The organism is Streptomyces sp. NPDC002144 (assembly GCF_053593695.1).
This window is the reverse complement of record NZ_JBSFDB010000016.1, coordinates 114,002-171,672: the sequence shown is the minus strand read 5'-3', so window position 1 is coordinate 171,672 and position 57,671 is coordinate 114,002. Positions and strand designations below refer to the sequence as shown.

Sequence of the window (57,671 nt, the reverse complement as noted above, 5' to 3'; positions counted from 1 at the left end):
GCTTCCTGAGCGAGGACGCGGAGTTCGCGCGCCGCTGCGCGGAGGCGGGGATCGTGTTCGTGGGCCCCTCGCCGGAGGTGCTGGCGGTGTTCGGGGACAAGACGCGGGCCCGGGAGCTGGCCGTCGAGGTGGGGGTTCCCGTACTGGAAGGGGCCGACGGGCCGGACGGGGCACGGGACTTGCTGGCGGACGGGCCCGTGATGGTGAAGGCAGTGGGCGGGGGCGGCGGTCGCGGGATGCGGATCGTGCGGCGGGCGGAGGCATTGGACGAGGCATGGGAGCGCTGCCGTTCGGAGGCGCGACAGGGCTTCGGGCGGGACGCGTTGTACGCCGAGCGGCTGCTGGAGGGGGCGCGGCACATCGAGGTGCAGGTCGTCGGGGACACCACCGGCGCCGTCACACACCTCTGGGACCGGGACTGCAGCGCCCAGCGCCGCCACCAGAAGCTGATCGAGATCGCGCCCGCCCCCGAACTCCCGGACGCCGTGCGGGAGAAGATCCTCGACCGCGCGCTGCTGCTGGCCCGTGCCGCCCGCTGTTCCAGCCTGGTCACCTTCGAGTTCCTGCTGCGGGGCGCGGAGTTCTGGTTCATCGAGGCCAATCCTCGGCTGCAGGTGGAGCACACGGTCACCGAGGAGGTCACCGGGGTCGACCTGGTGGAGGTGCAGTTGCGGGTGGCGGCCGGAGCCACGCTCGGGGAGCTGGGGCTCGCCGAGCCGCCCGCTCGTCCGCGCGGGTTCGCCGTGCAGGCACGGGTCAACGGCGAGGGGGCGGGGCGGATCACCCGCTTCGACGTGCCGACCGGGCCGGGCGTCCGCGTCGACACCGCGATCCGTGCCGGGGCCGAAGTGGGCCTGCGCTACGACCCGTTGCTCGCGAAGGTGATCGCCCACGTCCCGCACGGCGGTGTCGAGGCGGCGGGTGCGCGGGCGCGGCGGGCGTTGGGCGAGTTCGGCGTGGAGGGGGTGCGGACGGGGATTCCGTTGCTGCGGGAGCTGCTGGCAAGGCCGCGCTTCTGGGCGCACACGGGCGTGGTCGGCGAGGTGGCGGGGACGGTCGTCGGCCCCGAAGTCCCCTCCGTGGAGCGCGCGGTCGTCGCGCCGCTCGCCGGGACCGTCGTCTCCCTCGACGTCTCCTCCAGTGAACCGGTGCGTCCCGGACAGCAGTTGCTGGTGCTTGAGGCGATGAAGATGGAGCACGTGGTGCGCGCGCCCGGCTCCGGAGTGGTGCGGGCGCTGCACGCGCGGGCCGGGGAAACGGTCGGCGAGGGCTCCCCGTTGGTCACGCTGGACGAGGTGACCGGCGCGGACGCGCGCGCAGCCGCCGAGGAACGGGCCGATCCCGACGCCGTGCGTCCCGATCTCGCCGAGATGATCGAACGGCACGCCGTCGGGCTGGACGAGAACCGGCCGGAGGCGGTCGCCGGGCGGCATGCGCTCGGCCGGCGGACAGCCCGGGAGAACATCGAGGACCTCTGCGACCCGGGCACCTTCACCGAGTTCGGCGCCCTCGCGATCGCCGCCCAGCGCCGCCGCCGTTCCCTGGAGGACCTGATCCGCTCGACGCCGGCCGACGGCATGGTCACCGGCACCGGGCGCGTGGACGGCCGGCCGTGCGTGGTGATGTCGTACGACTACACCGTGCTGGCCGGCACCCAGGGGCTGCAGAACCACCGCAAGACCGACCGGATGCTGGAACTCGCCGAGGAACGAGGGCTGCCCGTCGTGCTGTTCGCGGAGGGCGGTGGGGGCCGGCCCGGGGACACGGACACCACGTCGGTGGCGGGACTCGACGTGAGCACCTTCCAGCGGATGGGGCGCCTGAGCGGCTCGGTGCCCCTGGTCGGCATCGTCTCGGGGCGGTGCTTCGCGGGCAACGCGGCGCTGCTGGGCTGCTGTGACGTGGTGATAGCCACGCCGGACGCGACGATCGGGATGGGCGGGCCCGCAATGATCGAGGGCGGTGGGCTCGGGGTGTTCCGGCCGGAGGAGGTGGGGCCGCTGTCGGTGCAGGTGCCGAACGGGGTCGTGGACGTCGCGGCGGCGGACGAGCCGGAGGCCGTGCGGGTGGCGCGCCGGTACCTGTCGTACTTCCAGGACCGGCAAGGCAGTTGGGAGGCACCGGACCAGCGGCTGCTGCGGCAGGTCGTGCCGGAGAACCGGCGCCGGGCCTATGACATGCGGGCGGCGGTCACGGGGCTCGCGGACACCGGCTCGGTGCTGGAGCTGCGGCCGGGGTTCGGAGTGGGGGTGCTGACGTGCCTGGTGCGGATCGAGGGGCGGCCGTTGGGGTTGCTGGCCAGCAACCCGGCGCATCTGGGCGGGGCGATCGACCGGGACGCGGCGGACAAGGCGGCACGGTTCCTGCAGCTTTGCGACGCGTTCGGACTGCCGGTCGTCTCGCTGTGCGACACCCCCGGTTTCATGGTCGGCCCGGACGCCGAACGGACCGCGACCGTACGGCACTTCGCGCGGCTGTTCGTGACCGGGGCCAATCTGCGGGTGCCGTTGGTGAGCCTGGTGCTGCGCAAGGCGTACGGGCTGGGGGCGATGGCCATGATGGGCGGCTCCACGCGGGCGCCGCTGGCCACCGCCGCCTGGCCGAGCGGGGAGTTCGGCGGGATGGGTCTGGAAGGTGCCGTCCGGCTCGGTTACCGCAAGGAGCTGGCGGCGATCGAGGACCCGGCCGAGCGTGTCCGCGCCTTCGAGGAGCGGGTCGCCGAGCTGTACGAACGCGGGAAGGCGGTCAACGCGGCGGCCGCGCTGGAGATCGACGCGGTCATCGACCCGGCCGGGTCGCGTGGATGGATCCTGGCGGCGCTGGAGCGGTGCCCCGTCCCCCGCCCGGGGCACCGTCCGTTCATCGACACCTGGTGAACACGGTCACCAGGATGGTGCGGACATCGTCAGCTGGGCCGGATGTTCTGGTTGAGGCGGAAGACGTTGTCCGGGTCGACGGCGGCCTTGACCCGGGCGAGCCGGTCGTAGTTGCCGCGGTAGCTGGCGCGGACACGCTCCTGGCCCTCGTCCATCATCATGTTCACGTAGGCGCCGCCCGCCGAGTACGGGTGCAGGGCGTCGGAGTAGTCGACCGCCCAGCGCTTGATCAGCTCGGCGTTGGCGGGGTCGGGATCGACGCCCGCGTAGACGGTGGACCACGTGGCGCTCCGGTAGCCCCAGGGCGTCTCGTCGGGGCCGACGTCGTGGGCGGCACCGTCGATCGGGTAGAGATGCATCGTCGACTGGACCGTCGGCACCTCGGCACCGAACTTGGCGTGGAGTTCTACGGCCTCGTCCGGGATCTCCTCGACGAAGTCGGCACGCCAGTACCACTGGTGGCCGGGCGGGTAGAGCCCGTCGAACATGGACTGCAGATCGGGGTGCGGCATCGGTCCGGCGGCGTGCAGCATCGGCTCCGGCAGCGCGTCGAGCAGCGGGGCCATCGCCCGCGCGGCGGCCTCGGGGTCACCGCTCGTGTGGCACCACACGACCCCGGCGGTCTTGCGCAGCTGGATCTCCTCGGGGAACGGCGGGGCCGGCGGGACGGTGCCGTACAGGAAGAAGGCGTTCACCTCGCGGGGCGCGTTCGGGAGGAAGTCCCGGTAGGCGGCGAGGACGTCGGCGCTGATCTCGACCGGCCAGAAGGTCGGCCCCGCCACGACCGTGCTGATCTCGTGCAGCCGGAAGAGGAAGGACGTGACGACACCGAAGTTGCCGCCGCCTCCGCGGATCGCCCAGAACAGGTCGGTGTTCTCCTCGGCGCTCGCGCGCACCTTGCGCCCGTCGGCCAGGACGACGTCGGCCGAGAGGAGGTTGTCGATGGTCAGCCCGCACTTGCGGGTGAGGTGGCCGAGCCCGCCGCCGGTGGCGATGCCGCCGACGCCGGTGGTGGAGACGATGCCGCTCGGGGTGGCCAGGCCGTACGCGTTGGTCGCGCGGTCCACCTCGCCCCAGACGCAGCCTCCGCCGACGCGGACGGTGCGGGCCTCGGGGTCGACGTGGATCTCCTTCAGGGGCGAGAGGTCGGCGACCACTCCCCCGTCGACGGTGCCCATCCCGGCACCGTGGTGGCCGCCGCCCCGGACGGCGAGCGGCAGGTCGTGGGCGCGGGCGAAGCCGATCACGCGGGCCACGGCGTCGGCGTCGGCGCAGCGGGCGACGAGCGCGGGGCGGCGGTCGATCATCGCGTTGTAGACGGTACGGGCCTCTTCGTAGCCGGGGTCGTCGGGGCCGATCAGCTCGCCGGTGAAGTCGGTCAGTTCCCGTCGTGCCGCCTGCGCGATTGTGCTGGACATACGGTTTCCCCCGTTTGTCGTGAGTAGGGCCGTTGTGCACGTTCTACTCGGGTAGCGCGGGCGTGTGCATCCGTGGCCATCACCTAGCTCGGGCGTTCGGATACCTACGTTTCGCGCACGTGCGTTTCGCGTACCTACGTGTCCCGCTCGGGGAGGAGCCCGAGCTCCGCGGCGCGTACGGCGGCGTGGCGCCGGGTGGGCGCGTCCAGCTTCTCCAGGACGGCGCGTACGTGGTTGTCGACGGTACGGACGGACACGACGAGCCGGTCGGCGATCTCGGCGTTCGTCAGGCCCTCGGCGAGCAGACGCATGACCTGGAGCTGCCGTTCGGTCAGGCCGGCGGGGTTGCCGCGGGTCGCGGCGAGGGGGCCGCGCGGGATGCGCCGTACGCCGAGCCTGCGCAGTTCGGAGCGGACGCGGCGGGCCAGCGGTTCGGCGCCCAGGGCGTCGAGTTCGGCGAGGGCGGCGAGCTTGTCCGCGGGGTGCGGGCTCTCGGCGACCGCGGCGGCGTGCTCGTAGGGGCAGCCCGCCTCCTGCCAGCGTGCGGCGGCCTCGCGCCAGTGGCCGCGGGCCTGGAGGGCGTACGGGTGGTCGCACTCCTCCAGGTCGACCGGCTGCCCCACCCTGCTGAGCCAGTAGCCGAGTTCGGCGCGGTAGGGGATGCCGGCCAGGTCGCGGGCCTGCGCGTACACCGGGGCCACGGCCTCGATCAGGGCCGCGTCGTCGCCGCGCAGCCAGGCCGCCTCGGCCAGCGCGGCGGCGACCGGTCCGGTGCGCTGCAGTTCCCGGGTCCGTACGGCGATCTCCTGGGCCTCGGCGAGGAGTTCGGCGGCGCCCGGGTGGCCGCGACGGGTGCGGACGCGGGCCAGGACGGTCAGCGCGGGGCAGCGGGCGGGCAGGAAGTCGTGGATGCCGAACTCGGCGTGCCGTTCGGCGTCCTCCCAGTCGGCGGCGGCCAGTCGCCGGATCGCCAGCTCGACGTGGAGGTAGGTGAGGAAGCCGAGGTGTTCGGCGCGGTCGGCGAGGTCCATGGCCGGGGGCAGATAACGGTCCGCCTCGCCGTACTGGAGGCTGTCGAGCAGCGTCCAGATGATGTTGGCGTAGGAGCGGCAGGCGTGCTCGACCTCGCCGGCGGCCAGGGCGACCTCCAGGCTCTCCTCCAGTTGCTTGCGGCCGTCGGGGTCGCCGCCCCGCCAGCGGGCCGTCCCCAGATTGTTCAGGGCGTGCGCGAGGATCGCCTGGTCCTCCGTCTTGCGGGCCAGGACGATGGCCCGCTCGGCGTGGTCGACGGCCTCCGGGTAGCGGTCGGACAGCATGCGCAGCTGGGCGATGTTGCTGACGGCGAGGGCCAGCAGCCGGTCGTCGCCCGCGTGCTCCAGCACGGTGACGGCCTCGCGGGCGGCGTCCTGCGCCTCGTCGGCGTCCCCGGCCCACCAGTGGATACGGGACAGCCAGCGCAGGTCGGCGCCAAGGGCGAGGATGTCGCCGAGCGAGCGGCGCAGCGCCACCGCCTCCCGTTGGGCGGTGACGGCGGCGGCCGAGTCGGCGATGGTGTAGCTCTCGATCGCGTAGCGTTCCAGCAGGTCGGCGAGGTCGGCCGGGCCGTGGCGCCGGCGTCGGCGCAGAACCAGCCGCAGCTGGGCGGCGGCCTCCCGGTGGGCACCGGCGGAGGCCGCGTCGCGTGCCGCGTCGGGGCCGTAGCGGGCGATGGCGTCCTCGTCGCCGGCCTGGGCGGCGTGGTGCACGATCCGGGCGGCGTCGGATCCGGGGCGGGCGACCAGGGCCGCGAGGACGGTGCGGTTGAGGTCGATACGGCGCGCTGTCGGCACGGAGTCGGCGACCGCGCGGCGGATCAGCTCGTGCCGGAACGCCACCCGTTCCGGCGTCACCGCGAGCAGCCCGCGCTGCTCGGCCTCGGCGAGTACGGTCACGCCATCGGCCAACAGGGCGTCCACCAGGGGCCGTTCGACAGCCGAGGGGACCACGGCGAGCTGCTCCAGCGCGTCCACGGTGGCGGCGTCCAGGCCCCGCATCCGGGCGAGCACGGCGTCCACGACCGTCGGCGGCACACCCCCGGTGCCACCCGCCGCGACGACCTCGGCGACGAAGAAGGGGTTGCCGGAGGTCACTTCGTACACCTGGGCGGCGTCCAGCTCGGCGGTCGCGCTGAGCGTGCGGACCGCGTCGAGGGACAGCCGGGCCAGGGGCAGCCGGTGCACCCGGGGCGCGCGGGAGACCTGCCCGAGGAGGTGGCGCAGGGGGTGGCCGCGGCCCAGCTCGTCGTCGCGGTAGGTGAGGACGAGCAGCGCGGGGAGCCGTTCCATGCGCCGGACCAGGAAGCGCAGGGCGTCCAGGGACGCCTCGTCGGCCCAGTGCACGTCCTCGACGACCAGTACGGCGGGATGCGGAGTCACGGCGAGCTCGGCGCGCAGGGCCTCGTAGACGCGGGGACGATCGCCGCCCTCGGTGACGGCGCGGGCCAGCTCGGCGCCGACGCTGCCGACGAGGTCACGGAACGGGCCCAGGGGCCGGCGGGTGGCGAGGTCGTCGCACTGTCCGACCAGGATCCGCGCCTCCTCGGGCAACCGCTCCGGAAGGGCTCTGACCAGGCTGGACTTGCCGATGCCGGCCTCACCGAAGACGAGCGCCACCGAGCCGGCACCGTCCGCCGCCTCACCTGCGGCCTCGGCCAGTCGCGTCAGCTCGGCCTCACGCTCGAGGATCCCCCGGTCCACCCGCTCGATTCTGCCACCGACCACCGATACCGGTACGGCTCTCGGGCGGGGGGCGGGCCCATGGGCGGGGATGGGCGGGAGCGGGCCGACGGTCCGGGGGCGGGCCGACGGTCCGAGGGCGGGCCGATGATCCGGAGGCGGGCTGGCGGTCCGGGCGCGGCAGGGCGGTCCGGGGGCGGCCCGACGATCCGGAGGCGGGCCCACGGTCCGGGGGCGGCCCGACGATCCGGAGGGAGGCCCACGGTCCGGGGGCGGCCCCACGGCCCAGGCACAGCCCCACGATCCAGGCACAGCCCCACGATCCAGGCACAGCCCCACGCCCCAGGCACAGCCCCACGCCCCAGGCACAGCCCCACGATCCAGGCGCGGCCCCACGATCCAGGCACAGCCCCACGATCCACGCACAGCCCCACGCCCCAGGCACAGCCCGACGATCCGGAGGCGGGCCCATGATCCGCGCGCGGGCCGACGGTCCGGGCGCGGGCCCGGGCCGTGGTGGCAAGGTGTCAGCATGTCCTGTGGGCGGCAGTGGCCCTGTCCCCGACGCGGACGCGAAGGCCGTCATTCCCACTGCGTGTCCTCGTCGCCACGGGCTCGTGCCGGCGACACGGTGGCCGCGGTCTCGGCGTCGCCGTGCGGTCCGCGCGGACGCGACGTGAGGAGAGCCCACACTCCGGCCGGGGGCTCACCTCCGGCTGAACCGGACAGGCGTGCGGGGCCATCCTGGAATCCTGGGAGTCGAAGCACGGAGCGAGGCGTGGCATGGCGTACGACGAAGCGTTGGCCGAGCGGATTCGGCGGTATCTGGGGGCCGATCCGGACATCACCGAGAAGCGGATGTTCGGGGGGCTCGCGTTTCTGCTGCGCGGGAACATGGCGGTGAGCGCGAGTGGCGCCGGGGGGCTGATGGTCCGTGTGGGGCCGGAGGCCACGGACGCGGCGCTGGCCCGACCGGGCGCGCGACTCCTCGACATGACGGGGCGGCCGATGCGTGGCTGGATCGTCGTCGACCCGTCCGCGCTCGCCGACGACGGGGTCTTGGGCGCATGGATCGACGAGGGGTACGCCTTCGCCGCGGGGTTGCCGCCGAAGTGAGACGTTCCTACGAGCGGCGGCCGGGCCTGCCTCGTCTGCCGGGCTTGGAGCCGCCCGCGCGGGGAGTGCGGCCCGGCTGCTTGGCGGGGGCCGGCTTGCGGTGGGCGGAGGACTTCTGCTGCTCCTCCCGCCTCGGCTTCTCCTCCCGGCCTGGCTTCTCCTCGGGCTGCTGCTTGCGGCCGCGCGAGCTGTTGACCGTGCGGCCGCGCACGATGCCGATGAAGTCCTCGACCAGTTCGGTGGTCGCTTCCTCGGGCCAGGACAGGGCGACACCGGACTGCGGGGCGTCGACGACCGGGCGGTAGGTGAGGTCCTTGCGGTGGTGCAGACGGGCGAGGGACTGGGGGACGACGAGGAGGCCGACGCCCGCAGCGACCAGTTCCACTGCGTCCTCGGTGGTGGCGGGGCGCTCGAAGGCGGGTTCACCGGGAGGGGCGTCCCAGCCGAAGACGTCGTCGAGGGGGTGGAAGAGCACCTCGTCGGCCAGATCGGCGAGCGTCACCTCGTCGGCCGCCGTGATCACGTGGTCCTTGGGGACCACGACCACCGTTGTCTCGGTGTACAGCGGGATCGCGCTGAAGAACCCACGGTCGACCGGCAGCCGTACCAGGCCCGCGTCCGCCTCGCCCGCACGCAGCACCTCGGGCGCCTCGGCGGCCGGTACGGCGATGAGGTGCAGCGGGATCCCGGGCAGCCGCTCGTTCCAGATCCGCACCCACTTGGCGGGCGTCGTCCCCGGGACGTACGCGAGCCGGAACGTGGGGGATGTCTCCGAGCCTGTCACCTGGCCAGGTTACCGGCCGTGGTCGAGGGCCCCGTACCCGGTCGATACCCTGGACCCCATGAAGTCGCACCAGACCACCCAGACGATGAAGCCCGCGACCGCGGCGAAGAAGCTGGGTGTGTACCTCGAGGCCACCCCCGCCGAGTTCCGTGAGGGTGTCGTCTCGCGCGCCCAGCTCGACCAGCTCCAGGCCGAGCCGCCCGAGTGGCTGCGCGAGCTGCGGGCCAAGGGGCCGCACCCCCGTCCGGTGGTCGCGGCGAAGCTGGGCGTCTCCATCGCGGGGCTGGCGCGCGGCGGGGTGACCGAGCCGCTGACCACCGAGGAGATCGAGGCGCTCAAGCAGGAGCAGCCGGAGTGGCTGGTGAAGGAGCGGGCCACCCAGGCGGAGGTCCGCAAGGAGGCGGCGCGGATCAAGAAGCGCGACGCCGAGCGGGCGGCCCAGGAGGACGGTCCGCGGTCCTGAGGCACCCGCCGTCGCGACGGTCGGTCACGCTCCCGATCCGCTGTGTGCACGAAACCGGAATCTGACGGCCCGTCACGACGAAGGTCACAAAAGCGTATCGGACATTCTGCCCTTCAACCTTCACACCAGCCGCACAAGTTGGCTAGCGTGGGTCCAGGCCACTCGAGTTCCTCCGGCGAACCCCGTCGGGACGCGTGGCCTCCGCCGAGTCCGGTGTCGAACCGGAGCCGGGGACCCAACCGAATCATGGGGTGAATCGGCCCAACTGCCCGCACGGGCAAGGGTCGTAGGGCATGCCTTCCGGATACGACCGCCCGAACCCGACAGCTAACTCGGTAGGCGGAGTACGGAAGGAGTACGGCTCCCATGGCGCCGGATCGACCATCGCGCACGGGCGGCTCCGGCCTCCCCGGGATGCGCAACTCCACTCTCGCCGCGGCGGCCCTCACCTCGGTGGCCATGCTCTCGCAGAGCGCCGACGCCGTGCCCCTCGCCGGGGAGGACGCCCCCAGCCGGGAGGCCGTCCGGGACCGGGTGAGCAGCCTCTACGACCGGGCCGAGTCCGACACCGGCCAGTGGAACTTCACCCGCCCGACGGTGACCGGCTCGCGAGGACGCGGCGCACCGGCGGGCGGCGGCAGGCGCTCGGACCCCGATCTGGACAACGTGACCCGGCAGTGGTTCGACGCGGCGCGCGCCTCGCTGGGGCCGACGATCCCGGCGATCCTGCCGGCCGACCGCATGCCCGCCCAGCGCACCTCCTCCCCCCGCCCGGCCCCGTCGCGGCCCGCGCGCTCCCCGGAGGCACGGACCGGCTTCGAACTGGAGGCACCCGGCCGGCCCGTGGCCGAGCTGCCGGCGGGCGGAACGCGCCGCCCGGTCGCCGAGCTGACCGCGGGTGGCGGCACGGCCGCGCTGCCCGCCGTACCGGCGCAGCGGCAGGAGTCCGCCATGGCGGCGGGCGCGACGGGCGGCGAGCCGCGGCAGGCCTCGCTGCGTACGTCCAAGGAGCAGAGCCAGCGCAAGATCGCCGCGGCGAGTGAGCTGCTGTACCGGTACACGGCCCGGCAGACGTCCATACCGCAGTCGGCGGTCATGTCACCGACGCCCATGGCGGAGCAGACGGCGGTCATGCCCTCGCTGGCCATGACACCGCAGTCGACCATCATGTCGCCGACGGCCACGGGGCCACAGGCGACCATCATGTCCCCGGCGGCCACGGCATCCCAGTCGGCCGTCATGCCCTCGATGACCATGGCAGCGCCGCAGCCGGCTCTGGCGCCGGTGCCGGCGCCCTGGTCGGACCAGGCGAGCCGTGCGACCGAGGAGGCCTGGCGGCTGCAGCAGCCGTCCGTGCTCGACACGGGCGTGCCGGCGAGCGAACCGTGGGGCCCGCAGCAGCCGGCCGTCCCCGACATGGGTCCGTCCATCACCGACACTGGGGCGCAGCAGCAGTTGACCGCCCTGGACACCGGCACGCAGTGGAGCTTCCAGCAGCCCACCGTCGAGGCGGCCCCGCAGCAGCAGTCCGTCATGGACACGGGTGCGTGGAACCTGCCCGCCGCGGTCGACTCGAGCCTGCCCGTGTCGGACCAGTGGCGCCGGCTCCAGGAACCGTCGGTCCTCGACACCGGGGTGCCCGAGGCGCCCGCCGAGCCGGCGGTCGGCACCAAGGCGGACCGGGCCGTGTCCTTCGCCCGGGCGCAGATCGGCAGGCCCTGCCTGTGGGGCGCGGTCGGACCGGAGTCGTACGACAACGCCGGGCTCACCCAGGCCGCCTGGCGGGCCGCCGGGGTCGCGCTGCCGCGGTCCACGCACGAGCAGGCGAGCACCGGCACGGTGGTCCCGCTCGCCGAGAGCCGTCCCGGTGACCTGATCTTCTTCAACGACAACTTCAGCCACGTCGGCCTCTACACCGGCAACGGTCTGATGATCCACGCCCCCGGACCGGGCGCGGTGATCCGCGAGGAGTCGGTCCACTACGCCGGCGAGGCCGCGATCCGCATAGCGGTGCGCCCCGCCTAGCAGCACACGCTTCACCGAGGAGGCCGTCCACGAACCGTGGGCGGCCTCTTCGGCCGCTGACGCTGCCTCGCCGGTGAAGGATGGCTGCATGAGTGATCAGTACGAGGGGCGACTGGCCGGGAAGACCGTCGTCGTCACCGGGGCCGCGGGCGGCCAGGGCGCCGCCGAGGTGGAGGCGCTGACCCGGGCCGGCGCCCGGGTGGTGGCCACGGACGTGCGACCGCAGGGTGACGTGCGGCGGCTGGACGTCAGCAGGGAGAGCGACTGGGCCGCGCTGGCCGCGGAGTTGAAGGAGTCGTACGGCGAGATCCACGGTCTGGTGAACAACGCGGGCGTCATCCGGCGCGAACGGCTCGGTGAGGTACGGCCGGAGGACTTCGCACAGGTCCAGGCCGTCAACACCACCGGACCGCTGCTCGGGATCCAGCACCTCGCGCCGCTGATGCCACCGGGTTCCTCGATCGTCAACGTCGGTTCGTCCGCCGCGCTCACCGGCTACTACCCGGTGGCGTACACCGCCAGCAAGTGGGCGTTGCGGGGGCTGTCGAAGATCGCGGCGACCGAGCTGGGGCCGAAGGGCATCCGGGTCAACACCGTGCATCCCGGGTACATCGAGACGCCGATGACCGCCGCCGCCACCCCGGCGTTCCGTGCGGCGACCATCGGGGAGACACCGCTGGGCCGCAGCGGCACGGTGGACGACATCGCGCCGCTGGTGGTGTTCCTGCTCTCCGACGAGTCGTCCTTCATCACCGGGGCCGAGATCCCGGTGGACGGCGGGCTGACCGCGCACGGCGGCGTCAGGTCCATCTCGGACGCGATGCGGGCGGCGAATCCGCCGGGAGGAGCGGGAGGAGTCTGAACTCCTCGGACCTCCGCGGGCCGCCGGTCCCCCGCTCCGGCGGCCCACACGGGCTCCGGGCCTCGGAGAGCACCGGCGGTCCCCCACCGAACCGCCGGGTCTCCCCGCCGCGGCCGCTGGTGCGCCGTTGTGCTGGAGTACATCCGTGAACGTCCTTGTTGCTCCGTTGCAGTCTGAGGCAGGCTGGACGTCGCCGGTATGGGTACAACTGCGTACGCGGCGCACGATCGGAGTGGGAACGTGGCACAGGTGTTGGTCGGGGCGCAGGAACGCATGCTGTCGGTGGCGGTCGCGGCACTGCACGAACGGGAGCCCGATCGGCTGTGGCCGATGCTCGCGGACGCCCTGCCCGGCCTGTGCGGCGGTGAGAGTCTGATCTACAAGCTGGACGACTGGAACGAGTCCGGGGGCACGGTCGGCATGCCGTCCGCCGTCGCCGCCGAGTTCGCGGTGCTCCGGGACGAGGCCGTGGGCCTGCTGCGGGAGGGCTACCCGTTCGCGTCCCTGTACTCCTCCGGGCCGGACCGCACCCCGCTGACCGCGCGCCGGGCGGTGGGGCGGGCCTGGTCGTCGAGCCCCACCGCCGAGCTGATCGGCGACCTCATGGCCGCCGACCACGTCCTGGCGATCCCGCTGCCCGGAACCACGACCCCGATCACCGGATGCATGGTCTACCGCTCCGGTACGGACTTCACCGACGACCATCTCCGGCTGGCGGCCCAGCTCCAGCCGCTGCTGGCCGCCGTGGAACAGCAGCGGCAACTCCTGGAACGCCACCGGCGTTCGACCGACCCCTCGGCCGCCCCGGACTGCGGGTTGACGCCCCGTGAGACGGCGGTCCTGGTGCTGCTGGCGGACGCGCTGACCGCGGCCGCGATCGGCCGGCGGCTCGGCATATCGGATCGCACGGTGCACAAGCATGTCGAGAAGATCTACCGCAAACTGGGCACACGCGACCGCATCAGTACGGTGCTGCGGGCCCAGCGGCTCGGCCTGGTCCCCACGCCCGCCGTGCCACGGGACACCAACGCCTGGAGCCAGTCATGAAGCCGAACCGCTCCATCCCCTCCGCGACGGTCATCCCCGTCCTGATCTATCCCGACGTGCGGGCCGCCGTCGCCTGGCTCGGCGAGGCCTTCGGGTTCACCGAGCGGGTGCGCATCGGCGAGGACCACCGCTCCCAACTCGCCTTCGGCGACGGGGCGGTGATCATCGGTGACGTCCGGCACGACCGCCGTCCCCCGCGCCCCGGCGAGGTCACGCACTCGGTGACGGTCCGCGTGGAGGACGCCCGGGCGCACTGCGAGCAGGCCCGCGCGCACGGCGCCCGGATCCTCATGGAGCCGACCGACTTCGAGTACGGCGAGCGCCAGTACACCGCCGAGGACGTGGCCGGCCACCACTGGACGTTCTCCCAGACGCTGGCGGACGTGGCCCCGGAGGAGTGGGGCGGCACGTCCGTGTCCTGAGCGGTGCGCTCAGCCCGCGGGGTCGGGCTGGGGACGGCGTGTCCGCATCGCCTCGTCCTTGAGCGCCCACGCGTCCGCCACCGGGCCCAGGTGTCCGAGCTTGTCGGGGTTGACGACCCCGCGGATCGTCTGGATCCGTCCGCCCAGGATGTCCAGCGCCAAGGTGCTCACGACCCTGCCGTCCCGGTCGCGGAAGAGCGCGCCCGGCTGGCCGTTCACCCGGTGCGGCTCGGCCACGACCCCCGTGGCGAGGCACATCGAGACGAACGAGGAGATCACCCGGGCCACGTTGTCCGGGCCGCGGACGGCGTTGGCCAGCGCGGGCGCCTTGCCGCCGCCGTCACCGACCAGCTGGACGTCGGCGGCGAGCAGGTCCCGCAGTCCGTCGACGTCGCCCTCCCGGAAGGCGCCGAAGAACCGCTCGGCGAGTTCCTCGCGCTCCTTGCGGTCGGCCTCGAAGCGCGGCCGGCCCGCGTCCATGTGCCGGCGCGCCCGCACCGCGAGCTGCCGGCACGCCGCCTCGGACCGGTCGACGGCCGAGGCGATCTCCGGGAAGCCGAAGCCGAACACCTCCCGCAGCACGAACACGGCGCGCTCCAGCGGGGAGAGCCGTTCGAGCAGCAGCAGTGCCGCCATCGACAGTGAGTCGGACAGCTCCGCCGAGCGCTCCGGGTCCTCGTAGGGGTCGGTGAGCAGCGGCTCGGGGAACCAGGGGCCGACGTACTCCTCGCGCCGTACCCGGGCCGAGCGCAGGACGTCGACGGAGATCCGGGTGACCACGGCCGAGAGATACGCCTTGGTCGATCTGGGCAGGGTCGAGGTGCGCTCCCAGCGCAGCCAGGTCTCCTGGACGGCGTCCTCCGCCTCGCTGACGCTGCCGAGGATGCGGTAGGCGATCGCGAAGAGCAGCGGCCGCAGCTCCTCGAACTCCTCGGTGCGACTCACGCCAGCTCCTCCTTGAATCCCTGGCGCCACGACGGGTGGCGCGGCTCCCAGCCCAGTTCACGTCTGGCCTTGGCGTTGGAGAAGCCGCGGCCCTCCAGCATCATGATCACCGGCAGGTCTCCCGCCAGCAGGCGCGCCAGCCATTTCGGCACCCGCATCGGCGGCTTGGCGCCCGCGACCGCCGCCAGGTGGGGCAGCCATTCCGCGGCCGGGGCCGGTTCGTCGTCGACGATGCAGTACACGCCCTTCGCGTGCTGTTCGACGGCCAGGACGGTGGCGTGGGCGGCGTCGTCGAGGTGGATCCATGAGCTGTGTCCGGTGGCGCGCCCGACCAGCGGGAACTTCCGCTTGCGGACCAGCTCGACCTGGTCGTCGATGGCACCCGGCCCGTAGAAGGCGCCGTAGCGCAGGGCCGCGCCGCCGGCCCGCACGACCACGTCCTCGAGGTGGTTGACCGCCTCGATCATCGGGCGCAGGACCGTGCCCGTCATCGGGTCGAGCGGGTCGTCCTCGGTCTTGATCCAGCCGCCCTCGCGGATGCCGTTGAAGCTGCCGAAGCTCTGGGCGACGAAGGTGGACACGCCGGTCGCCTCGGCGGCGGCCAGCAGATGGTCCGTGCCCTCGGTGCGCAGCCGGTTGGTGGTGGCGAAGAACCGGTCGAAGTGCTTCATGTCGGGTGCACCGGTGCCGAGCCCGGTCATCTGGTGCACGATCGCGTCCGGCCGTGCCGTGGCCACCGCCTCGCCGACGCCGGCCGCGTCCAGGCCGTCCATCACGACGCCGTCCGCGCCGAGGTCCGCCAGCAGCCCCAGTCTGGCCGCGCTGGTCGTCGTAGCCGTCACCTGGTGGCCCCTGGCGACGAGCTGCGGAATCAGCCGCCGTCCCAGGACCCCCGTCCCGCCTGCCACGAACACCCGCACAACGATCACCTTCCCGTTCCCGGAATTGTCTCTGCCCCGTGGACGAGACAGCCCCCCGTGTCTGTGACATGGGGGGCGGGAAAATCCTGACGCGGGTGGTCTCAGACGGCGCCGGGTCCCATGCCGCCCTGGAGGCGCTCCAGGTCGGAGGCGCGGACCTGGATGACGACGACCGCGATCAGGGCCGCGACGACGGCGAAGATCGCCGCGACGACGAACGCGGCGGAGATCCCGTGCGTGAGGACCTGGTCGGACCAGGGGCTCGGGAGCTGTCCGGTGCGCCGGAAGCGCAGCTGCTCGGCCGGGGTCGCCTGGGCGAGGAAGAGCGGGATCTGCTGGTGGGCCTCGTTGGTGCTGGCCGTGCCGAACGTGGTGACCAGGATGGACAGTCCGAGCGAACCGCCCACCTGCTGGGTGGCGTTGAGGAGCCCGGAGGCGGCGCCGGTCTCCTGGACGGAGACGTTGGACAGCGCCATCAGGGTCAGTGACACGAACTCCATGCCCATGCCCAAGCTGAAGACGAGGATCGGGCCGAGGATGCTGCCGGCGTAGGTGGAGTGCACGTCGGTCAGGGTCAGCCAGGCCAGACCGCCCGCCGCGAGGAGGGCGCCCACCACGAGGAACGGTTTGGGGCCGAACCGGGGCAGGAACCGGGAGGCGAGCCCTGCGCCGACCGCGATGACGGCGCTGACCGGCAGGAAGGCGAGTCCGGCGCGAAGTGGACTGAAGTTCAGCACGTCCTGCACGAAGAGGGTCAGGAAGAAGAACATGCCGAAGATCGCGGCGGCGAGGCTGAGCATCATGCCGTACGTGCCCGCTCTGTTGCGGTCGGCGAACATGTGCAGGGGTGTGATCGGCTGGACGGAACCCCGCTCGATCAGGATGAACGCGGCCAGGACGACGACGGCCCCGGCGAACGAGGCCAGCGTCAGCGCGTCCCGCCAGCCCTCCTGCGCGGCCCGGATGAAGCCGTAGACGAGCAGCACCATGCCCAGGGTCGAGGTCAGCGCGCCGGCGATGTCGAAGTGGCCGGGGTGGCGTCCGGACTCCCTGATCCAGCGGGGCGCGGCGAGGGCGATGAGGACGCCGATGGGGACGTTGACGAAGAGCACCCAGCGCCAGTTCAGCCACTCGACGATCATGCCGCCGGCCAGCAGTCCGATGGCGCCGCCGCCGGCGGAGACGGCGGCGAACACACCGAAGGCCCGGTTGCGTTCCGGGCCCTCCGGGAAGGTGGTGCTGACCAGGGAGAGCGCGGTCGGTGAGGCGATCGCGCCGCCGACGCCCTGCAGAGCGCGGGCGGCGAGCAGTTCGCCGGAGTTCTGGGCGAGCCCGCCCAGCAGGGAGGCGACGGCGAACAGCAGCACCCCGACGATGAACATGCGCCGTCTGCCGAGGATGTCGCCGGTGCGGCCGCCGAGCAGCAGCAGCCCGCCGAAGGTCAGCGTGTAGGCGTTGACCACCCAGGACAGGCTGGTCGTGGAGAAGTCCAGCGCGCTCTGGATGTGCGGCAGCGCGATGTTCACGATGGTGATGTCGAGGACCACCATCAGCTGGCAGGACGCGATGACCAGAAGCGCCATGCCGTTTCCGCCACCGCCCGGTGCTCGGGAGGTGGCCTGTGCTGCGGAGGTCGGCTGCGGGCTGCTGCTCATGGTGAAGTGCTCTCGGTGAACGATGCCGTCCACTGTCCGACCGTACGCCCGTGCCGCGACCGTCACCACTCCATGGGCGGCGCCGCTCTCACCGGGTCTTGTGGGTCATCGCGAACTCGTCGGCCTCCGGGAGGTCGAAGGCGCCGTGGTCGCTGCCGAGGCCCTGCGCCACCAGCGCCGCCGCCGCGTTGCCGAGTACGGCGGCCTCCTTCGGGGTGCGGTCGAGGCTGACGCCGCGCAGGAAACCGGCCGAGAAGGCGTCGCCGCAGCCGGTGGTGTCGACGACCTCGACGTCGAAGGCGGGGACCGCCTCGGTGCCCTCGGCCGTGACCAGGAGCGCACCGTCGCCGCCGCGGGTGACGGCGACGAGACCGGTACCGCCCGCGAGGAACTTCCCGGCGCCCGTGACGAGGTCCTGCTCCTCGCTGAAGCCGAGGACCTGGTCCTCGTTGGGGAGCAGGTAGTCGATGTACGGGAGGATCGGCTCGATCTGGTCGAAGGTGCCCAGTGCGCCCGGCGCGAGGAGGTCGACGGAGGTGACGACGTCGTGCTCCTTGGCGTGCGCGAGGATCCGCGCGGCGACCTCGGCGCCGATCAACTCCGGTCCGCCCAGGTGCAGATGCGTCGCCACGGCCAGCGCGTCCCAGGGGACGTCGTCGAGACCGTAGGTGATGTTGGCGCCGAGCAGATGGAGGGTGGGGCGGTCGCCGTTCGGGCGGATGGGCAGGACGGTGGCCGAGGTGGAGGTGTCGATGCGGCGGACGACCAGCCCGGTGTCGATTCCCGCCCGCTCCAGCAGTTGCAGGAGCAGGTCGCCGGTCGGGTCGGTGCCGATCGCACCGGCGGTGCGGACCTCGGCGCCCAGCTTGGCGAGGGTCAGGGCGGTGCCGGCCGCCGTCCCGGCGGCGGTCATCCTGATGTCCTCGACGAGGGTGGCGCCCTGGCCCTCGGGTATCGCCTCAACCGGCCGTACCAGCACGTCCAGTACGTGCACGCCCATCGTGACGACCTTCATCGCTTCTCCTCCTGCGCGGGTGGTACGGGGTGGGTGGTGCCGTAGTCACGGGCGATCGCGGCCTCGATGACCGCCAGTTGCCGCTGTTCGTCGAGGACGCGGGGGGTGCCGAGCGCGGCGGCGTGCTGGTAGACGCCGCAGGCCCACTCCAGCAGCAGCGCGTGCTCGACGGCCTTGTCGAGCGTGGTCGCGTGGGTGACCGCGCCGTGGTTGGCCATCAGTGCGGCGCTGCGGCCCTCCAGTGCGGCGATCACCGACTCGGCGAGTTCGGGCGTGCCGAAGGTGGCGTACGGCGCGACCCGGACGCTACCGCCCAGCGCGAGCAACTGGTAGTGAATGCAGGGGAGTTCGTCGAGGACGAGGGAGAGCGCGGTGGCCATCGGGGCGTGGGTGTGGACGACCGCTCCGGTGCCGTAGCGGCGGTAGACACCGAGATGCAGGTCCAGTTCCGAGGTCGGCGCCAGCGTCCCGGCCACGACCTTGCCGTCCAGGTCGACCACGCTCACCTGGTCCGGGGTCAGTTCGGCGAGCACCGCGCCGGTGGCGGTGATCGCGACCCGGTCCTCGACGCGCACGCTGACGTTCCCGGCCGTACCGATGAGCAGCCCCTCGGCCCCCAGACGCCGGCAGGCCTCGGCCACGGCGGCCCGCTGCGGCCCCAGCGCCGAGCTTGAGTCGGTCATGGGCGCGACCGTAGTCTAAACGTGAAACAATGTCACGTTCACGTTCGGAGGTTCCTTCGTGGGAGAGCCGACCGCGGATCCCGGCGGGGCCCTCCCCCTGCGCCGGACCCCGCAACAGGCGCGCAGCAGGGCCCGCTTGGCGCGGGTGCTGGAGACGGCCGAGCACATCCTGATCCGCGACGGGGTCGAGGCGCTGACCACGACCCGGGTGGCCGCGGCGGCCCGGGTGTCGGTCGGCTCGCTGTACCAGTACCTGCCCGACCGGGACGCGATCATCGACGCCCTGGCGGCCGGGTACTTCGCCAAACTGGAGGCCGCCATGGACGGTTTCGCCGAGGCGGCGGCGACCGAGCGGTGGGCGGACCCGGTCGGCATGCTCGTGGACGCCTACGCCGCCATCTACCGCGGTGAACACGGCTTCCGTGCCCTGTGGTTCGGCAGCGGCCTGACCGAGCGGACCCGGGCCGCCGACCGCGAGCACAAGCGCCGGATGGCCGACGGGATCCGCCGCGTCCTGCTCGCCCTCGACCTCGCCGGGGACGACGAGGCCCTCGCCCGCGCCTGTCACGCCTCGGTCCTGGCCGCGGACGCGCTGGCCCAGGAGGCCTTTCGGCGCGACGCACAAGGCGACGAGCGGCTTCTGGAGGAGGCGAAGGTGATGCTGCGGGGGTACCTCACGGCCGTGACGGCGCGCTACCGGTCGTAGGCGTGCCGCCCCGGAGGCCCGGCGCACCCTCCGGGCGGACGACGCTCGGCCCCGCCCCCGCCGCCCCCTCCCTGCCGTGACCCTGGGTAACTCGGAACGTCACGTAGGGTCGAGTGGGGGCTGAAGATCAACAAGGGGGTGGGGCCGGTGGAGTTCTCGGTCCTGGGGCCGGTTCGGGTACGGCGGGCGGGGGCGGAGCTCGCTCTGGGCGGTCCGCGTGAACGGGCCCTGCTGGCGCTGCTGTTGGTACGGGCCGGGGAGCCCGTCCCGGCGGGCGAGATCGTGACCGTGCTGTGGGGCGCGAACCCTCCGCACAGCGCGCTCAACGTGGTGCGCCGGCATGTCGGGGCGCTGCGCCGCCTGATGGAACCCGGCCTGCCCGCCCGGGCCGCCGGACGCCTACTGCTGCGGGACGCGGGCGGATACCGCTGGGCGGCCGACGCCGCGTCGCTCGATCTGCTGCGCTTCCGTGCGCTGCGGGAGGAGGCCCGGTGGGCCGCGCCCGGGCGCGCGGTGGAACTCCTCACCGAGGCCCTGGAGTTGTGGCGCGGGCCGGTGGCCGCCGGCGTCCCGCCCGAGGTGCGCGAGCGGGCCGGGTTCGGCGCGGTCGACGGGGAGCACGTGGCGGCCGTGCGGGAGGCGGCCGATGCCGCGTTGCGCGCCGGGGTGCCGGAGGAGGTGCTGCCCCGGTTGCGGGAGGCAGCGGCCGGCCATCCACTGGACGAGCCCCTGCTGGCCCGGCTGATCCTGGTGCTGGCGGCCACGGGACGCCGGCCCGAGGCCCTGGACACCTACCGCACCACGGCCGCCCGCCTCGCCGACGAGCTGGGCATCGATCCCGGCGCCGAACTGCGCGACGCCCACCGCGCGTTGCGGCAGGACGGCCCCTCGACCGCCGCCCTGCCGAAGCCCGCCCAACTCCCGCACGACCTGGCGACGTTCACCGGCCGGGAGGCCGAACTCGACGACGTACTGACCCTGTCCGACGCGACCGGTGCGGTGGTCATCTCCGCGATCGGCGGCATGGCGGGCATCGGCAAGACCACCCTCGCCGTGCACTGGGCCCACCGGGTCGCCGACCGCTTCCCCGACGGGCAGCTGTACGTCAACCTCCGGGGCTTCGACCCGTCCGGTTCGGTGATGAGCGCGGGCGAGGCGGTCCGGGTCTTCCTCGCCGCGCTGGGTGTGCCGCCGGAACAGGTGCCATACGGGATGGAGGCCCAGGCCGCCCTGTACCGCGGCCTGTTGGCGGGCCGGCGGTTCCTGGTGCTGCTGGACAACGCGCGCGACACCGAGCAGGTACGGCCGCTGCTGCCGGGCACCCCCGGCAGCCTGGCGATCGTCACCAGCCGCAGCCGGCTGTCCGGGCTGGTCGCCGCGCACGGGGCGCACACGCTGACCCTGCGGCCGCTCGACGCCGAGCAGGCCAGGGCGTTCCTGGAGCGCCGGCTGGGCGCGGCACGGCTGGCGGGCGAGTCGGAGGCGGTCGCCGAGATCACCGCCCTGTGCGGCGGGCTGCCGCTCGCGCTGGCCTGTGTGGTGGCGCGCGCCGCCGCCCACCCGCACTTCCCGCTGTCGGCCGTGGCGGCGGAGCTGCGGGCGGCGCAGGGCAGCCTCGACGGGTTCGGCCGGAGCGACCCGGCCGCGAACGTCGAGGCGGTGTTCTCCTGGTCGCTGGCGGCCGTCTCACCCGGCGCCGCCCGCCTCTTCCGGCTGCTTGGCCTGCATCCCGGCCCGGACGTCTCGGCGCCGGCCGCCGCGGCACTGGCGGGCGTTCCGGTGCGGGAGGCACGGCGACTGCTGTCCGAGCTCGCGGACGTCCATCTGGCGGGCGAGCACGTTCCCGGCCGGTACGCCCTGCACGACCTGCTGCGCGCCCACGCCGCCGAACTGGTCGAGTCCGAGGAGGATCGCGACACGGCCGTCGACCGCCTGTACGCGTACTACGTCCACTCCGCCCACGCGGCCGGCCGGATCCTCGCCCCGCACGCCGATCCCCTGCCGCCGGGGCCACCCCCGGCCGGCGTCAGCGTGGAGGACCTGTCCGACGACCGGCAGGCCTTGGCCTGGCTGACCGCCGAGTACCCGGTCCTGCCGGCCGTGATCGACGCGGCCGCGCACTCCGGCCGGGACCGTCTCGCCGCCCTCCTCGCCTGGTCCCTGGAACCGTTCTTCGACCGGCGGGGCCACTGGCACGACGGACTGGCCGCCCAACACACCGCGCTCACCAGCGCGCTGCGGCTGTCCGACCCGGTCTGGGAGGCGCACGGCCTGCGCGGCCTGGGCCGGGCGGAGGGCCGGCTGGGCCTGCACGACCGCTCCCGGCCCAGGCTGCGCCGGGCCCTGGAACTCTTCACGGAACTGGGCGACCCGATCGGCCGGGCCCAGACCCATCGCAGCCTCGGCTGGGAGGCCGACCAGCAGGGCGACCTCCCCGGCGCCCTGCACCACAACCAGCAGGCGCTTGAGCTGTTCCGCACGAGCGGCGACCGGGCCGCGCAGGCCAGCGTCCTGAACTCGGTCGGCTGGTACCACGCGCTGCTCGGCCAGTACCGGAAAGCCCTCAGCCACTGTTTCGAAGCCCTCGCCATGCTCCAGGACCTGGGCGACCGCTACGGCCAGGCGTCCACCTGGGACAGCATCGCCTACGCCCAGCACGGACTGGGCCGCCACCCGCACGCCCTGCTGGGCTACCACAACGCCCTGACCCTGTACCGGGAGTTGGGCGTGCCCTACCTGGAGGCCTGCACGCTGGTCCACATCGGGGACACCCATCTCGCCATGGGCGCCCCCGACGAGGCCGACGCCGCCTGGCACGAGGCGCTCGCCCTCTTCGTGTCCCTCGGCCACCCCGACGCGGAAGAGGTCCGGGAGCGGCTGTCCGCCCAGGAAGGCCGACGCGACCTCGCCTGAGGAAGCGGACAGAGCGTGACGGACGACGAGTTGACGCGATTCGAGGTGCTGGGTCCCCTGCGGGTGACGCGCGGGGAGACCGAACTGGACCTCGGCTTTCCCCAGCAACGCGCCCTGCTGGCCCTGCTGTTGATACGCGCGGGCCGGCCCCTGCCCGTCGGTGAGATCATCGACGTCCTGTGGCCGGACGGCCCGCCCGCCAGCGCGCCGAACGTGGTCCGCCGTTACGTCGGCTCGCTGCGCCGCCTGCTGGAACCAGGACTGCCGGCCCGGGCCCCCGGCCGCCGACTGCTGCGCGGGGCCGACGGCTACCGGCTGGAGGCGGCCGAGGACGAGGTCGACCTGCTGAGGTTCCGTGAGCTCACCAGGCGGGCGAAGCGGGAGGCGGCCACCGGGCGACCCGAACCGGCGCTGCGGCACTTCGCCGCGGCACTGGACGAGTGGCGGGGTCCCGTCGCGGCGGGCATCCCCGCACCGGTGCGCCACCACGCCGTGTTCACCGAGGTCGAGCGCGAACTCGTCACCACGACCGTGATGGCCGCCGACGCGGCCCTGCTGTGCGGCGCACCGGACCACGTACTGCCCCACCTCGCTCGCGCGGTCCGGCTCGACCCCCTCGACGAGTCGCTGCACGCCAGACAGGTCATGGCACTCGCCGCCGCCGGACGCCAGGCCGACGCACTCGCCGCGTACGAGTCGGTACGGCTCCTGTTGGAACGGGAGTTGGGCGTCAAACCCGGCGCGGAGCTGGCGGCGGCCCACACGCGGGTGCTCCGCCAGGAAGTACGGTCCAGGCCGCGTGAACCCTTCGCGCCGCCTGCGCAACTCCTGCCGGACCCGGACGTGTTCGTGGGCCGAGAGACCGAACTGAGCATGCTGCACACGTCGGTGGACTCCTCGCCGGTCCTGGTGACGGGCATGCCGGGCATCGGCAAGACCACGCTGGCTGTGCACTGGGCGCACCAGGCCGCCGCGCGGTACCCGGACGGCCAACTCCATCTCGGTCTACGGGGTTTCGATCCCCTCGACGACCCGCTCACCCCCGAGGCGGCCCTGCGCTCCCTGCTCACCGCGCTCGGCGTGCCCGAGCACCGTCTGCCGAGCGGTCCGGACGCCCTGGCCGGTCTGTACCGGAGCACACTGTCCGGTCGCCGGGTGCTGGTACTGCTCGACGACGCCCTCGACACCGAGCAGGTACGGCCGCTGCTGCCCGCCTCGCCCGGTTGTCTGACGCTGATCACCAGCCGGCGCGGACTGTCCGGGCTGGTCGCCACCGGAGCCCGCCCCCTGCGGCTGGGTCTGCCCTCCCCCGCGGACGCGCTCGAGATCCTGCTCCGGCACACCGGCCGGGAACGGACTCCCGCCGAAGCGGAGGCGGCCGAGGAGATCGTGGTGCGCTGCGGGCGACTGCCGCTCGCCCTGGCCCACTTGGCCGCCACCGGCCCGCTCGCGTCCGTCGCCGCCGGACTGCGCCGCTCCGCCGGTCTCGACGCCTTCGCCGACGTACGCACCGCGTTCGCCGGCTCCTACCGCCGTCTGCCTGCCGACACGGCCCGGCTGTTCCGGCTGTCGGCCCGCTCCGAACCGGAACTCACGGCGGAGACGGCCGCCGCGCTCGCCGACGTCCCGGTCCGCACGGCCCGCCGGCTGCTCGGCGAACTCGCCGACGCCCACCTCGTCACCGAGTCGGCACCGGGACGCTACACCGGGCATCCCCTGCTGCGGATCTTCGCCCACGAGCTGAACCAGCGTTCATAACCGCAGGTCACAGCGGTGCCGCCCTTGCTTCGTCACTCTTTTTTCACACCTTCCCCCTACGCTCCGAGGCGATGAAAGTTTTTGTTCGGTCCTGTTCGGAGGTGTGCAGGATGCCCATGGGTCTCGACATCGTCGTCACCGACGCGGTGCCGGTGCGGCTGCCCGGCGAGCGGTTGCCCCGCCCCGGCGCGCACCGGCTCTCGGCCGGGGTCGGCGGCGAGTTCCTCCTCGTCGGCGTCCGGGGCGGTACACCCGCTCCGGAGACTCCCGCGGACATCGCCCTCTCCCCTGGTGACATCTGCTTCTACGACGCCGGCCACCCTCCGTCGCTGGATCTTCCCGACGGCGCCCGGCTGAAGGTGTTCCTGGTGGCGCGCGAGGCGCTGGGGCTGCCGGAACAGGCCCTGCGGCGGCTTCTGACGGCGCCGGTCAGCCGGTCCTCCCGGCTGGGTGGGCTGCTGTCCCCGTTCCTGTCGGAGCTCGCCGACACGGTCTCCGTCTCCCCGCCCGAGATCGGCGAGATGCTGTCCTGGAACGCCGTGAACCTGCTGGCCACCCTGGCCACCGAGCGCTCGGGTGAGGCATCGGCACAAGTGCCGGGCGCACAGTCGCCGCTGCTGTCCAGGATCCTCAGGTACGTCGACCGCCATCTACCGGATCCGGACCTCTCCCCCGAGGTGATCGCCGCGGCGCATCACATCTCGGTGCGCTATCTGCACAAGCTGTTCCAGGACGAGGACATGACGGTCGGCCGGTGGATCCAGCGCCGGCGTCTGGAGGAATGCCGGCGCGATCTGCTGCACCGCATCCGCGGCAGGCGCACCATCGCCGCCGTCGCCGCCCGCTGGGGCTTCCTCAGCGCCCCTCACTTCAGCCGGGTGTTCCGGGCCGCCTACGGCATGTCCCCGAGCGAGTGGCGCGAGACGGCGGGCGGTCGCTCCAGTGCGCTCCGGGACCAGCAGTCATGCACCGGCAGTCAACTCGCCCCGCCCTGCGCTCCTAGCGTGCTCGTCGACGCGCTCGCGCATCACCAGTCACAGACTTCGGGAGAACTTTGATGTCCCAGACCGCCGAACCGGTCAAGCCGGTCCTCGAACCGGCCGCCCAGGCCTTCGTCGAGGCCACCGCCAACCCGCCGTACCTCTTCGACCTGCCGCCCGCCGAGGGCCGTAAGGCCGTCGACGAGGTGCAGTCCGGCGAGATCGCCAAGCCCGCGGTGGACGAGGAGTGGATCACCGTCTCCGGTGGCCCGACCAGCAGTGTCCGGGCCCGCGTCGTCCGGCCCGCAGGGGCCACCGGCACCCTGCCGGTCATCCTCTACATCCACGGCGCGGGCTGGGTCTTCGGCAACGCCCACACCCATGACCGGCTGGTGCGCGAACTCGCCGTCGGCGCGGGTGCGGCCGTGGTCTTCCCCGAGTACGACCTCTCCCCCGAGGTGCGCTACCCGGTCGCCATCGAGCAGAACTACACGGTCGCGAAGTGGGTCGTCGAGCAGGGTTCCACCAAGGACCTGGACGGCTCGCGGCTGGCGGTGGCCGGCGACTCGGTGGGCGGCAACATGACGGCGGCCCTGACCCTCATGGCCAAGCAGCGCGGTGACGTCCCCCTCGTCCAGCAGGTGCTGTTCTACCCGGTGACCGACGCGAGCTTCGACACCCCCTCCTGCCACCAGTTCGCCGAGGGCTACTTCCTGCGCCGGGACGGCATGCAGTGGTTCTGGGACCAGTACACGACCGACGAGGCCGAGCGGGCGCAGATCACCGCGTCCCCGCTGCGGGCGTCCGCCGAGCAGCTGGCCGGGCTGCCCCCGGCCCTGGTCATCACCGGTGAGGCCGACGTCCTGCGGGACGAGGGCGAGGCCTACGCCAACAAGCTGCGCGAGGCCGGAGTCGCGGTCACCGCCGTGCGCTACCAGGGCATCATCCACGACTTCGTGATGCTCAACGCCCTGCGCGAGACCCATGCCGCCGAGGCCGCCATCAACCAGGCCGTCGCCACCCTGCGCGCGGCCCTCCACACCAACTGAGCCGGGAGACAGCCGACATGACCACCACACCCACCGCCCTTCTCGTGCACGGCGCCTTCGCCGACGCCGGCAGCTGGGCCGGTGTCGTCGCGGAGCTGCAGAACCAGGGCATCCCCGTGATCGCGCCCCCGAACCCGCTGCGCGGGCTGGCCGCCGACGCCGCCTACATCGCCTCCGTGGCCGAGCAGATCGACGGCCCGGTCGTCCTCGTGGGGCACTCCTACGGCGGCGCGGTCATCACCGTGGCCGGTGCCGTGGAGAACGTCGTCGGCCTGGTCTACGTCGCGGCCTACGTCCCCGAGGAGGGCGAGAGCCTGGGCGAGCTGCAGGGGCGCTTCCCGCTCTCGCCGCTGAGCAGCAACCTCAAGGAGTGGACGTACCCGGTCGAGGGCGGGCAGCCCGCGGTCGAGGTCACCATCCAGGCCGAGGCGTTCCCCGGCATCTTCGCCGCCGACGTCCCGGCCCCGGTCACCAAGACGCTGGCGGTGTCGCAGCGCCCGCTGGCCGCCTCCTCGTTCACCGAGCCGGCCGCGGCCGCCGCGTGGAAGACCAAGCCGTCCTGGGCCCTGGTGGCGGGCGCGGACGAGGCGATCAACCCGGAGGTGGAGCGCTACGGCGCCAAGCGCGCCGGGGCGACGACCGTCGAGCTGGAGGGCGCCTCGCACGCGGTCGCCGTCTCCCGGCCCGAGGAGGTCGCCGCGCTGATCCGCGACGCGGTTCGGGCCACGAGCTGACGTGACCGGAACGGCAGCGCGGACGGCCCCACGGCGGCCGTCCGCGCGGTCGCTCAGCCGTCCCGGTACAGCTCCGTGAGCAGTTCGATGGCCGCCGGGGTCGCCGGGTGGGGGTCGTCGTGCCACCAGGCCAGGCGTACGGCGATGGGCTCGGCGTCACGGACGGGCCGGTAGACCACGCCGGGGCGGGGGTACTGGTGGGCGGTGGACTCGGCCGTCATGCCGATGCGCCGGCCCCCGGCGATGACGTTCAGCCAGTCGTCGACGTCGTGGGTCTCCTCGGTGGCCGGGCGGGCGTCGGGCGGCCACAGGTCGGCGGTGGTCGTGCCGGTGCGCCGGTCGACGAGCAGCGTGCGATCGCTGAGGTCGGCGAGCCGCACTGAACGGCGCCGGGCGAGCGGGTCGTCCGCGGCCAGGGCGCACAGCCGTCGCTCCAGGCCCACGATGGCGGTGTCGAAGCGCCGGTCGTCGCCCAACGGCCTGCGTACGACGGCGAGTTCGCAGCTCCCCTCAGCCAGTCCGGCCGTCGCGGTGTTGACCCGGACGAGGTGCAGGTCGGTCTCGGGGTGGGCCGCGGCCCAGCGGCGCTGGAAGGCCGCGGTATGGCGGCCGACCGCCGACCAGGCGTAACCGATCCGCAGGCTGGTGTGGTCCGAGGTGGCGGCGCGGACGAGTTCGCTGACCTCGGCGAGCACCCGCCGGGCGTGCGCCAGCACTCTCAACCCCGCTGCGGTGGGCGTCACTTCGCGCGAGGTGCGCCGGAGCAGCCGTACCCCCAGGGCCCGCTCCAGCGAGGCCAGCGTGCGGGACACGGCCGCCTGGGAGACGTCCAGGGCGATGGCCGCGTCGGTGAAGGTGCCCTCGTCGACGATCGCGACGAGGCAGCGCAACTGCCTCAGCTCCACATCCATGACTCCAGCGTATGGATCGAGCGCCGCACGCATTTTGCGCATGCACCGGCTCGTCCCATCATCGGCCCATGCGACCCGTACGCACCCTCCCACCGGCCCGCACGGCCTCCGCCCCGGCCCGCCCTTCCTCGCGGCGGTTCGCGGGCGTGGTCACCATGGTCGGCAGCGGTCTGTCCAACCAGACCGGTGCGGCGATCGGCTCCCTCGCCTTCCCGGTGCTCGGTCCGCTGGGGGTGGTGGCGGTCCGCCAGTACGTCGCCGCGCTCGTCCTCCTGGCCGTCGGCCGGCCCCGCCTGCGGACCTTCACCTGGCGGCAGTGGCAGCCGGTGCTGCTGCTGGCCATGGTGTTCGGCACGATGAACCTGTCGCTGTACACCGCCATCGACCGGGTCGGCCTCGGGCTCGCGGTGACGCTGGAGTTCCTCGGCCCGCTCACCGTCGCGCTGGCCGCCGCGCGGCGCCGGGTGGACGCCTGCTGCGCGCTGATCGCGGCGGCCGGGGCCGTCACGCTGATGCGCCCGCGGCCCTCCACGGACTACGCCGGCCTCGGGCTCGGTCTCCTCGCCGCCGTCTGCTGGGCCTCGTACATCCTGCTCAACCGGACCGTCGGCCGACGTGTCCCCGGCGCCCAGGGGTCCGCGGCGGCGGCCGGCGTGTCCGCCGTGCTGTTCCTGCCGGTCGGTGTGGTGCTGGTGCTGCGGCAGCCGCCGACGGCCTCGGCGGTGGGGTGCGCCGTGGCGGCCGGGGTGCTGTCCTCGGCGGTGCCCTATCTGGCGGACCTGTTCACCCTCCGCCGGGTCCCGGCGCAGGCGTTCGGTCTGTTCATGAGCGTCAACCCGGTCCTGGCCGCCGTCGTCGGTCTGGTCGGTCTCGGGCAGCGTCCGGGGTGGGCGGAGTGGGCGGGCATCGGCGCGGTCGTCGCCGCGAACGCGCTGAGCATCCTCTCCAGACGTGGGTGAGCCGCCTCAGCTCCACAAGCCTGCGCGGCCGCCTCAGCTCCAGAAGCCGGTGAGCCGCCTCAGCGGAGGCCCAGTGCGCGGGTGACCCGGTCCAGGGAACGGTTCTGCTGCTGTTCGTAGAGGGCGAAGGGGTCCAGGACCTCGCGGCCGACGGCACCGGACATCCAGGCGGCGTCGTAGGCGATGCCCTCCCGCGCGTTGTCCCGGGAACCCTCGCCGCTGAGGTTGGACTGGAAGATCCCGGCGGCGGAGCGGGGCAGGAAGTCCTCGTAGACGATGGGCGTGGCGCGCAGCCAGCCGCCGGAGACCAGGGCCGCGAGGTCGGCGGGCGGGCGGCTGCCGTCGCGGGGCCCTTCGTCCACCACCTCGTAGGTGAAGTACGCCAGCTTCCGCTCGGCCAGCTCCTGTTCGGTGGCAGGCATGTGCTTCTCCCAGACGGCGCGGGCCACTTCGGAGCGCTGCGCCCCGGGGTCCCGGGCGAGTCGCTCGTCGATGCGGCCGAGCAGGCTGTCGTAGAGGGAGCGGCCCTCGCGGGTCAGGGCGATGCCGCGCGCCTCGACCTCGCCGAAGCGGACCCGCAGGGCACCTTGGGCGACGGTGCCGTCCGGGAGGCGCAGGGTGCGGGGTTCGGCCAGGGCCCGGAAGGAGGTCTGGCGCAGCAGGACGTCGGGGCCCCGCCAGGCGGGCGGGCCCTGGATGGTGTCGATCATCTCGATGTCGCGCTCGGCCATCCGGCGGTACAGCTCGTCGATGTCCAGGACGCGCGGGGTGAGGTGGTTGAGGTGGGTGCTGCGCACACGGCCGATGTCGGCGGCGACGGCGGAGACCCGCTCCAGCGTCCCGTACCAGGCCCTGTCGATCGGCTCGGCCGACAACTCGAAAGCGGATACGGCGAGTTGGAGGAAGCGTTCGGCGGCCTCGTCGGGCAGTCCGTGGTCCACCTCCGCGCGGTCGGCCAGGGTGAGCAGCTCCGGCGGGAACAGTTCGCGGCCGGCGAGGAAGGTCTCCAGGCGTGCGCACAGACCGGGGTCGAAGAAGCGGGGGTCGGCCGGGGTGAGCAGGGAGGTGAAGACGCGGAAGGGGTTGCGGGCCAACTCCTCGCCGTCGACGGGCCGGAACGCGGTCGACACGACGGGCACCGCGCTGGCGGCCGCCTCGCGCAGGTCGTAGAAACCGACCGGGTGCATGCCGAGTGCGCCGAAGATCCGGGCGACCTGGGCGAGTTCGGCGGGGGTGCCGACGCGGATGGCGCCGTGCCGTTCCGCGGTGACGCGGCCGATGGAGCCGAGGCGTTCGGCGTCGGCGCCCCGGGCGCCGAGGACGTCCTCGTTCACCTCGCGGGAGACGTCCACCAGCGTGGTGTAGGCGGGCACCTCACGGCCGTACATCTCGGAGAGCCGGGCGGCGAAGGCGGCGCGCAGCCGCCACTGGCTGATCATCGGCGGGCTCCTCTCACAGGTCCCAGGTGCGCGGTCGCTCCAGCGCCTCCCACTCGGGCCGGAGCAGGGACAGCACGGCGACGTCGTGGCGCCGTCCCCGATGGAAGCACGCCGAGCGGCGCACACCCTCCCGTACGAAGCCGGACTTGGCCAGGACCGCGAGGGCGGCTCCGTTCTCGGTGTGGGTGACCGCCTGGAGGCGGTGCATCGGCAGTTCGCCGAAGGCGAGGTCGACGAGTGTGTCGAGGGCGTCGGTGCCATGTCCGCCGCCTCGGTGCTCCGGCGCCAGCAGCAGGACCACCTCCGCCGTGCCGTCGGCCAGGTCCTGGTCGACGAGGGCGGTGTAGCCGATCGGGGTGCCGTCGGGCAGCAGGACGAGGAAGTCGTCGCGGTCCGAATCGTCGATGTCCCGCTCGACGCGTTCGCGCAGCCAGTACAGGGAGCGCGGCCAGACACCGACCTCATGGGCGGCGACCGGGTCGGACCTCCAGCGCTTGAGGTGTTCGGCGTCGTCGGTCTCGAGCGGGGCGAGGGCGGTCTTCCTGCCCCGGCGGCAGGGCACGCGCGCGCCGGCCTGGGTGTCGTCCGGTCCGTTGTCGTTCATGAACGCCGAGGTTAGGGCCCCTCGCGGGGGCACGGCCACCGCATTAGGCGGGCGGGCAGCCGGGCGAACGCGTCAGCGCACCGCCGCCGTCACGGCCTCCTCGAACGTCGGGTGTTCGAAGGTGAACCTGGATTCCAGGAGGCGGGCCGGCAGCACGCGCTGGCTCATCAGGATGCCGTCGGCGAACTCGCCCAGGGCCAGGCGGAGGGCGAAGGCGGGGACGGGCAGGATCGTGGGGCGGTGCAGCGCCCTGCCGATGGCGGCGGTGATGTCGCGGTTGGTCGCGGGGTGCGGGGTGGTCATGTTGACCGGGCCGCCCACCGTCTCGGTGTCGATGAGGTGCCGCAGGGCACGGACGGTGTCGGGCAGCGAGATGTAGCTCCAGTACTGGTGTCCGTCGCCCAGCCGGCCGCCGAGTCCCGCCCGGGCCAGTGGCAGCAGCCGTCCCATCGCACCGCCCTTCGCCGACACGACGATCCCGAACCGGGTGGTCACCACCCGGGTCCCGGCCGCCCGTGCACCGCCGGCCGCCGCCTCCCACTCCTGGCACACACCGGCCAGGAAATCCTGCCCCGGCAGCGCGGACTCGTCCACGACGTCCTGGCCGGTCTCGCCGTAGTAACCGACCGCGGAGCCCGACACGAACACCGCCGGGGGCTTCGCGCAGTCGCCGATCGCCGTGGCGAGGGCGCCGGTGCCGCGTACCCGGCTCTCCCGGATCCGTGCCTTGTACGCGGCCGTCCAGCGCCGGTCGCCGACCCCCGCCCCGGCGAGCCCGACGACGGCGTCGGCCCCGTCCAGTACCGCCGGATCCACGCCATCGGCCCGCGGCTCCCAGCGCGCCTCCTCGCTCCCGTCGGCCCGGACCTGCGGCTCACGTCGGACCAGCCGGGTCACCCGGTGCCCGTCCGCGAGCAGCGACGCGGCGAGGGCGCCGCCGATCAACCCCGATGAACCGCTGATGACGACATGCATGGAACCGACCTCGATCCGGGCGCGCGGGCACCCATCACCCATCTGTTTTATATTTCAATCAGTACGGTCAGCCTAACGCACGCACACGAAAAAGCGTTGGCGGGTCGCGACGGCCGGAGGCTACGCTCCACGGCGATGACTCCTTCTGCTGACAGATTGGGGGTCCCGTCCGCGTCAGGTGAGTGCTGATGGCCACTCACCCCCACTTCGCGGACGGGGATTCCCGCCTCTCCCTGTGGCTGCGCGTGCGCGAGTTCGCCGTGCCGCCCGCCATGATCGAGACCGCGACCGCCCGCCGCCTCGCCGGGGACTGGGCCGGCGCGTGCGCCGCCGCGCGCGTCGACGTCGATCTCGACCTGCGTTCCGTGGCCCGTGCCCACGGCCGTGATCTCGCGGCCCGACTCCGCGCGGATCTACGGCATCTGGCACCCGACCTGCTGCGCTGGCACATGCCGAGGATCGCCCCGGACGGACTGCTGCGCCCGGCGCTGACGATCGCCCTGGCCCGCTACGAGGTCCCGGGCCGCCCCCGCCCCCTGCATCTCGTGGTCCGGACCCCGCCCGCCTGGGCGGACGCCGGTCAGCGGATCAGCCTCGGCCTGTGGGACGGTTCCCGGCCGGACCCCGCCGCCTGCCGTCATCCGCATCCCCACCCCAGTCCGCGGTTCCGTCTGGACCTGCATCGCCATCTCTGGGATGCGCGCAGGGCGGGCGAGTTGCGGGCACGCTGCGGGACGGATCGGCACCATGACGGGCGGCCGTGTCCGGATGCTCTGCGGGCGGTGGCGCTCGAGCACCCGTGCGCCGTCGACCGGTGGGGGGCGGAAGCGGGGGCGCTGCTCCTGGCCGACGGGCGGGGCGGGGACGCGGGGGCGGGGGCCGTCGTGGTGCGGATCGCGCGTCGGTGCCGGCTGGTGCTGCGCGTTGTCGCGGACGCGGGTGGTGCCGGGTTTTCCGGTTGGCGTGTCGCGGAGGTGGCCCAAGGCGGTGGTTCGGGGCTGCCGGTCCTGCCCGACGCCGCGACCTGGGTGCTGCCCGACCTCGAACTGGTCCGAGCCGGTGCGATCGACGCCGGTCGGCTGCATCCGCTCGTCGCCCGGGCGCTCGTACCGGAGCGGGCACCCGTCACCCCGGCCGCTCCCGAGGAGTGGACGGGCCGGGCGCATGTCGTGGAGTGCCGGGGAGCCCGGCACCGTATCGGCCTCGTCGACGGCGTGCTGGCGCCGCTGGACCACGACCCGGCCGAGATCCGCCGCGAGGAGCTGCTGGCCGCGCTGACCGGCACGCCCCTGCCCTGCCTCCAGGCCATCGACCGGGCCCACCGCCGCCCCGACTGTCTCGCCGGCGTCCGCGAACGCCTCGACCACGGCGACACCGCCGGCGCGCTGGCCGTCGTGGAGGGCCTGTTGGGCCCGGACGCGGTGCTGCGCGAGGGCGCGCTGCGGGACGCGCTGGAGGACGCGGCGCGGCGGCGGATCACGTACGGCCTCTACCGGGCGGGGCTCATCGGCCCGCCACCCGGACGGGTGCGCCCGCGTGTGCCCCGCCCGGGCACCTATCGCTCGCACCCACGCGACTGCCTGTTCCGCTGACGGGACACCGTCCCGGGATTCGCCGAAGCCTCCCACGATGCCGACCCGACTTGAAAAGGTGATCATCCATGCCGTCTTCCGCCACCGCCCAACTCGACGTCGCCGATGAGCTGTTGACGCTCCTGCGCGCGAACACCACCGAACCCCGGCCCGACATGCAGCTGGAGGCCCTGACCCTGGCCGTCGCCGCCGATCTGCCGGTCCTGCTGTGGGGTGAGCCGGGGATCGGCAAGACCGCCGCCCTGACCCAGCTCGCCGCCGCCCTGGACCTCCCGCTCACCACGGTGATCGCCAGCGTGCACGAGCCCTCCGACTTCTCCGGACTGCCCATCGTCGGCGACGATCCCGCCGAGCAGGGCGTGCCGATGGCCCCGCCGGACTGGGCCGTGCGGCTGGTACGGGCCGGGCGCGGACTGCTGTTCCTGGACGAGCTGTCCACCGCGCCGCCCGCCGTGCAGGCCGCGCTGCTCCGGCTGGTGCTGGAGCGGCGCATCGGGGCCCTCCAACTGCCGCCCGGCGTACGGATCGTGGCCGCCGCCAACCCGCGTTCCTCGGCCGCCGACGGCTGGGAGCTGAGCCCGCCGCTGGCCAACCGGTTCGTGCATCTGCAGTGGACCCACGACCACGAGGTCGTCGTCCGCGGCCTGGGCGGCACCTGGCCCGTGGCGACGCTCCCGCGGCTCGATCCCGGACTGCTGGCCGACGCCGTGGACTTCGCCCGGCGCGCGGTGTGCGGGCTGCTGGCCGCGCGGCCCAAGCTGGTGCACCAGTTGCCGGGCAGCGAGACCCGGCGGGGCGGTGCCTGGCCGTCGCCGCGCAGCTGGGAGATGACGCTGCGGCTGATCGCGTTCGCGACCGCCGCCGATTCCTCGCGGGACGTGCTGTCCCTCCTGGTCCGCGGAACCGTGGGTGACGGGCCGGGGCTGGAGCTGCTGGCGAGCGTGGACCGGATGGACCTTCCCGATCCGGAGACGCTGCTCGCGGATCCGGCGGGGGCCGTCCTGCCCGAGCGGGGCGATCTGCGTCAGGCCGCACTGGACGGTGTGGTGGCCGCGGTGCGCGCCCGGCCGGACCGGTCCCGCTGGGACGCCGCGTGGGCGCTGCTCGTGCGGGCCGTGGAGACCGGCGCGCCCGACCTGGTCGTCGTCCCCGCGACCACGCTCGCCTCGCTGCGGCAGCAGGACTGGGAAGTGCCCGAGTCGATCGAGCAGTTGGCCGGGGTGGTGACCCTCTCCCGGCGGGCTGACCAGGCGGCGGCGCGCACGGTGGCGGCGAAGCCGGTACGGCGATGACCACCGAGGCGCCGGGGGCGCTGGATGTCGACAAGCTCTACGCGGCCCGGCTGCAGGCCGCCCGCGCCCGCCCCTATCTGGCGACGGCCCTGTTCGCGCTGCACACCGTGGAGTCACGGCAGGTGCCGACGATGTCCGTGGACCGGTACTGGCGGTGCTACGTCTCACCGGGGTTCGTGGACCGGATGCCGGTGGAGGAGCTGGCCGGGGTGTGGGTGCACGAGGTGTCGCATCTGCTGCGCGACCATCACGGGCGCAGCGACCGGGTCGCGAAGGAGCTCGGGCTGTCCGGGCCGGGCGAGCGGCTGCGCATGAACATCGCCGCGGACTTCGAGATCAACGACGACATCTACGGCGACGGGCTGGGCCGGCCCCGGGGCGCCGCTCACCCGGGGCTGTTGCAGCTGCCCGAGGGACAGCTCATGGAGGACTACCTGCGCCAGTTCCGGCTCGGTCCGCGGCTGCAGGAGATGGCCTGGCTGGACTGCGGCAGCGGCGCCGACGGGCGGGAGCGGGAGTGGGAGCTGGGCCCCGACGGGGCGCACGCGCTGAGCCGGCAGGAACAGGACGGGGTGCGCTACCGGGTGGCCCAGGGGATCAAGGGCCGCCCGGGCAACACGCCTGACGGCTGGCGGCGGTGGGCCGAGGAGGCGTTCCATCCGCCGCAGCCGTGGCGGGAGTTGCTGGGTGCCGCGGTGCGGTCGGCGGCGTCCGGGGGCGGTACGGGCGAGGACTACTCCTACGGCCGGCCCGCGCGGCGCTCGGCCGGGCTGCCCGGGGTGGTCCTGCCCAGTCTGCGGCGCCGGCCGCCCCGGGTGTCGGTGATCATCGACACGTCCGGTTCGGTCAGTGACGCCGAACTCGGCAGCGCCCTGCTGGAGGTGGCCGCGATCTCCCGTGCCGTGGGCGGCCGGCGCGACCTGGTCACGGTGGTGCCGTGCGACGCGGCGGCCCGGATCGCGCACCCCCTGTGCCGCGGCGAGGGAATCCCGCTGCTCGGCGGCGGGGGCACGGATCTGCGCACCGGCTTCGCCACGGCGCTGCGGACGCGTCCGCGCCCCGATGTCGTCGTGGCCCTGACCGACGGGCAGACACCGTGGCCCGAGGCCCGCCCGGCCTGCCGGACCGTGGTGGGACTGTTCTCCCGGTCGGGCGGTTCGTGGGACGAGGAGGACCCGGACTACGTACCTCTCGCACCGCCCGCCTGGGCCCGGGTGGTGGAGATCGGGCCCTGAGCGCGAGGGGTCACTCCCAGACGACGACGTTGCGGCGCACCGGGACGGTCGGGGTGCCGGTGGCGAAGAGTTCGGGTGAATGCGCGCGGATGCGCTCGATGTCGTTGAAGACGGCCCGGAGATGGGCGCGCAGGGCGATGCGGGCGACGGCGATGTCACCGCCGACGACGGCTGCGAAGATCTCGTGGTGCTGGTCCGCGAAGACGGCCGGTGACTCGTTCTCGTGCAGGCCGAGCCGTCGGGCCCGGTCGAGGTGGCCCTTGGCGGCGGCGACCGTGGTCCACACGTTGCCGTGCCCGCTCAGCCGCATCAGGCCCTGGTGGAAGGCCTCGTCCAGGGCGAAGAACTCCTCGAGGTCCAGGCCCGTGCCGCGCTGCCGCCGGAGGTTGTCCCGCAGCTCCTCGACGATCCCGGCGTCGAGCCGCTCGGGCAGGTCCTCCAGGGAGGCGAGTTCCACGGCCTCCCGCAGGAACTGTGCGTCGGCGACCTGCGCCGGGTCCACCCGGGACACGAACGACCCGATCTTCGGGAAGACCTGCACCAGCCCCTCCTGGGCCAGCAGGATCAGGCTCTCCCGCACCGGGGTGCGGCTGACGCCGAGGGACGCGGCGAGCTCGTTCTCCGAGAGGGCGGCGCCCGGGGCGAGTTCCAGGGTCAGGACCATCTGACGCAGCCTGAGATAGATGTCGCGCCGACTCGTCCGCCGCCCGTTCGATTGAGCCATGTGCCCATCCTACGTAGCGCTCCGGACCCTGAAGCGCTACGGAGAGGCTATTGCCCGCCTGCGCGACAGGTGCTTGCATACAAGTACTGTACGACAGGACGGGAGCCGCAAGTGAGTACGATCGAGCGGGCCGAAGTGCTCGTCGCGTCCCCCGGGCGCACCTTCGTCACGTTGCGCGTCACCACCAGCGACGGGGTGACCGGACTCGGCGACGCGACCCTCAACGGGCGCGAGCTGGCCGTCGCGAGCTATCTGAGCGACCACGTGGTCCCGCTGCTGATCGGCCGGGACCCGGCCCGCATCGAGGACATGTGGCAGTACCTCTACAAGGGCGCCTACTGGCGGCGCGGCCCGGTGACCATGACCGCGATCTCCGCCGTGGACACCGCCCTGTGGGACATCAAGGGCAAGGTGGCCGGGCTGCCCGTCTACCAGCTGCTCGGCGGCCGCTCCCGCGACGGCGTCCTCGTCTACTCCCACGCCAGCGGCACCGACGTGCCCTCCCTGCTGGACGACGTCCAGCGCTATCTGGAGCTCGGCTACCGGGCCGTCCGCGCACAGGCCGCCGTGCCCGGGGTCGGGGGGACGTACGGCGTGCGCAAGGGCGCCGTGTACGAGCCCGCCGCCACCGACCTGCCCGATGAGCAGCCCTGGGACACCGAGGCCTACCTCGGTTTCGCGCCCTCCTATCTGGAGGCCGTGCGCGAGCGGTTCGGCTTCGGCTTCCACCTCCTGCACGACGTGCACCACCGGCTGACCCCGATCGAGGCGGCACGCTTCGGCAGGAGTGTCGAGGCGTGCCGGCTGTTCTGGATGGAGGACCCGACCCCGGCCGAGAACCAGGAGTCCTTCCGCCTCATCCGCGAGCACACCACCACACCGATCGCGGTCGGCGAGGTGATGAACTCGATCTGGGACGTCCAGCACCTCATCACCCGGCAGCTCATCGACTACGTCCGCACGACCGTCGTGCACGCGGGCGGCATCACCCACCTGCGCCGCATCTTCGACCTCGCCGCCCTCCACCAGGTGCGCACCGGCTCCCACGGGGCGACCGACCTCTCCCCGGTCAGCATGGCCGCCGCGGTCCATCTGGACCTCGCCGTACCGAACTTCGGCATCCAGGAGTACATGGGTCACCCCACCGAGACCGCCGAGGTGTTCCACACGGGCGTCACCTTCGCCGACGGCATGCTGCACCCCTCCGAGGAGCCGGGGCTCGGCGTCGAGTACGACGACAAGGCCGCCGGACGCTTCCCCTACCAGCGGCGCTATCTCCCGGTCGCGCGCCGCCTCGACGGCTCGGTGCACGACTGGTGAGCGCGCCACTGAACCGTACGACGGTCTCCCGCCTCCCCGCCGAGCTGCGCCCCGCGGTCGACCCGGCCCACCTGCGTACCCGCCTCGTCCACTTCGGCCTCGGCGCCTTCCACCGCGCACACCAGGCCGTCTACACCGAGCACGCCGGCGAACCCTGGGGCATCACCGCCGTGGCACCCCACTCGACGGACGTGGTGGCCGCCCTGCGGGAGCAGGACTGCCTGTACTCCCTCACCGAACGGCGGCCGGAGGGCAACCGCACGCGGATCGTCGGCTCGATCGTCGGCGCACTGGCCATGGGCCAGGACGCCAAGGCCGTGGACGCCCTGCTCACCGACCCCGAGGTGACGGTCGTGACGCTGACGGTGACCGAGAAGGGCTATCACCGCTCGCCGCTGACCGGCGGACTGGACACGGACGCCGTCGCCGTCGCCGCCGACCTCGCGGCGGACCCCGCGGGGCCGCTCACCACGGTGGTGGGACGGCTGGCCGCCGGACTGGCGGCCCGGATGCGGGCAGGCGCCCCGCCGATCAGTGTCGTGTCCTGCGACAACACGGCGGACAACGGGGCCGTGTCGGCGCGGGTCGTGCACGACTTCGTGCGGGCGTCGAGCTGGCCCGACCGCGCGGCGGTCCTGGACCGGATGGCCGAGGCCGTCGCCTTCCCCGCGACGGTCGTGGACCGGATCGTGCCCGCGACCGGGGAGGCCGATCTGGCGGCGGCGAGGGAAGCGCTCGGGATGCCCGACGCCCTGGCCGTCACCGCCGAGCCGTACCGGCAGTGGGTCCTGGAGGACTCCTTCGGCGCGCCCCGGCCGCCCTGGGAACGGGACGGAGCCCTGTTCGTCCCGGACGTGACGCCGTATCAACTCACCAAACTGCGCATGCTGAACGGCTCCCACTCGGCTCTCGCCTACCTGGGTGCCGCCGCTGGGCTGACCACCGTCGCCGAGACCATGGCGACCGACTGGGGCGAGCGTCTGGTGCGTGCCCTGTGCGCCGAGGTCGCCCCGACGCTCCCCGCCGGCGGTCCGGATCCGCTCGCCTATGCCGACGATCTCGTCCTGCGGTTCCGCAACCCCGCCATGCGGCACCTGCTGCGGCAGATCGCCACCGACGGCCCGCTGAAGGTCAGGGAGCGCTGGCTGCCCGCACTGCGCGAGCTGCGCGCCCGCGGCGCCCGGACACCGGTCCTCGAACTCGCCCTCGCCGCCTGGGCGTTGAGTGCCGCTCCGGAACCGGTACCGGCCCTGCTGCGGGCCGCCGGAGCCGCGGACCTGGCGGACGACGACACCCTCACCACCGCGGTCACCGACCGGCTCCCCGCCCTGCATGCCGGCCGCGTCGAGCTCTGATCCCCGCTCCACCCCGGTCCCCGAACAACGGAGTTCACTCATCACCTCGCCAGCGCACTGCTCGGGCCGAGACCCGCGGACGCGACCTGGTCCGCCTGGAGGACGCCGTATGAACACCCCGGTCGCAGCGGATCGGATGCTGGCCGTAGTCGTGCACGGTCCCGGTGATCTGCGCATCGACGAACGGGAACGGCCCGTGCCCGGTCCGGGCGAGGTGCTGCTGGCGCTGGAGTGGGGCGGGATCTGCGGCTCCGACATCGCCTACTGGAAGACGGGGCGGTCCGGCACCGCCGTGCTCACCCACCCCCTGGTCCTGGGCCATGAGCTCGCGGGACGAATCGCCGAACTCGGTCCAGGGGTCGTGGAGTTCACCGAGGGACAGCCGGTCACCGTGCACCCCGCCCAACTCGTCGGCGACGGCGCACTTCCCGAGCGCATCGCCGGCCGCACCAACCTCCATCCCCGCGTCCGCTACTTCGGCTCGGCCGCCTTCGACCCGCACACCGACGGCGGGTTCAGCGAGTACCGGACGGTCCCGGCCGCCCAGATCCGTCAGCTCCCGGACGGCGTGGGCACCCAACAGGGGGCGCTGGCCGAGCCGTTGGCCGTCGCCCTGCACGCCGTCGGCCGCGTCCCCGACCTGCGGGGACGTACCGTGCTGGTCAACGGCTGCGGTCCGATCGGCTCCCTGGTCGTCGCCGCCGCCCGGCATCGCGGGGCGGGCGCGGTCGTCGCCGCCGACCTGGCGCCCTCCTCCCTCGCGGTCGCCCGGGCCATGGGCGCCGACGACACTCGGGACGTGTCCGCCGGGCAGGCGCTGCCCGAGGACGTGGACGTCGTCTTCGAGGCGTCCGGCGCCCCGGCCGCGCTCGGACCCGTGCTGCGGGCCACGGCACGCGGCGGCACCCTCGTCCAGGTCGGCAACCTGCCGGGCACGGCCGCACCCGCCGCCCTCGGTGATCTGGTCACCCGGGAGATCACCTGGGTCGGCTCGTACCGTTTCGTGGAGGAGATCGACGACGCGCTGCGCGCCCTGCGGGACGGCCTGGACCTGACGCCGCTGATCACCCACCGCTTCCCGCTGGAGCGGGCCGCCGAAGCACTCGCCGTGGCCGCCGACCCGGCGAGCGGCAGCAGCAAGGTCATGCTCCGGCTCGCGGCCGGGGCATAGCGCCCACGCGTCCTCCGGACCACCCGTGCCCTCAAAGTCCCCGACTGAGGCTTGCGGGTCAGTGGGCGTCGCAGCAGGCGTCCCTGCGCATCAGCCTTCCCATCGCGAGCCAGTCCTCCCCGACTTCGGCCGTGCTCCGGGCGGCCGGCTCGAAGGCGGCGGTCAACTCCGCGGTGGTGTAGGGCGCTCCGCCCCTCAGTACCGCGACGGTACGCACGAGGGTGTCGAAGTCCGTGAACGGGTCGCCGTCGACGACGGTCAGGTCCGCCAGCCTGCCCTCCTCCACGGTGCCGAGGTCCCGGTCGAGGCCGAAGAGCCGGGCGGGCAGGACGGTCGCCGTGCGCAGGGCCTGGGCCGGGGAGAGACCGCCGCGGTGCAGGGCGCGCAGGCCGAGGTGGAGGGAGAGGCCGACGGGGACGAGCGGCTGGTCCGTGCCGAGCGCGACGAGTCCGCCGGCGGCCAGGATCCGCCGGTAGACGTCGGTCTCCGTGCGCAGGGTGGCGAGTTGGGCCTCGGTGGGCGCGACCCCGGCCGACTGCTTGACGGTGGCCGAGTCCCACGGCGGCATCACCACCGTGACCCGGGGGTCGTCGGCGAGGGCGGGGTCCGCGCCGAGCAGGGGGACGGCGGTGAAGGGGGTGGCGATCATCGAGAAGCGCACCCCGCGCGCGGTGTAGATCTCCACGACGTCCTGGTGGGCTCGGCCCGTCGCGGTGACGGCATGCCCGAACTCGGCGCGCTGGGTGGCCTGCAGATGGGTCGTCAGGTCCTGGCCGACCTCGACGCCGGGCGACAGCAGATGACTTCCCGCACGGACACCGAGCCGCTCGTGGGCGAAACGGGCCGCTTCCGCCATCACCCAGGCCGGCGCCCGCACATACGTCTTCACGAAGTCCCAGTCCAGCGCCTCGCCCCGCTCCAGGGAGCGCAGCAGTCCGTCCCTGGTCCGGTGGGCGCGGCCCATGCTGTAGGCGACACGCGCGCCGTCGAGGAGTTCGCCGGTGGTCAGCAGCCGGGGTCCGGCGAGCTGTCCGGTGGCCACCGCCTCGCGCAGCCGGGCCTGTTCGTAGGCGAAGCCGCCCAGCGAGACGGCCGTGGTGATGCCGTAGGTGAGCTGGCCGACGGTCTGGCGGCCGCCGTAAGTGCTCTGCCAGGGGTGGGTGTGGGTGTCCCACAGGCCGGGAATGACGGTGCGTCCGGAGGCGTCGAACCGGCGGAGCGCCGCCCGCCGTCCTGACCGGTGCGGCTCGACCGCGGCGATACGTCCGCCGCTCACCACGATGTCCACGTCCTCGCGGGTCGTCTCGCCGGTGCCGTCCCACAGACGCCCGGCATGCACCACGAGGTCCGCGGGGGTGGGTCTGGGCGCGTCGAGGGGGATGCGGACGGTGCGGGCGGGGCCGCCGTCGACACCGATGAGGCGAAGGCGGCCGGAGGAGAGGTGGAGCAGGGTGGTGGAGTCGGCGGACCAGGAGGGGTGGTCGGCCGGTTCGGTGGTGAGGGTGCGGAGTTCTCCGTTCGGGGTGCCGTCGGGGTCGACCGGCAGCAGACACAGCGCGGACTCCACGATCACCGCCATCCAGCGCCCGTCGGGCGACCAGACCGGTCCGGAGTCGTAGCGGTCGGAGACGGAGGTGTGGGGCGCCACCGCGTGCAAACGGTCCGCACCGTCCGTGGTGTCGACGATCCGGAGGAGGTTGTAGCCCTCCCGGAAGCGGGAGTTGAGCCGGTTGCGGTCGCACAGGGCGAGGTGGCGGCCGTCCGGGGACCAGCTGGGGCGGCCGGGCAGTCCACCGGCGCCCAGCGGCGCGGCCAGGACGCGTTCCTCGCCGGAGGCCAGGTCGCGGACGAGGAGCCGGCCGGTCATGTCGAGGCAGGCGAGCCGCCGCCCGTCGGGCGACAGCGCCGGATGCACCCGGCCCCCGGTCGCGAGGGCGGTTTCCTCGCCGGTGGCCGGATCGTGGCGGTAGACGCCGAGCAGCCCGTCGCGGTCGTCGGCGTACACGAGCGACCGCCCGTCCGCCGCCCACGAAGGGGCCAGCAGATAGCGCGTGGAGGCGGCCGTGTGCAGCCGCCGCGGCGGACGCCCGCCCGAACTCGCCGCCAGCCAGAGCGAGTTGAGGGCGGCGAAGGCGATCTGCCGGCCGTCGGGTGAGAGCGCCGGCAGATGAATGCCCCGCACGGGACGGGCCCGCCCCTCCCCCAGGTCGTACTCCTTGGTCCGGTACCGCGGCCGCCGCACCGGCAGGGTGCCCTCGAAGGGCAGGCTCTCCGGGTGCGCCGGACTGTCCGGTCGCACGAGGGTGAAGGCGCCGTCGACGGTGAGGAGCAGCTCGCCCCGGGGCGTCCAGCGCGGGGGCACCGGCGCGAGGTCGCCGCTGAGCGCGACCGGGTGGCCGTCGACGACGAGGGTGCAGGAGGCGTTCGGGGCGGCGGTCGTACGCAGGTGGGCGAGGCGGCCGTCCCGGGCCACGGCGGGGGTCATGACCTGGGCGGCCGCGGGCTCGGTGTACCGGACGGCGACCGCGTCCTGGCCGTCGGCCCGGACGGCGGCGATCGTCCGGGCCTCCACGGTGAGCCCGAGGGAGGTGGTGACGGTCTTCGCGCGGACGAACAGGATGTGGGTGCCGTCCGGTGTCCAGGTGGGGTCGAAGTCCTCCCACGCTCCGTCCTGGAGGGGGCCGTCCTGGCCGGTCAGGCCGGTGACGCGGGTGATGCGGCCGGTGCGCAGGTCGAGGACGTGGATGCGGTACGGGCTGCCGGCGACCGGGTCACCGCCGCGTTCGGAGGAGAAGGCGAGCCGGGTACCGTCGGGCGACCAGGCCGGGCCGCGGTCGTCCCAGGGCCCTTCGGTGCGCCGCCGCAGGTCGGAGCCGTCGGGGCGGACGGTCCAGAGGTGGAATCCGCCGTCCCGGTAGGCGCAGAAGGCGACGAGCTCGCCGTCCGGTGCGTGGCTGGGCCGGTTGGGCTCCAGGTCGGGCGGGGTCAGGGCACGGGCCGTACCGCCGGTGCGGGGCAGGGACCACAGGGTGCCCTGCACCTCGGCGACCAGTTGGTCACCGGAGAGGGTCGCCGAGCCGTTGGTGACCCGGGTGAAGGTCAGGGAGGGGGCGCCGGTGCGCTGTCGTGCCACCGCCGCGGGGGCCACGCCCACGAGGGGCACGGCGCCTGCGGCGGCGAGGAGTTGACGGCGGGTCGGACGGAAGGTGGGGCTCCAGTCACGGTCCATGACAGAACACCCTGGCGTAACCGTCACCTCGGGCGCAACAAACGGTACGAGGTCGACCGCGGAGGGTGACGGTGATCGCGCCACTGATCCACGGCCGGGCGCCTCGAACGGCCGGAGACGGGGACCCGGCACCCTGTGTCCCGTCGTCGCGGCGGTACCGACCACCCCGGACAGAAAGTCACAGCCTGATCGACATCACCGGCGAATACCGCCTCTCGCTGCCGGCCTGGATCGAGGACGAGCTGGCGGACGTGCCCGCCGTCGTCCCAGGTCGGGAGGACCGCATGCGGCTCGTGCACCGGCTGGCCGACCGCACCTGGCGTGAGGGCGACGGCGGCCCGTTCGCGGCGCTCGTGGCCGAGGAGGACACCGGCCGGATCGTGTCGGTCGGCGTGAACGTCGTCCTCGCCTCCGGCATCTCCAGCGCCCACGCCGAGGTCCTCGCGCTCGCGCTGGCCCAGACCGCGATCGGCGGCTGGGATCTCGGCGCCGAGGGCTTCCCGGCCCATGAGCTGGTCGTCAACTGGCGTCCGTGCGTGCAGTGTTACGGCGCGGCACTGTGGTCCGGGGTGCGCGGGCTGGTCGTGGCGGGCGCGGGGCCCGAACTCGAGCAGCTCACCACCTTCGACGAGGGCCCCCTGCCCGACGACTGGGCCGAGCAGTTCGAGGCGCGCGGGATCAAGGTCACGGGGGACGTGCTCCGCGAGGAGGCGATCTCGGTGTTCCGGGGCTACCGCGAGGCCATCGACGCCGGTGAGATCACGGTCTACAACGCCCGCGGGGGCTCCGACTGACGCCCATTTCATACGATTGCAACATCAGCCAGGATGACCTGCCTCGGCGCGACGGTTGCACCCGGCACGAGCCCGTGCAGCGAGAGGGAACCATCATGACCGTCCAAGACGTCGACCGCGTGAGCTTCGTCCAGGAGTGGGAGGAGTGGCACCGGCGGAAGGAGGCGGTGCTCTCCGCCCCGCACGGCTTCCTCGCGATCACCAGCCTCCGCTGGCTGACCGAGGAGCCCACCCGCTTCGAGGACGCGCCGGGCGCCTGGGCCGCCACGGACGACGGCGTGGTCGTCGAACTCGACGAGGGCGAGGAGGTGACGGTGGACGGACAGGTCGTGCGCGGCCGTCACGACTTCGGCGTACTCGCCGAGCGCGCGAGCGTCTACGTCGGCTGGGGCGACGCGGTGATCGAGGTCGCCAAGCGCGGCGGCCACGACATCCTGCGGCCCCGCCACCCCGAGAACGCGCTGCGTTCGGCCTTCACCTTCACGCCCGCCTACGACCCCGACCCGCGCTGGGCCCTCACCGGCCGCTTCCTGCCCTTCGACGCGCCGCGCCCGGTGACCGTGGGCGCCGCCGTCGAGGGCCTTGAGCACGTGTACGACTCCCCCGGGCAGATCGAGTTCGAGCTGGACGGCACCGCGCACCGGCTCACCGCCTTCAACGGCGGGGAGCCCGGCGCGCTGATGGTGCTGTTCACCGACGAGACCTCCGGCGTGACCACGTACGCGGCCAACCGCGCCCTGCAGATCGCCGCCCCCGACGCCGAGGGCGGGGTGACGGTCGACTTCAACCGCGCCGCCAACCTGCCCTGCGCCTACACGGACCTGGCCACCTGCCCGCTGCCGCCGGCCGAGAACCGTCTGCCGGTCGCGGTCGAGGCCGGCGACAGGATCCCGTTGGAGCGTGGCGGGCAGCCCTGACGGGACTACCGCGCGAGAAAGTCGGACAGCCCGGTCAGCAGCCGGTCGACGTCCTCCGCGCTGTTGTACGGCGCGAGTCCCACGCGCAGGCCGCCGGTGTCGCCGAGGCCCAGGCGGCGGGAGGCCTCGATGGCGTAGAAGGAGCCCGAGGGGGCGTGGACGCCGCGCTCGGCGAGGAAGGCGTAGGCGTCCACCGTGCTGTGCCGTTCGAAGGTCAGCAGCACGGTGGGGGTGCGGTCGGCGGCCCTGGAGTGCACGACGACGCCGTCGAGGGCGGCGAGGCCCTTGTCGATCTGGGTGCGCAGGACGTGTTCGTGCGCCTCCAGGGCGGTGTAGGCGGCGGCCAGGCGCTCGCGTCGGCCTCCCTCGGCAGCGGTGTCGAGGCCGGCGAGGAAGTCGACCGCCGCCCGGGTGCCCGCGAGGAACTCGTAGGGCAGGGTGCCCAGTTCGAAGCGCTCGGGGACCGCGTCGGTGGACGGAAGCAGCTTGTCCGGCCGCAGGGTCTCGAGCAACTCCGGCCGGGCGGCGAGGACTCCGTGGTGCGGGCCGAGGAACTTGTACGGCGAGCAGACGTAGAAGTCGGCGCCGAGCGACTCCAGGTCCACCAGGGAGTGGGCGGTGTGGTGGACGCCGTCGACGTAGGCCAACGCACCGGCCTCGTGCGCCAGTCGGGCGATCTCGGCGATCGCGGGGCGGGTGCCGATCAGGTTGGAGGCGGCGGTGACGGCGACCAGCCGGGTGCGCCCGGACAGCACGGCCCGGACGTCGTCGACGGTCAGCTCACCGGTGGCCGGGTCGAAGTCGGCCCAGCGCACGGTGGCGCCGGCCTGGGCCGCGGCCTGCGTCCAGGGACGGATGTTGGCGTCGTGGTCGAGCCGGGTGACGACGACCTCGTCGCCGGGCGCCCAGGTCTTGGCGAGGGTCCGGGAGAAGTCGTACGTCAGCTGTGTGGCGCTGCGGCCGAAGACGATGCCGGACGGATGCGCTCCCAGCAGGTCGGCCAGGGCCCGGCGGGCCTCGGTGACGAGGGTCTCGGCGTTGCGCTCGCCGGGCGCGGTGTGGCCGCGGTTGGACAGGGGGTTCACGAGCGCGTCGGCGATCGCCCGGATGACCGGCTCGGGGGTCTGGGTGCCGCCGGGTCCGTCGAAGTGGGCGACACCGGCGGCCAGGGCCGGGAACTGGGAGCGGAGGGCGGTGATGTCGAACGTCACGGGGGGCTCCTGTCGGTTCCGGGTGGGTGCGTGCCGCGGTCGCCTCAGCGTGTCACGACCACAGCACGTGCAGGGTGGGCGGCTTGCGGAAGACCAGGCCGTGCGGGCTCGCGGGGCGGTCGGGGTCGAGGCGGAGGGCGGGGAGGCGTTCCAGGAGGCGCTGGAGGGCGATGCGGGTCTCCAGGCGGGCGAGGTGGGCGGCGAGGCAGTGGTGGGGTCCGTGGGCGAAGGCCAGTTGCAGGCGGGCCTCGGGGCGGCGGACGTCGAAGCGGTCGGGCTCGGGGAAGACGGCCGGGTCGCGGTTGGCGCCGGCCAGGGAGACGGTGACCAGGTCGCCGCGGCGGATGGTGGCCGGGCCGAGGACGGTGTCGCGGGTGGCGTAGCGGTCCACGACCGCCGCGCCGGGCTCCAGGCGCAGGGACTCCTCTATCGCGCCGTCCAGCAGGTCGAAGTCGTCCTTCACCAGGGTGAGTTGACCGGGGTCGCCGAGCAGGTGGAGCAGCGCGTTGGTGATCATCGCCTCGGTGGTCTCGATGCCGCCGAACATCAGCACGGCCGCATTGGAGGCCACCTCGGGCACCGTCAGCCGTCCGGCGGCGGCAGCGAGCAGCGAGGAGGTGTCCGGGTCGGCGACGGTGGCCTCGACGGCGCCCCGCAGCTGCGCGTAGGCCTGGGCGCCGGAGGTGCCCGGGTCCAGTCCTGCGGTGATGTCCGAGACCGCCCGCACGATGGCGTCGTACCAGGTCAGGACCGTCTCCGTGGTCGTGCCGGCCAGTCCGAGGGCCTCGGTCACTACGGTGACCGCGAGAGGTCCGGCGAAGGTGCGGCGCAGTTCGCCGGCGCCCGCGGGTGCGAGGGAGGTGATCAGCCGGTCGGTCTCCTCCTCGATGAAGGCGGCGAAGCCGTCGCGCACCGCCCGGGGGCGGAAGGGGGCGGCGAAGGGGTCGCGGTGGCGGGTGTGGTCGGCGCCGTCCAGGGAGAGCATGCTGGGGCCGACGACCTGGGCGGTGGAGAAGCGGGGGTCGTCGACGGTGAAGGTCGTGCCGTCCCGCATGACGCTCAGGGCGAGGTCGCGGCGGGTGACCAGCCAGCCGTCCAGTTCGGGCAGCCAGGACACCGGCTCGTGCGCCCGCAGCAGCGCGAGGCGCGGATGCGGATCGTCGGCGAGTTCGGCGAGCGTGGTGGAGGCGCCGAGGGGGAAGGTATCGACGGCGCTCATCGCGCGTTCCGGCCGGGCGGTGGGAAACCGATCACGGCTCAGCCTAACAACGGCGCCGAGCGGTCCCAGCGGCCAGGTCAGGAGGACACTGGGCCTTGGCGGGAGGAGCGTCATGACCACTGTGGACGTGCACCAGCATCTGTGGACCCCGTCGCTGGTGGCGGCCCTGCGCGCGCGTCGCGAGCCGCCGTACCTGGACGGCTGGACACTCCGTCTGGAGGGCGAGCCGCCCTTCGCGGTCCGGCCGGGCGACCACGACATCGCCCGGCGTGCGGAGCTGGCCGCCGCCGACGGCCTCGGCCGGGCGCTGGTCTCCCTGTCCACGCCGATCGGTGTGGAGTGGCTGCCGGCGGCCGCGGCACGGCCCCTGCTCGACGCCTATCACGAGGGCGCGGCCGCGCTGCCCGAGCCGTTCGGCGCGTGGGCCGCGGCCTGCGTACGGGACGTCGACGCGGCCGCCACCGCCAAGGACCTCGACCAGGGCTTCGTCGGCCTCCAGCTCCCGGCCGACGCCCTCGCCGACGCGGCCGGTTACGCGCGCTGCGCCCCGCTGCTCGACCTGCTTGAGGAGCGTGACCTGCCCCTCTTCGTACATCCCGGCCCGGCACCCGGCGGATCCGCCGGTCCCGGCTGGTGGCCGGCCATGGTCCCCTACGTCCAGCAGATGCATGCCGCCTGGTTCGCCTTCCGCGCCTTCGGCCGCCCCCGCCACCCTCGCCTCCGGGTCTGCTTCGCCCTCCTCGCCGGCCTCGCCCCGCTCCACGGCGAACGCTTCGCCGCCCGCGGCGACGGAGAGACCGGGGTCGACCCGAAGGTGTTCGTCGAGACGTCCTCCTACGGCCCCCGCGCGGTCGAGTCGATCGTCCGCGCCCTGGGCGTGGACGCGGTCACCCAGGGTTCGGACCGCCCCTACGCCGAGCCCCCGCACCATCCCGGCTTCGGCCTGGGCGGAGCCGCCGCATACGCCTTCAGGGTCGACAACCCCCGACGCCTGCTCAAGGGAGGCGACTGAGCAGAGATCACCCCCGTCACAGGGCGCGCCGGGGAGCCGGGTTCACGGGCGCCAGTACAGGGCCGGGTCGGGGTGGTCGGTGAAGCCCAGGGAGCGGTAGAGGGGTTCGCCTTCCCGGGAGGCGTGCAGGTCGACGCGGGACGCTTCGCGGTCGCGGAACCAGTCCTGCAGGGCGCGCATGATCGCGCGGCTGTGGCCGCGGCGCCGGTGGGACGGGTCGGTGATCACACCGATGACGTGGCCGATGCGGCCGTTGGTCAGATGAGGTCCGGGCAGGCGTTGTTCGATCGTGCCGATGCCGCAGGCCGCGAGTCCGCCGTCGTCGCCGTCCACCACGAGGACGCGCACGGTGTCGTCGGTCAGCTGTTCCTTGAGGACCACGGCCAGGGCGTCCAGCCAACCGCCGTCCGCCGTGGCCGGGTTGAAGAAGTCTCCGCCGAGGTCCTCGAAGAGCAGGGCGCGCAGCCGCAGCAGCTCCACGAGGTCGTACTCCACGGCCTGCCGTACGGCCGATGCGTTGTCGGGGCGTTGTCCCATGCCGACCAGACTGCTGTAATGGTCTTATGCATCTCAACCCTTACGGCGAGGATGCCGTGAAGCTCGCCGCGGATCTCGCCAACCGGCGCCCCGCCGACGCCGAGGAGCTCGCGGACCGCTGCCGGGCCGCCGGTCTGGTGCTGGAGCGCCCGGTCACCCCGCACGACCTGGCCCGCGCGGAGGAGGCGCTGGACGCCTGGGAGAAGGTCGTCGACGCCGAGGACGAGAGCGAGCGCGCCGAACTGCTCAACGCCATGCTGGCGACGGCCGCCGCGTATCCGCGGCTGACCAACCACGCCGGGAGCGGCTGGCACGTGCACTATCGCGACCGCGAACTGCCCCTCGGATCACTGCTGTTGTCCCTGATCTCCGTCGGCACCGCCCTGCATCTGGCGGGCCGCGGCATGCACCGGCTGCGCCGCTGCGCCGTGACCGAGTGCGCCACGATCTTCGCCGACACCTCCCGCACCGGCCGGCAGCGCTACTGCTCCCAGCGCTGCGCCAACCGCGACGCGGTACGCCGTCACCGGGCCCGTACGACCACCTGACGCCGACGCGTTGTCACCTCAGGACGAACCTTCCCTCCCCCGGGACTCAACTCCCGCAAACAGAACAGGGATCGTCCAATCCCGCACCCATTTCACTGCCATATTCGAAAGCAACTTCGGAGGTGGCTGTGACGCGAGAGGCGACGACATCCCGAGCGAGCAGGACGGCACCGGCGACGGCGACCGCGCCGACGGCACCCACGGCGGACCGCACCGCCCGGCGCATCGCGGACCTCGAGGACCGCCGGGCCCAGGCGACGATCACCGGTGTGCCCAGAAGACGGGGCGCGCTCGGCGCGCGGGAGCGGATCGGGCGGCTGCTCGACGAGGGCTCCTTCACCGAGACCGGCCTCTTCGTCCGCGCCCGGCCCACCGGCGACGGCGCACAGCGCCCCTACGGAGACGGGGTCGTCACCGGGTGCGGAACGGTCGACGGACGGACCGTCTGCGTGTTCGCCCAGGACTCCACGGTCTTCGGCGGCAGCATGGGCGAGGCCTTCGGCGAGAAGGTCGTGGCCCTGATGGACCTCGCGCTGAAGACCGGCTGTCCGGTCGTCGGCCTCAACGACTCCGGCGGCGCCCGTATCCAGGAGGGCGTCGCCTCGCTCGCGCTCTACGCCGAGCTGGTGCGCCGCAATGTGCAGGCCTCCGGCGTGATCCCGCAGGTCTCTGTCATCCTCGGCCCGTGCGCGGGCGGCGCCGCCTACTCCCCCGCCATCACCGACTTCACCGTGATGGTGGACGGCGCCTCGCACATGTTCGTCACCGGCCCGGACGTCATCGAGGCGGTCACCGGCGAGCGCACCACCGCCGAGGAGCTGGGCGGCGCGCGGGCCAGCAACACCGTCAACGGCAACGCCCACTTCCTCGCCGCCGACGAGGAGGACGCCCTCGACACCGTGCGCGACCTGCTGTCGTACCTGCCCGCCAACAACCTCGAGCGGCCCCCGGAGTACGCGCCCGGCGCCGTCGCCGACGGCGGTCTCCTCGACGAGGTGGTCCCGGACCGCACCGGCCGGGCCTACGACATGCGCGAGATCCTGCAGGCGGTCGTCGACGACGGTGAACTCCTGTACGTCCAGGAGCTGTTCGCACCCAACATCGTCTGCGCACTGGGCCGGGTCGAGGGCGCCACCGTCGGGATCGTCGCCAACCAGCCCCTGCACTCCGCCGGTGTCCTGGACATCGACGCCTCCGAGAAGGCGGCGCGTTTCGTACGGTTCTGCGACGCGTTCGGCATCCCCCTGCTGACCTTCGCCGACGTCCCCGGCTATCTCTCCGGCGTCGGCCAGGAGCGGGCCGGCATCATCCGGCGGGGCGCCAAACTCCTGTACGCCTACGCCGAGGCGACCGTCCCGAAGGTCACCGTGGTCGTGCGCAAGGCGTACGGCGGCGGATACGCCGTGATGGGCTCCAAGCACCTCGGCGCCGACGTCAACCTCGCCTGGCCCACGGCCCGTATCGCCGTCATGGGCGCGGAGGGCGCCGTCGGCGTGCTGCACCGGCGTGAACTGGCCGCCGCCGACGACCCCGAGGCCCTGCGCGCCCGTCTCGTCGCCGCGTACGAGACCACCCACGGGACCCCCTATCCGGCCGCCGAACGCGGCTACGTCGACGCGGTGATCGCCCCGCACGAGACCCGCGCCCACATCTGCCGCGCCCTGCGCACCCTGCGCGGCAAGCGCGCCCCGATGCCCCAGCGCCGGCACGGCAACATCCCGCTCTGACCGCACTGGCAGCACCGGCAGCACTGGCAGCGCGGGGGCTCTGACAGCTCTGACCGCTCTGAATCGGCCGCGTGCCCGCGAGAACTCTCCGCGTCCTTCGCACCACCCCGCTCCGCCCCCACCGACAGCGATGTGAGGAGCCACGCCCGATGGACAGCCGCCGCCCCCCGCTCGCGCCCGCGTACCGGACTCTGCCCGAATACGTGCGGCACTGGGCCGAAACCACCCCCGACCGCAGGGCGTTCACCTTCGTCGAGCACCCCGCCCCCGGGTCGCGCGGCGTGCACCGCACTCTGACCTGGCGCCGGCTGGAAGCCCGCGTCCGGGCCCTCGCCGCCCGGCTCGCCCAGGAGGCCGGACCCGGTGAACGGGTCGCGCTGCTGTGCCCGCAGGGCACGGACTACATCACCGGGTTCCTCGCCGCGCTCACCGCCGGGCTGGTCGCCGTACCGCTGTATCCGCCGGGTCTTCCCGGGCACGGCGACCGGCTCGCGGCGGTCCTGGCCGACGCCCGGCCCGCAGCCGTGCTGACCACGAGCCGGGTCCTCGCGGAGGTGACGGACTTCTGCGAGCGCGCGGAGATGCCGGTCATCGCGGCCGACCAGGTCCCCGAGGCCACCGCCCAGGACTGGCGGGCACCGGAGCCGGACCCGGAGGCGACCGCGTACCTGCAGTACACCTCCGGCTCCACCCGCACCCCGGCCGGCGTGGAGATCACCCACGCCAACGTCGTCGCCAACGCCCACCAGGCCCTCAGTGCCTACGGCGCCGACACGCACCCGGTGACCTGCGTGGGCTGGCTGCCGCTCTACCACGACATGGGCCTCGTGCTGAGCATCGCGGCCCCCGTCGCTCGGGGCCTGCTCTCCGTCCTGATGGACCCGGCCGCCTTCCTGCACGAACCGGCGCGCTGGCTCGGGCTGTTGACCGCTCATCCGCGCGCGGTGAGCGCCGCGCCCAACTTCGCCTACGACTACTGCGCCTCCGCCGTCACCGACGCGCAGAAGGCGGACCTGCGGCTGGACGGCATCACCGCGCTGATCAACGGCAGCGAACCGGTACGGCCCGGCACCGCCGACCGCTTCCACGCGGCCTTCGCCGCCCAGGGGCTGGACGCCGGCGTCCACTGTCCGTCGTACGGGCTGGCCGAGGCGACCGTCTTCGTCAGCGCCGCCCGGCCCGGCGAGCCGCTCGCCCGGTTCGCCCTCGACCGAGACGCGCTGGCCACCGGCAAGGCGCTGCCCGCCCGGCCGGACGACCCCAGAGCCGTGTTGCTGGCCGGCTGCGGCACCCCGGCGGGGCAGCGGGTGCGGATCGTCGACCCCCTGTCGCGTGCCGCGCTGTCCCAGGGGGAGGTCGGCGAGATCTGGGTGCGGGGCCCGAACGTGGGGCGCGGTTACTGGAACAACGAGCCGCAGACCCGGCGCGTCTTCGGTGTCGCCCTCGCCGGGGACACACCGGGCGGCTGGCTGCGCACCGGCGACCTGGGGACCGTGCTGGACGGCCAGTTGATCGTCACGGGGCGGCTGAAGGACCTGATCGTCGTCGACGGCCGCAACCACTACCCGCAGGACGTGGAGGCCACCGTCCAGGACACGCATCCGGCGGTGCGGCGCGACCGGCTCGCCGCCTTCGGCGTGCCCGGCGGGGCGGGTGAGCGGGTGGTCGTCGTCGCCGAGCACGCCCGGACCACGAGCCTCGCCGACATCGATCTGCCGGACCTGGTGCGGGCCGTGCGTTCGGCGGTCTCCTCCCGTCACGGGCTGCGGCTGGCGGACGTCGTGCTGGTCGCGCCGGGCACGGTGCCCCGGACGTCCAGCGGCAAGGTGTCGCGGGCGCTGACCCGGACCCGGTATCTGGAGGGCGCCTACGCGGCCGGGACCGCTCGGTGAGCGCCGCCGACGCGGGCGCGCTGCGCCGCCTGATCGCGGAACGGGTGGCCGCCTGGACCGGCGGCGCCGTCGCCGACGTCCCGATGGACCGGCCGCTGGCCGACCTCGGCATGGGCTCCCGGGACGCCGTGGTGCTGGCCGGGGAGCTGTCCCGGCTGCTGGGCCGTGAACTGCCGCCGACCCTGCTGTGGGAGGCGCCGACCGGGGACGCTCTGGTGGCCCACCTGTGCCGAACCGCCCCACAGGAGACGCCGGTCGTGGTCCCCTCCCCGGCGCCGGACGAACCGGTCGCGGTCATCGGGGTCGGCTGCCGGCTGCCCGGCGGAGTGCGCGGCCCGGCCCACTACTGGCGACTGCTGTGCGACGGCGTGGACGCCATCGGCCGCGTCCCCGAGGACCGCTGGCGGGACTTCACGGCCTTCCCGCCCGCCGACGCGCCCGCGTACGGCGGCTACCTCGACGACATCGCCGGGTTCGACGCCGACTTCTTCCGGATCACACCGCGCGAGGCCGCGGTGATGGACCCCCAGCAGCGGATCCTGCTGGAGGTCGTGCACGAGACCCTCGACCACGCCGCCGTCCCCGCGTCCTCCCTGGCCGGCACGGCCACGGGCGTCTTCGTCGGCGTCTCGGTCCCCGAGTACGGCGGGCTCACGGGCGCCGACCCGGCCACCGTCGATCCCTGGGCCCCGGCGGGCGCGGCCCTGAGCGTGACGGCGGGACGACTGGCGTACGTCCTGGACACCCGCGGTCCCACCATGGCGGTGGACACGGCCTGTTCGTCCTCCCTGGTCGCCCTGCACCACGCCTGTGTCAGCCTGCGCACCGGTGAGTGCGACACGGCGATCGCCGCCGGGGTCAACGTGCTGCTGTCACCTGTCGTCGGCGTCGCGTTCGAGCGGGCGGGCGCGCTGGCGCCGGACGGCCGCTGCAAGCCGTTCTCCCCGTCGGCCGACGGCATCGGGCGTGGCGAGGGCTGCGCGGCCGTCCTCTTGAAGCGGCTGTCCGACGCCGAACGGGACGGCGACCGCGTCCTGGCCGTCGTCCGGGCCACGGCCGTGAACTCCGACGGCCGATCCAACGGGCTGCTGGCACCCAACCCGGCGGCTCAGCAAGCCCTGTTGGCGACGGCGTATGGGCGAGCCGACCTGGTACCGGCCCGGATCGACTACGTCGAGGCGCACGGCACCGGCACTCCGCTCGGCGACCCGATCGAGGCGGGGGCGCTGGGCGCCGTGCTGGGCGCGGACCGGGATCCCGACCAGCCGTTGCTGCTCGGTTCGGTCAAGGGCAACCTCGGTCATCTGGAGTCCGCGGCGGGCATCGCGGGAGTGGTGAAGACGGTCCTCGCCCTGTACCACGACAGCATCCCGCCCTCGCTGCACTGCTCGGACGGCAGCGCGCTCACGGACCCCCGGCTGCGCGTGGTGACCGAGCCCGAGCCGTGGCCGCGCTACGGCGGCACCGCGACGGCAGGGGTCTCCGGTTTCGGCTTCGGGGGCACCAACGCCCACGCGGTGCTGGAGGAGTGGCCGGTCGACTACCTTCCGGCCCAGGAGTCCGCCGCCCATCTGTACCTGCTGTCCGACGTCGACACCGAGCGGGTCCGCGACACGGCGGGCCGGCTCGTCGCGTGGCTCCGTGCGCCGCAGGGCGGCAGAGCGCGCCCGGCCGATGTGGCGCGCACCCTCGCGGGACGGGCCGGGCGCGGTCCCGTGCGGGCCGCCGTCGCCGCACACGGCCGGGACGAACTGGCGGACGCGCTGGGCGCGTTGGCCCAAGGGCAGGGGCATGAGCGGCTGATCACCGGTGACCGCGACCGCGTCGGGCGGGGTCCGGTGTGGGTGTTCTCCGGGTACGGCAGTCAGTGGGCCGGCATGGGGCGCCGGCTGCTGGGCGAGGAACCGGCCTTCGCGGCGGCCGTCGAGAAGATCGACGCGCAGTCGGCCGGCGAGTTCGGGTTCTCCCTCCGCGACCAGTTGATCTCCGGGGACGGTCTCGACCGCCTGGAGGTCGCCCAACCGACCTTGTTCGGGATCCAGTTGGCCCTCGCCGAACTGTGGCGTTCCCACGGTGTGGAACCGGTCGCGGTCATCGGCCATTCCATGGGCGAGGTGGCCGCCGCGGTCTGCGCCGGCGCGCTGGATGTGCCGGACGCGGCCCGGGTGATCGCCGTACGGGCGCGGCTCCTGAGCGGGCTCGAGGGCGGTGCGATGGCCGTCGTCGATCTCGGCGACGACGAACTCGCCCTGCTGGAGCGGGACTTCCCCGGCGTAGAGGTCGCCGTCCACTCATCGCCCCGGCAGAAGGTGGTCACCGGTGAGGAGCCCGCCGTCGCCCGGCTGGTGGGACGGCTGGAGAAGCAGGGGCGGGCCGCCCGCTCCATGCGGGTGGCCGGCGCCGGGCACTCACCCCAGGTCGACCCACTGCTGCCGGACCTGTCCGACGCCCTGTCCGACGTGCGCGGCCGGCCTCCCCGCATCCCGGTGTACTCCACCGTCCTCGAGGACCCGCGGGGCGACTGCGCCTTCGACGCGGCACACTGGGCCGCCAACCTGCGTCGGCCTGTGCGTCTGGACCGGGCGCTCGCGGCCGCCGCGGCCGACGGCCACGGTATGTTCGTCGAGGTCTCACCGCACCCGGTGCTGGCGCGGTCCGTCACGGACAATGTGCCGGACGCCCTCGCCGTCGGCACCCTGCGGCGCGACGCGGACGGATCCGCCGCGTTCCTGCGGGAGTTGGGCGCGCTGTACGCCGCGGGACTGCCCCTGCCGCCGCCGCCCGGCCGGGTCGTCGACCTGCCCGCGCCGCGCTGGCGGCACATACGGTACTGGTGGACGGACGGCCGGACAGCCGCTACGGCACCGGCGAGCGACCGATGGGCCGAGCCTTCCGTACCTCACGGGGACGCGTCCTCCTCCGTCGCCGCGCGACTGGGCCGGCACATCGCCGCCGTCACCGGTCATCCGGCAGCCCGCATCACCCCGGCCACGGCTCTGGCCGACCTCGGCCTGGACTCCCTGATGGCCGTCCGCATCCGCACCGCGCTGGAGCGGGAGTTCCGGGTCGAACTCCCGCTGCGTGACCTGCTGGGAGCCGTCACGGTCGCGGACGTGGCCGACCGCGTCCGGCAGTCCGTGCCGGACGTATCCCCCCTGTTCCTGTTCCCCGCGGCCGGCGCCCCCACCGGCGTCTACCGGGCACTCGCCGAACGGCTCGGGGACGACCGCCCGGTGCACGTGCTGGAGCGGATCGAGGACGCCCGTTCCGTCCGGGAGAAGGCCCGCCGTTATGCCGAGACGATCACCGCCGAGCACCCGAGCGGCCCCTGTGTGCTGGCCGGTTGGTCCTTCGGCGGGTTCCTCGCCCAGGAGACGGCACGCCAACTCACCGCCGAAGGACGGAAGGTGGAACTCGTCGCTCTCATCGACTCCGTACGGCCGCTCCCCCGCCCCGGTGTCACCCCGGCCGACCGGATCCGCGCGCACCTCACCGGGTTCGCCCGGCACGTCGCCGACACCTACGGAGTCCGGCTCCCGCTGCCGTACGACGAGTTGGTGGCGATGGAGGACGACGGCGAGCGCATCGACACGGTGCTGCGGGTGCTGCGGGAGGCCGCCGAGGTGCCGGCCGCCGCGCTGGAGCACCAGCGCGCCTCCTATCTCGATCTGAGGGTCGGCGAGGCCCACCGCCCCGGTCCCTACGACGGGCCGGTGGTGCTGTACCGGGCCACCGAGCCCGCCCCGCACACCGTGCGCGACCCCGCCTACGAACGGGACGACGCCGCCCTCGGCTGGGACGCGGTGTGCCCCGACCTGACGGTGGTCGAGATCCCGGGACACCATCTGTCGCTGCTCGACCCGCCGCACGTCGACGAGATCGCCGCACATCTGCGGCAGGTCCTCGCGAGACCCGCCCAACCG

The 57,671-nt window shown here is 73.7% G+C and carries 44 protein-coding genes and 1 riboswitch (2 of these 45 running past the window's edge); of the genes, 27 read left to right on the top strand and 17 right to left on the bottom strand.

Annotation, left to right across the window (positions count from 1 at the left end):
• Positions 1-2,876, top strand: partial view of a carboxyl transferase domain-containing protein gene (locus tag ACWCQ1_RS24695; RefSeq protein WP_451027393.1) — the 3' portion only. Its footprint begins 226 nt before the window's first position; 2,876 of the gene's 3,102 nt are visible here — the last part of the coding sequence; the start codon falls outside the window, past its left edge; its stop codon occupies positions 2,874-2,876.
• Between the two features lie 29 nt (positions 2,877-2,905).
• Here ACWCQ1_RS24695 and ACWCQ1_RS24690 read toward each other — a convergent pair whose 3' ends face one another.
• The gene (locus tag ACWCQ1_RS24690) at positions 2,906-4,294 is read right to left on the bottom strand and encodes an FAD-binding oxidoreductase (RefSeq protein ID WP_451027392.1); all 1,389 of its coding nucleotides are present in this window, start codon (positions 4,292-4,294) and stop codon (positions 2,906-2,908) included.
• A 134-nt stretch (positions 4,295-4,428) separates the two neighbouring features.
• Positions 4,429-7,029 (bottom strand): ATP-binding protein, encoded by a 2,601-nt coding sequence (locus ACWCQ1_RS24685; RefSeq protein WP_451027391.1) that lies wholly within the window; start codon positions 7,027-7,029, stop codon positions 4,429-4,431.
• A gap of 762 nt (positions 7,030-7,791) precedes the next feature.
• On the opposite strand from ACWCQ1_RS24685, the gene ACWCQ1_RS24680 reads away from it, so the two are divergent.
• Positions 7,792-8,124: a TfoX/Sxy family protein gene (locus tag ACWCQ1_RS24680; RefSeq protein WP_133046846.1), complete on the top strand. Its 333-nt coding sequence runs from the start codon at positions 7,792-7,794 to the stop codon at positions 8,122-8,124.
• Between the two features lie 7 nt (positions 8,125-8,131).
• Here ACWCQ1_RS24680 and ACWCQ1_RS24675 read toward each other — a convergent pair whose 3' ends face one another.
• Positions 8,132-8,908, bottom strand: coding sequence for a LysR family substrate-binding domain-containing protein (locus ACWCQ1_RS24675; RefSeq protein WP_358606459.1), 777 nt, complete (start codon positions 8,906-8,908; stop codon positions 8,132-8,134).
• A gap of 58 nt (positions 8,909-8,966) precedes the next feature.
• On the opposite strand from ACWCQ1_RS24675, the gene ACWCQ1_RS24670 reads away from it, so the two are divergent.
• The 5 genes from ACWCQ1_RS24670 to ACWCQ1_RS24650 all read left to right on the top strand — a co-directional run bounded on the left by ACWCQ1_RS24670 (position 8,967) and on the right by ACWCQ1_RS24650 (position 13,727).
• Complete coding sequence (locus tag ACWCQ1_RS24670; protein WP_358606456.1) at positions 8,967-9,371, top strand: DUF5997 family protein; 405 nt, start codon at positions 8,967-8,969, stop codon at positions 9,369-9,371.
• Positions 9,372-9,563: 192 nt separating this feature from the next.
• A riboswitch (cyclic di-AMP (ydaO/yuaA leader) is annotated at positions 9,564-9,729 on the top strand.
• 8 nt (positions 9,730-9,737) lie between these two features.
• A complete protein-coding gene (locus tag ACWCQ1_RS24665; RefSeq protein WP_451027390.1) occupies positions 9,738-11,396 on the top strand; it encodes an NlpC/P60 family protein in 1,659 nt (552 codons plus the stop codon).
• Positions 11,397-11,484: 88 nt separating this feature from the next.
• A complete protein-coding gene (locus tag ACWCQ1_RS24660) occupies positions 11,485-12,258 on the top strand; it encodes an SDR family NAD(P)-dependent oxidoreductase (protein WP_358606450.1) in 774 nt (257 codons plus the stop codon).
• 240 nt (positions 12,259-12,498) lie between these two features.
• Positions 12,499-13,305 carry a LuxR C-terminal-related transcriptional regulator gene (locus ACWCQ1_RS24655; RefSeq protein WP_451027389.1) on the top strand — a complete coding sequence of 269 codons (807 nt, stop codon included), beginning with the start codon at positions 12,499-12,501 and terminating at the stop codon, positions 13,303-13,305.
• Complete coding sequence (locus ACWCQ1_RS24650; protein WP_451027388.1) at positions 13,302-13,727, top strand: VOC family protein; 426 nt, start codon at positions 13,302-13,304, stop codon at positions 13,725-13,727. The genes ACWCQ1_RS24655 and ACWCQ1_RS24650 overlap by 4 nt, the downstream gene beginning before the upstream one ends.
• A gap of 9 nt (positions 13,728-13,736) precedes the next feature.
• On the opposite strand, the gene ACWCQ1_RS24645 is transcribed toward ACWCQ1_RS24650, so the two are convergent.
• From ACWCQ1_RS24645 to ACWCQ1_RS24625, 5 genes are all read right to left on the bottom strand, one after another.
• On the bottom strand, positions 13,737-14,672 hold the full coding sequence (locus ACWCQ1_RS24645; RefSeq protein ID WP_451027387.1) for an RNA polymerase sigma-70 factor: 936 nt from the start codon (positions 14,670-14,672) through the stop codon (positions 13,737-13,739).
• Entirely contained in the window at positions 14,669-15,601 is a 933-nt protein-coding gene (locus ACWCQ1_RS24640) for an NAD-dependent epimerase/dehydratase family protein (RefSeq protein WP_358606444.1), read from the bottom strand. The genes ACWCQ1_RS24645 and ACWCQ1_RS24640 overlap by 4 nt, the downstream gene beginning before the upstream one ends.
• A gap of 92 nt (positions 15,602-15,693) precedes the next feature.
• Positions 15,694-17,247, bottom strand: coding sequence for an MFS transporter (locus ACWCQ1_RS24635; protein ID WP_451027411.1), 1,554 nt, complete (start codon positions 17,245-17,247; stop codon positions 15,694-15,696).
• Positions 17,248-17,335: 88 nt separating this feature from the next.
• A complete protein-coding gene (locus tag ACWCQ1_RS24630; protein WP_358611091.1) occupies positions 17,336-18,262 on the bottom strand; it encodes a carbohydrate kinase family protein in 927 nt (308 codons plus the stop codon).
• A complete protein-coding gene (locus ACWCQ1_RS24625; protein ID WP_358611088.1) occupies positions 18,259-18,945 on the bottom strand; it encodes a class II aldolase/adducin family protein in 687 nt (228 codons plus the stop codon). The genes ACWCQ1_RS24630 and ACWCQ1_RS24625 overlap by 4 nt, the downstream gene beginning before the upstream one ends.
• 58 nt (positions 18,946-19,003) lie before the next feature.
• On the opposite strand from ACWCQ1_RS24625, the gene ACWCQ1_RS24620 reads away from it, so the two are divergent.
• The 6 genes from ACWCQ1_RS24620 to ACWCQ1_RS24595 all read left to right on the top strand — a co-directional run bounded on the left by ACWCQ1_RS24620 (position 19,004) and on the right by ACWCQ1_RS24595 (position 27,085).
• Complete coding sequence (locus ACWCQ1_RS24620; RefSeq protein WP_133046854.1) at positions 19,004-19,651, top strand: TetR family transcriptional regulator; 648 nt, start codon at positions 19,004-19,006, stop codon at positions 19,649-19,651.
• 147 nt (positions 19,652-19,798) lie between these two features.
• On the top strand, positions 19,799-22,564 hold the full coding sequence (locus ACWCQ1_RS24615) for a BTAD domain-containing putative transcriptional regulator (RefSeq protein WP_451027386.1): 2,766 nt from the start codon (positions 19,799-19,801) through the stop codon (positions 22,562-22,564).
• A 15-nt stretch (positions 22,565-22,579) separates the two neighbouring features.
• A complete protein-coding gene (locus ACWCQ1_RS24610; protein ID WP_358611083.1) occupies positions 22,580-24,322 on the top strand; it encodes an AfsR/SARP family transcriptional regulator in 1,743 nt (580 codons plus the stop codon).
• A 110-nt stretch (positions 24,323-24,432) separates the two neighbouring features.
• Positions 24,433-25,380, top strand: coding sequence for a helix-turn-helix domain-containing protein (locus tag ACWCQ1_RS24605; RefSeq protein WP_451027385.1), 948 nt, complete (start codon positions 24,433-24,435; stop codon positions 25,378-25,380).
• Complete coding sequence (locus ACWCQ1_RS24600; RefSeq protein WP_451027384.1) at positions 25,380-26,351, top strand: alpha/beta hydrolase; 972 nt, start codon at positions 25,380-25,382, stop codon at positions 26,349-26,351. Before ACWCQ1_RS24605 ends, ACWCQ1_RS24600 begins: the two co-directional genes overlap by 1 nt.
• A 17-nt stretch (positions 26,352-26,368) precedes the next feature.
• Positions 26,369-27,085, top strand: a complete 717-nt coding sequence (locus tag ACWCQ1_RS24595; RefSeq protein ID WP_133046858.1) for an alpha/beta fold hydrolase — start codon at positions 26,369-26,371, stop codon at positions 27,083-27,085.
• A gap of 53 nt (positions 27,086-27,138) precedes the next feature.
• Here the strand turns inward: ACWCQ1_RS24595 and ACWCQ1_RS24590 are convergent, their stop codons facing one another.
• Positions 27,139-27,996: a LysR family transcriptional regulator gene (locus ACWCQ1_RS24590; RefSeq protein WP_451027383.1), complete on the bottom strand. Its 858-nt coding sequence runs from the start codon at positions 27,994-27,996 to the stop codon at positions 27,139-27,141.
• 68 nt (positions 27,997-28,064) lie between these two features.
• On the opposite strand from ACWCQ1_RS24590, the gene ACWCQ1_RS24585 reads away from it, so the two are divergent.
• Positions 28,065-28,955 carry an EamA family transporter gene (locus tag ACWCQ1_RS24585; protein ID WP_358603674.1) on the top strand — a complete coding sequence of 297 codons (891 nt, stop codon included), beginning with the start codon at positions 28,065-28,067 and terminating at the stop codon, positions 28,953-28,955.
• Positions 28,956-29,014: 59 nt separating this feature from the next.
• Here the strand turns inward: ACWCQ1_RS24585 and hglS are convergent, their stop codons facing one another.
• From hglS to ACWCQ1_RS24570, 3 genes are all read right to left on the bottom strand, one after another.
• A complete protein-coding gene (gene hglS / locus ACWCQ1_RS24580) occupies positions 29,015-30,394 on the bottom strand; it encodes a 2-oxoadipate dioxygenase/decarboxylase (protein WP_451027382.1) in 1,380 nt (459 codons plus the stop codon).
• A 13-nt stretch (positions 30,395-30,407) separates the two neighbouring features.
• On the bottom strand, positions 30,408-30,998 hold the full coding sequence (locus tag ACWCQ1_RS24575; protein WP_358603668.1) for a GNAT family N-acetyltransferase: 591 nt from the start codon (positions 30,996-30,998) through the stop codon (positions 30,408-30,410).
• A gap of 72 nt (positions 30,999-31,070) precedes the next feature.
• On the bottom strand, positions 31,071-32,015 hold the full coding sequence (locus ACWCQ1_RS24570; RefSeq protein WP_358603665.1) for a TIGR01777 family oxidoreductase: 945 nt from the start codon (positions 32,013-32,015) through the stop codon (positions 31,071-31,073).
• Between the two features lie 146 nt (positions 32,016-32,161).
• Between ACWCQ1_RS24570 and ACWCQ1_RS24565 the strand changes: the two genes are divergently transcribed.
• The 3 genes from ACWCQ1_RS24565 (at position 32,162) to ACWCQ1_RS24555 (ending at position 36,092) form a co-directional block, all read left to right on the top strand.
• Entirely contained in the window at positions 32,162-33,565 is a 1,404-nt protein-coding gene (locus tag ACWCQ1_RS24565) for a hypothetical protein (RefSeq protein ID WP_358603662.1), read from the top strand.
• Positions 33,566-33,633: 68 nt separating this feature from the next.
• Positions 33,634-34,857, top strand: a complete 1,224-nt coding sequence (locus ACWCQ1_RS24560) for an AAA family ATPase (protein ID WP_451027381.1) — start codon at positions 33,634-33,636, stop codon at positions 34,855-34,857.
• Positions 34,854-36,092, top strand: coding sequence for a vWA domain-containing protein (locus ACWCQ1_RS24555; protein WP_358603656.1), 1,239 nt, complete (start codon positions 34,854-34,856; stop codon positions 36,090-36,092). Before ACWCQ1_RS24560 ends, ACWCQ1_RS24555 begins: the two co-directional genes overlap by 4 nt.
• Before the next feature lie 10 nt (positions 36,093-36,102).
• Here ACWCQ1_RS24555 and ACWCQ1_RS24550 read toward each other — a convergent pair whose 3' ends face one another.
• The gene (locus ACWCQ1_RS24550; protein ID WP_451027380.1) at positions 36,103-36,816 is read right to left on the bottom strand and encodes a GntR family transcriptional regulator; all 714 of its coding nucleotides are present in this window, start codon (positions 36,814-36,816) and stop codon (positions 36,103-36,105) included.
• 111 nt (positions 36,817-36,927) lie between these two features.
• Here ACWCQ1_RS24550 and manD point away from each other — a divergent pair, with 111 nt between their 5' ends.
• From manD to ACWCQ1_RS24535, 3 genes are all read left to right on the top strand, one after another.
• Positions 36,928-38,136: a D-mannonate dehydratase ManD gene (gene manD / locus ACWCQ1_RS24545; protein ID WP_358603650.1), complete on the top strand. Its 1,209-nt coding sequence runs from the start codon at positions 36,928-36,930 to the stop codon at positions 38,134-38,136.
• Complete coding sequence (locus ACWCQ1_RS24540; RefSeq protein ID WP_358603647.1) at positions 38,133-39,491, top strand: mannitol dehydrogenase family protein; 1,359 nt, start codon at positions 38,133-38,135, stop codon at positions 39,489-39,491. The genes manD and ACWCQ1_RS24540 overlap by 4 nt, the downstream gene beginning before the upstream one ends.
• 109 nt (positions 39,492-39,600) lie before the next feature.
• Positions 39,601-40,662, top strand: coding sequence for an L-idonate 5-dehydrogenase (locus ACWCQ1_RS24535; RefSeq protein ID WP_358603644.1), 1,062 nt, complete (start codon positions 39,601-39,603; stop codon positions 40,660-40,662).
• Between the two features lie 58 nt (positions 40,663-40,720).
• On the opposite strand, the gene ACWCQ1_RS24530 is transcribed toward ACWCQ1_RS24535, so the two are convergent.
• Positions 40,721-43,891 carry an amidohydrolase family protein gene (locus ACWCQ1_RS24530; protein WP_451027379.1) on the bottom strand — a complete coding sequence of 1,057 codons (3,171 nt, stop codon included), beginning with the start codon at positions 43,889-43,891 and terminating at the stop codon, positions 40,721-40,723.
• A gap of 185 nt (positions 43,892-44,076) precedes the next feature.
• On the opposite strand from ACWCQ1_RS24530, the gene ACWCQ1_RS24525 reads away from it, so the two are divergent.
• The gene (locus tag ACWCQ1_RS24525; RefSeq protein ID WP_358603638.1) at positions 44,077-44,685 is read left to right on the top strand and encodes a nucleoside deaminase; all 609 of its coding nucleotides are present in this window, start codon (positions 44,077-44,079) and stop codon (positions 44,683-44,685) included.
• Between the two features lie 95 nt (positions 44,686-44,780).
• The gene (locus ACWCQ1_RS24520; RefSeq protein WP_358603635.1) at positions 44,781-45,602 is read left to right on the top strand and encodes a DUF1684 domain-containing protein; all 822 of its coding nucleotides are present in this window, start codon (positions 44,781-44,783) and stop codon (positions 45,600-45,602) included.
• 5 nt (positions 45,603-45,607) lie between these two features.
• On the opposite strand, the gene ACWCQ1_RS24515 is transcribed toward ACWCQ1_RS24520, so the two are convergent.
• A complete protein-coding gene (locus tag ACWCQ1_RS24515) occupies positions 45,608-46,813 on the bottom strand; it encodes a cysteine desulfurase-like protein (protein WP_358603632.1) in 1,206 nt (401 codons plus the stop codon).
• Positions 46,814-46,865: 52 nt separating this feature from the next.
• The gene (locus ACWCQ1_RS24510) at positions 46,866-48,032 is read right to left on the bottom strand and encodes a cytochrome P450 (RefSeq protein WP_451027378.1); all 1,167 of its coding nucleotides are present in this window, start codon (positions 48,030-48,032) and stop codon (positions 46,866-46,868) included.
• A gap of 112 nt (positions 48,033-48,144) precedes the next feature.
• Between ACWCQ1_RS24510 and ACWCQ1_RS24505 the strand changes: the two genes are divergently transcribed.
• Positions 48,145-49,044: an amidohydrolase family protein gene (locus ACWCQ1_RS24505; protein WP_358603626.1), complete on the top strand. Its 900-nt coding sequence runs from the start codon at positions 48,145-48,147 to the stop codon at positions 49,042-49,044.
• Between the two features lie 42 nt (positions 49,045-49,086).
• Here ACWCQ1_RS24505 and ACWCQ1_RS24500 read toward each other — a convergent pair whose 3' ends face one another.
• Positions 49,087-49,581 carry a GNAT family N-acetyltransferase gene (locus tag ACWCQ1_RS24500; RefSeq protein WP_358603623.1) on the bottom strand — a complete coding sequence of 165 codons (495 nt, stop codon included), beginning with the start codon at positions 49,579-49,581 and terminating at the stop codon, positions 49,087-49,089.
• A 26-nt stretch (positions 49,582-49,607) separates the two neighbouring features.
• Here ACWCQ1_RS24500 and ACWCQ1_RS24495 point away from each other — a divergent pair, with 26 nt between their 5' ends.
• The 4 genes from ACWCQ1_RS24495 to ACWCQ1_RS24480 all read left to right on the top strand — a co-directional run.
• Positions 49,608-50,129 carry a CGNR zinc finger domain-containing protein gene (locus tag ACWCQ1_RS24495; protein ID WP_451027377.1) on the top strand — a complete coding sequence of 174 codons (522 nt, stop codon included), beginning with the start codon at positions 49,608-49,610 and terminating at the stop codon, positions 50,127-50,129.
• A gap of 224 nt (positions 50,130-50,353) precedes the next feature.
• Positions 50,354-51,856, top strand: coding sequence for an acyl-CoA carboxylase subunit beta (locus ACWCQ1_RS24490; RefSeq protein WP_133046967.1), 1,503 nt, complete (start codon positions 50,354-50,356; stop codon positions 51,854-51,856).
• Between the two features lie 149 nt (positions 51,857-52,005).
• Positions 52,006-53,748: a fatty acyl-AMP ligase gene (locus tag ACWCQ1_RS24485; protein WP_451027376.1), complete on the top strand. Its 1,743-nt coding sequence runs from the start codon at positions 52,006-52,008 to the stop codon at positions 53,746-53,748.
• Positions 53,745-57,671, top strand: partial view of a type I polyketide synthase gene (locus tag ACWCQ1_RS24480; protein ID WP_358603614.1) — the 5' portion only. It continues 6 nt past the right edge of the window; only the first 3,927 of its 3,933 coding nucleotides appear in the window; it begins with the start codon at positions 53,745-53,747; its stop codon lies off the right edge, out of view. The genes ACWCQ1_RS24485 and ACWCQ1_RS24480 overlap by 4 nt, the downstream gene beginning before the upstream one ends.

Coding starts and splice junctions, on each gene's coding strand:
- ACWCQ1_RS24690 (WP_451027392.1), bottom strand. CDS start 4,294: ATGTCCAGCACAATCGCGCAGGCGGCACGACGGGAACTGACCGACTTC.
- ACWCQ1_RS24680 (WP_133046846.1), top strand. CDS start 7,792: ATGGCGTACGACGAAGCGTTGGCCGAGCGGATTCGGCGGTATCTGGGG.
- ACWCQ1_RS24670 (WP_358606456.1), top strand. CDS start 8,967: ATGAAGTCGCACCAGACCACCCAGACGATGAAGCCCGCGACCGCGGCG.
- ACWCQ1_RS24665 (WP_451027390.1), top strand. CDS start 9,738: ATGGCGCCGGATCGACCATCGCGCACGGGCGGCTCCGGCCTCCCCGGG.
- ACWCQ1_RS24660 (WP_358606450.1), top strand. CDS start 11,485: ATGAGTGATCAGTACGAGGGGCGACTGGCCGGGAAGACCGTCGTCGTC.
- ACWCQ1_RS24650 (WP_451027388.1), top strand. CDS start 13,302: ATGAAGCCGAACCGCTCCATCCCCTCCGCGACGGTCATCCCCGTCCTG.
- ACWCQ1_RS24635 (WP_451027411.1), bottom strand. CDS start 17,247: ATGAGCAGCAGCCCGCAGCCGACCTCCGCAGCACAGGCCACCTCCCGA.
- ACWCQ1_RS24630 (WP_358611091.1), bottom strand. CDS start 18,262: ATGAAGGTCGTCACGATGGGCGTGCACGTACTGGACGTGCTGGTACGG.
- ACWCQ1_RS24625 (WP_358611088.1), bottom strand. CDS start 18,945: ATGACCGACTCAAGCTCGGCGCTGGGGCCGCAGCGGGCCGCCGTGGCC.
- ACWCQ1_RS24605 (WP_451027385.1), top strand. CDS start 24,433: ATGCCCATGGGTCTCGACATCGTCGTCACCGACGCGGTGCCGGTGCGG.
- ACWCQ1_RS24600 (WP_451027384.1), top strand. CDS start 25,380: ATGTCCCAGACCGCCGAACCGGTCAAGCCGGTCCTCGAACCGGCCGCC.
- ACWCQ1_RS24595 (WP_133046858.1), top strand. CDS start 26,369: ATGACCACCACACCCACCGCCCTTCTCGTGCACGGCGCCTTCGCCGAC.
- ACWCQ1_RS24590 (WP_451027383.1), bottom strand. CDS start 27,996: ATGGATGTGGAGCTGAGGCAGTTGCGCTGCCTCGTCGCGATCGTCGAC.
- ACWCQ1_RS24585 (WP_358603674.1), top strand. CDS start 28,065: ATGCGACCCGTACGCACCCTCCCACCGGCCCGCACGGCCTCCGCCCCG.
- hglS (WP_451027382.1), bottom strand. CDS start 30,394: ATGATCAGCCAGTGGCGGCTGCGCGCCGCCTTCGCCGCCCGGCTCTCC.
- ACWCQ1_RS24575 (WP_358603668.1), bottom strand. CDS start 30,998: ATGAACGACAACGGACCGGACGACACCCAGGCCGGCGCGCGCGTGCCC.
- ACWCQ1_RS24570 (WP_358603665.1), bottom strand. CDS start 32,015: ATGGGTGATGGGTGCCCGCGCGCCCGGATCGAGGTCGGTTCCATGCAT.
- ACWCQ1_RS24565 (WP_358603662.1), top strand. CDS start 32,162: ATGGCCACTCACCCCCACTTCGCGGACGGGGATTCCCGCCTCTCCCTG.
- ACWCQ1_RS24560 (WP_451027381.1), top strand. CDS start 33,634: ATGCCGTCTTCCGCCACCGCCCAACTCGACGTCGCCGATGAGCTGTTG.
- ACWCQ1_RS24555 (WP_358603656.1), top strand. CDS start 34,854: ATGACCACCGAGGCGCCGGGGGCGCTGGATGTCGACAAGCTCTACGCG.
- ACWCQ1_RS24550 (WP_451027380.1), bottom strand. CDS start 36,816: ATGGCTCAATCGAACGGGCGGCGGACGAGTCGGCGCGACATCTATCTC.
- ACWCQ1_RS24535 (WP_358603644.1), top strand. CDS start 39,601: ATGAACACCCCGGTCGCAGCGGATCGGATGCTGGCCGTAGTCGTGCAC.
- ACWCQ1_RS24530 (WP_451027379.1), bottom strand. CDS start 43,891: ATGGACCGTGACTGGAGCCCCACCTTCCGTCCGACCCGCCGTCAACTC.
- ACWCQ1_RS24520 (WP_358603635.1), top strand. CDS start 44,781: ATGACCGTCCAAGACGTCGACCGCGTGAGCTTCGTCCAGGAGTGGGAG.
- ACWCQ1_RS24510 (WP_451027378.1), bottom strand. CDS start 48,032: ATGAGCGCCGTCGATACCTTCCCCCTCGGCGCCTCCACCACGCTCGCC.
- ACWCQ1_RS24505 (WP_358603626.1), top strand. CDS start 48,145: ATGACCACTGTGGACGTGCACCAGCATCTGTGGACCCCGTCGCTGGTG.
- ACWCQ1_RS24500 (WP_358603623.1), bottom strand. CDS start 49,581: ATGGGACAACGCCCCGACAACGCATCGGCCGTACGGCAGGCCGTGGAG.
- ACWCQ1_RS24495 (WP_451027377.1), top strand. CDS start 49,608: ATGCATCTCAACCCTTACGGCGAGGATGCCGTGAAGCTCGCCGCGGAT.
- ACWCQ1_RS24485 (WP_451027376.1), top strand. CDS start 52,006: ATGGACAGCCGCCGCCCCCCGCTCGCGCCCGCGTACCGGACTCTGCCC.